48 protein-coding genes, 2 tRNA genes and 1 pseudogene (1 of these 51 running past the window's edge) are annotated in these 57671 nt (G+C 58.7%); 29 read left to right on the top strand and 22 right to left on the bottom strand.

Translation table 11 applies throughout. The annotated features are described in order from the left end of the window. Both B2828_RS16150 and B2828_RS16145 read left to right on the top strand, forming a co-directional pair. On the top strand, nt 1-115 hold the 3' end of the coding sequence (locus tag B2828_RS16150) for a hypothetical protein (RefSeq protein WP_479634805.1). Its footprint begins 578 nt before the window's first position; the window shows 115 of its 693 coding nt (coding positions 579-693); the start codon falls outside the window, past its left edge; it ends in the stop codon at nt 113-115. A gap of 33 nt (nt 116-148) precedes the next feature. Continuing rightward, on the top strand, nt 149-1933 hold the full coding sequence (locus B2828_RS16145) for a ClcB-like voltage-gated chloride channel protein (RefSeq protein WP_479634804.1): 1785 nt from the start codon (nt 149-151) through the stop codon (nt 1931-1933). A 134-nt stretch (nt 1934-2067) separates the two neighbouring features. Here B2828_RS16145 and B2828_RS16140 read toward each other — a convergent pair whose 3' ends face one another. Beyond that, entirely contained in the window at nt 2068-2763 is a 696-nt protein-coding gene (locus tag B2828_RS16140; protein ID WP_479634803.1) for a hypothetical protein, read from the bottom strand. Between the two features lie 118 nt (nt 2764-2881). On the opposite strand from B2828_RS16140, the gene B2828_RS16135 reads away from it, so the two are divergent. Both B2828_RS16135 and B2828_RS16130 read left to right on the top strand, forming a co-directional pair. Continuing rightward, on the top strand, nt 2882-3358 hold the full coding sequence (locus tag B2828_RS16135) for a hypothetical protein (RefSeq protein WP_479634802.1): 477 nt from the start codon (nt 2882-2884) through the stop codon (nt 3356-3358). Nucleotides 3359-3403: 45 nt separating this feature from the next. Further along, the gene (locus tag B2828_RS16130; RefSeq protein WP_479634801.1) at nt 3404-3940 is read left to right on the top strand and encodes a DUF1440 domain-containing protein; all 537 of its coding nucleotides are present in this window, start codon (nt 3404-3406) and stop codon (nt 3938-3940) included. Here the strand turns inward: B2828_RS16130 and B2828_RS16125 are convergent. Both B2828_RS16125 and B2828_RS16120 read right to left on the bottom strand, forming a co-directional pair. After that, on the bottom strand, nt 3927-4343 hold the full coding sequence (locus B2828_RS16125; protein WP_479634800.1) for a secondary thiamine-phosphate synthase enzyme YjbQ: 417 nt from the start codon (nt 4341-4343) through the stop codon (nt 3927-3929). The genes B2828_RS16130 and B2828_RS16125 overlap by 14 nt on opposite strands. A gap of 15 nt (nt 4344-4358) precedes the next feature. Further along, entirely contained in the window at nt 4359-4601 is a 243-nt protein-coding gene (locus tag B2828_RS16120) for a DUF2934 domain-containing protein (RefSeq protein ID WP_479634799.1), read from the bottom strand. A gap of 282 nt (nt 4602-4883) precedes the next feature. Between B2828_RS16120 and B2828_RS16115 the strand changes: the two genes are divergently transcribed. The 6 genes from B2828_RS16115 (at nt 4884) to B2828_RS16090 (ending at nt 9617) form a co-directional block, all read left to right on the top strand. Continuing rightward, nucleotides 4884-5669 carry a hypothetical protein gene (locus B2828_RS16115; protein WP_479634798.1) on the top strand — a complete coding sequence of 262 codons (786 nt, stop codon included), beginning with the start codon at nt 4884-4886 and terminating at the stop codon, nt 5667-5669. A 401-nt stretch (nt 5670-6070) separates the two neighbouring features. Then, nucleotides 6071-6487, top strand: a complete 417-nt coding sequence (locus B2828_RS16110) for an energy transducer TonB (protein WP_479634797.1) — start codon at nt 6071-6073, stop codon at nt 6485-6487. 116 nt (nt 6488-6603) lie between these two features. Next, complete coding sequence (locus B2828_RS16105; RefSeq protein WP_479634796.1) at nt 6604-6834, top strand: type II toxin-antitoxin system RelB/DinJ family antitoxin; 231 nt, start codon at nt 6604-6606, stop codon at nt 6832-6834. Then, complete coding sequence (locus tag B2828_RS16100; RefSeq protein ID WP_479634795.1) at nt 6824-7147, top strand: type II toxin-antitoxin system PemK/MazF family toxin; 324 nt, start codon at nt 6824-6826, stop codon at nt 7145-7147. Before B2828_RS16105 ends, B2828_RS16100 begins: the two co-directional genes overlap by 11 nt. Before the next feature lie 195 nt (nt 7148-7342). Continuing rightward, nucleotides 7343-8305, top strand: coding sequence for a hypothetical protein (locus tag B2828_RS16095; RefSeq protein WP_479634794.1), 963 nt, complete (start codon nt 7343-7345; stop codon nt 8303-8305). Nucleotides 8306-8552: 247 nt separating this feature from the next. After that, the gene (locus B2828_RS16090) at nt 8553-9617 is read left to right on the top strand and encodes a rolling circle replication-associated protein (protein ID WP_479634793.1); all 1065 of its coding nucleotides are present in this window, start codon (nt 8553-8555) and stop codon (nt 9615-9617) included. Between the two features lie 16 nt (nt 9618-9633). On the opposite strand, the gene B2828_RS16085 is transcribed toward B2828_RS16090, so the two are convergent. The 3 genes from B2828_RS16085 to B2828_RS16075 form a co-directional block, all read right to left on the bottom strand. Next, on the bottom strand, nt 9634-10005 hold the full coding sequence (locus tag B2828_RS16085; RefSeq protein ID WP_479634792.1) for a hypothetical protein: 372 nt from the start codon (nt 10003-10005) through the stop codon (nt 9634-9636). Continuing rightward, the gene (locus B2828_RS16080; protein ID WP_479634791.1) at nt 10002-10484 is read right to left on the bottom strand and encodes a hypothetical protein; all 483 of its coding nucleotides are present in this window, start codon (nt 10482-10484) and stop codon (nt 10002-10004) included. Before B2828_RS16080 ends, B2828_RS16085 begins: the two co-directional genes overlap by 4 nt. 80 nt (nt 10485-10564) lie before the next feature. Beyond that, nucleotides 10565-11665, bottom strand: coding sequence for a tyrosine-type recombinase/integrase (locus B2828_RS16075; protein WP_479634790.1), 1101 nt, complete (start codon nt 11663-11665; stop codon nt 10565-10567). A gap of 88 nt (nt 11666-11753) precedes the next feature. On the opposite strand from B2828_RS16075, the gene B2828_RS16070 reads away from it, so the two are divergent. Further along, nucleotides 11754-11841, top strand: a tRNA-Ser gene (locus B2828_RS16070). A gap of 65 nt (nt 11842-11906) precedes the next feature. Continuing rightward, entirely contained in the window at nt 11907-12146 is a 240-nt protein-coding gene (locus tag B2828_RS16065) for a DUF6538 domain-containing protein (RefSeq protein WP_479634789.1), read from the top strand. 77 nt (nt 12147-12223) lie between these two features. On the opposite strand, the gene B2828_RS16060 is transcribed toward B2828_RS16065, so the two are convergent. The 4 genes from B2828_RS16060 to B2828_RS16045 all read right to left on the bottom strand — a co-directional run bounded on the left by B2828_RS16060 (nt 12224) and on the right by B2828_RS16045 (nt 17778). Further along, nucleotides 12224-13255 (bottom strand): hypothetical protein, encoded by a 1032-nt coding sequence (locus tag B2828_RS16060; protein ID WP_479634788.1) that lies wholly within the window; start codon nt 13253-13255, stop codon nt 12224-12226. A gap of 441 nt (nt 13256-13696) precedes the next feature. Then, nucleotides 13697-15421: a hypothetical protein gene (locus B2828_RS16055; RefSeq protein WP_479634787.1), complete on the bottom strand. Its 1725-nt coding sequence runs from the start codon at nt 15419-15421 to the stop codon at nt 13697-13699. A 105-nt stretch (nt 15422-15526) separates the two neighbouring features. Continuing rightward, nucleotides 15527-16828 (bottom strand): dicarboxylate/amino acid:cation symporter, encoded by a 1302-nt coding sequence (locus tag B2828_RS16050; RefSeq protein ID WP_479634786.1) that lies wholly within the window; start codon nt 16826-16828, stop codon nt 15527-15529. 158 nt (nt 16829-16986) lie between these two features. Beyond that, the gene (locus B2828_RS16045) at nt 16987-17778 is read right to left on the bottom strand and encodes an AraC family transcriptional regulator (RefSeq protein ID WP_479634785.1); all 792 of its coding nucleotides are present in this window, start codon (nt 17776-17778) and stop codon (nt 16987-16989) included. Between the two features lie 133 nt (nt 17779-17911). On the opposite strand from B2828_RS16045, the gene B2828_RS16040 reads away from it, so the two are divergent. The 10 genes from B2828_RS16040 (at nt 17912) to B2828_RS15995 (ending at nt 34027) form a co-directional block, all read left to right on the top strand. Beyond that, nucleotides 17912-21079 carry a glycoside hydrolase family 2 TIM barrel-domain containing protein gene (locus B2828_RS16040; RefSeq protein ID WP_479634784.1) on the top strand — a complete coding sequence of 1056 codons (3168 nt, stop codon included), beginning with the start codon at nt 17912-17914 and terminating at the stop codon, nt 21077-21079. Between the two features lie 234 nt (nt 21080-21313). Next, nucleotides 21314-22558 (top strand): M14 family metallopeptidase, encoded by a 1245-nt coding sequence (locus B2828_RS16035; RefSeq protein ID WP_479634783.1) that lies wholly within the window; start codon nt 21314-21316, stop codon nt 22556-22558. Continuing rightward, nucleotides 22558-23724, top strand: coding sequence for a threonine synthase (locus B2828_RS16030; protein WP_479634782.1), 1167 nt, complete (start codon nt 22558-22560; stop codon nt 23722-23724). The genes B2828_RS16035 and B2828_RS16030 overlap by 1 nt, the downstream gene beginning before the upstream one ends. Nucleotides 23725-23740: 16 nt before the next feature. Further along, nucleotides 23741-25009 carry a dicarboxylate/amino acid:cation symporter gene (locus B2828_RS16025; protein WP_479634781.1) on the top strand — a complete coding sequence of 423 codons (1269 nt, stop codon included), beginning with the start codon at nt 23741-23743 and terminating at the stop codon, nt 25007-25009. Next, nucleotides 25006-26550: a Type 1 glutamine amidotransferase-like domain-containing protein gene (locus tag B2828_RS16020; protein WP_479634780.1), complete on the top strand. Its 1545-nt coding sequence runs from the start codon at nt 25006-25008 to the stop codon at nt 26548-26550. Before B2828_RS16025 ends, B2828_RS16020 begins: the two co-directional genes overlap by 4 nt. 158 nt (nt 26551-26708) lie before the next feature. After that, nucleotides 26709-28526: a PEP-CTERM sorting domain-containing protein gene (locus tag B2828_RS16015; RefSeq protein ID WP_479634779.1), complete on the top strand. Its 1818-nt coding sequence runs from the start codon at nt 26709-26711 to the stop codon at nt 28524-28526. 7 nt (nt 28527-28533) lie between these two features. After that, entirely contained in the window at nt 28534-29091 is a 558-nt protein-coding gene (locus B2828_RS16010) for a type IV pilus modification PilV family protein (RefSeq protein WP_479634778.1), read from the top strand. Further along, nucleotides 29088-29915, top strand: coding sequence for a prepilin-type N-terminal cleavage/methylation domain-containing protein (locus B2828_RS16005; RefSeq protein WP_479634777.1), 828 nt, complete (start codon nt 29088-29090; stop codon nt 29913-29915). Before B2828_RS16010 ends, B2828_RS16005 begins: the two co-directional genes overlap by 4 nt. Next, nucleotides 29893-30510, top strand: coding sequence for a prepilin-type N-terminal cleavage/methylation domain-containing protein (locus tag B2828_RS16000; protein ID WP_479634776.1), 618 nt, complete (start codon nt 29893-29895; stop codon nt 30508-30510). Before B2828_RS16005 ends, B2828_RS16000 begins: the two co-directional genes overlap by 23 nt. Nucleotides 30511-30520: 10 nt before the next feature. Further along, entirely contained in the window at nt 30521-34027 is a 3507-nt protein-coding gene (locus B2828_RS15995) for a hypothetical protein (RefSeq protein WP_479634775.1), read from the top strand. 41 nt (nt 34028-34068) lie between these two features. Here B2828_RS15995 and B2828_RS15990 read toward each other — a convergent pair whose 3' ends face one another. Next, nucleotides 34069-35880, bottom strand: coding sequence for a sensor histidine kinase (locus B2828_RS15990; protein WP_479634774.1), 1812 nt, complete (start codon nt 35878-35880; stop codon nt 34069-34071). Nucleotides 35881-35884: 4 nt separating this feature from the next. Further along, a complete protein-coding gene (locus tag B2828_RS15985; protein ID WP_479634773.1) occupies nt 35885-36529 on the bottom strand; it encodes a response regulator transcription factor in 645 nt (214 codons plus the stop codon). Nucleotides 36530-36804: 275 nt separating this feature from the next. On the opposite strand from B2828_RS15985, the gene B2828_RS15980 reads away from it, so the two are divergent. After that, nucleotides 36805-37149: a hypothetical protein gene (locus B2828_RS15980; RefSeq protein WP_479634772.1), complete on the top strand. Its 345-nt coding sequence runs from the start codon at nt 36805-36807 to the stop codon at nt 37147-37149. Nucleotides 37150-37213: 64 nt separating this feature from the next. On the opposite strand, the gene B2828_RS15975 is transcribed toward B2828_RS15980, so the two are convergent. The 4 genes from B2828_RS15975 to B2828_RS15960 all read right to left on the bottom strand — a co-directional run bounded on the left by B2828_RS15975 (nt 37214) and on the right by B2828_RS15960 (nt 42628). Beyond that, nucleotides 37214-37846 (bottom strand): cysteine hydrolase family protein, encoded by a 633-nt coding sequence (locus tag B2828_RS15975; protein ID WP_479634771.1) that lies wholly within the window; start codon nt 37844-37846, stop codon nt 37214-37216. A gap of 35 nt (nt 37847-37881) precedes the next feature. Further along, the gene (locus B2828_RS15970; RefSeq protein WP_479634770.1) at nt 37882-38853 is read right to left on the bottom strand and encodes an ABC transporter substrate-binding protein; all 972 of its coding nucleotides are present in this window, start codon (nt 38851-38853) and stop codon (nt 37882-37884) included. Between the two features lie 33 nt (nt 38854-38886). Then, nucleotides 38887-39960 (bottom strand): LuxR C-terminal-related transcriptional regulator, encoded by a 1074-nt coding sequence (locus B2828_RS15965; RefSeq protein ID WP_479634769.1) that lies wholly within the window; start codon nt 39958-39960, stop codon nt 38887-38889. Between the two features lie 91 nt (nt 39961-40051). Beyond that, the gene (locus B2828_RS15960; RefSeq protein WP_479634768.1) at nt 40052-42628 is read right to left on the bottom strand and encodes a glycoside hydrolase family 3 C-terminal domain-containing protein; all 2577 of its coding nucleotides are present in this window, start codon (nt 42626-42628) and stop codon (nt 40052-40054) included. Between the two features lie 207 nt (nt 42629-42835). Here B2828_RS15960 and B2828_RS15955 point away from each other — a divergent pair, with 207 nt between their 5' ends. Then, a complete protein-coding gene (locus tag B2828_RS15955; RefSeq protein ID WP_479634767.1) occupies nt 42836-43579 on the top strand; it encodes a 16S rRNA (uracil(1498)-N(3))-methyltransferase in 744 nt (247 codons plus the stop codon). 41 nt (nt 43580-43620) lie between these two features. Beyond that, entirely contained in the window at nt 43621-44565 is a 945-nt protein-coding gene (locus tag B2828_RS15950) for an AEC family transporter (RefSeq protein ID WP_479634766.1), read from the top strand. A gap of 38 nt (nt 44566-44603) precedes the next feature. On the opposite strand, the gene B2828_RS15945 is transcribed toward B2828_RS15950, so the two are convergent. Beyond that, nucleotides 44604-45341 carry a PspA/IM30 family protein gene (locus tag B2828_RS15945; RefSeq protein ID WP_479634765.1) on the bottom strand — a complete coding sequence of 246 codons (738 nt, stop codon included), beginning with the start codon at nt 45339-45341 and terminating at the stop codon, nt 44604-44606. A gap of 180 nt (nt 45342-45521) precedes the next feature. On the opposite strand from B2828_RS15945, the gene B2828_RS15940 reads away from it, so the two are divergent. The 4 genes from B2828_RS15940 to B2828_RS15925 all read left to right on the top strand — a co-directional run bounded on the left by B2828_RS15940 (nt 45522) and on the right by B2828_RS15925 (nt 53349). After that, nucleotides 45522-45598, top strand: a tRNA-Met gene (locus tag B2828_RS15940). Nucleotides 45599-46410: 812 nt separating this feature from the next. Next, a complete protein-coding gene (locus B2828_RS15935; RefSeq protein WP_479634764.1) occupies nt 46411-47445 on the top strand; it encodes a hypothetical protein in 1035 nt (344 codons plus the stop codon). A gap of 18 nt (nt 47446-47463) precedes the next feature. Further along, nucleotides 47464-49119 (top strand): hypothetical protein, encoded by a 1656-nt coding sequence (locus tag B2828_RS15930; protein WP_479634763.1) that lies wholly within the window; start codon nt 47464-47466, stop codon nt 49117-49119. A 159-nt stretch (nt 49120-49278) separates the two neighbouring features. Beyond that, on the top strand, nt 49279-53349 hold the full coding sequence (locus B2828_RS15925; protein WP_479634762.1) for a hypothetical protein: 4071 nt from the start codon (nt 49279-49281) through the stop codon (nt 53347-53349). A gap of 306 nt (nt 53350-53655) precedes the next feature. Here the strand turns inward: B2828_RS15925 and B2828_RS15920 are convergent, their stop codons facing one another. The 5 genes and pseudogenes from B2828_RS15920 to B2828_RS15900 all read right to left on the bottom strand — a co-directional run. After that, a complete protein-coding gene (locus tag B2828_RS15920; RefSeq protein WP_479634761.1) occupies nt 53656-54024 on the bottom strand; it encodes a hypothetical protein in 369 nt (122 codons plus the stop codon). A gap of 181 nt (nt 54025-54205) precedes the next feature. Next, nucleotides 54206-55831 carry a DEAD/DEAH box helicase gene (locus B2828_RS15915; RefSeq protein WP_479634760.1) on the bottom strand — a complete coding sequence of 542 codons (1626 nt, stop codon included), beginning with the start codon at nt 55829-55831 and terminating at the stop codon, nt 54206-54208. Next, nucleotides 55809-56231, bottom strand: coding sequence for a hypothetical protein (locus B2828_RS15910; protein WP_479634759.1), 423 nt, complete (start codon nt 56229-56231; stop codon nt 55809-55811). The genes B2828_RS15915 and B2828_RS15910 overlap by 23 nt, the downstream gene beginning before the upstream one ends. Nucleotides 56232-56239: 8 nt before the next feature. Then, nucleotides 56240-57103 (bottom strand): DUF2800 domain-containing protein, encoded by an 864-nt coding sequence (locus B2828_RS15905; RefSeq protein WP_479634758.1) that lies wholly within the window; start codon nt 57101-57103, stop codon nt 56240-56242. A gap of 128 nt (nt 57104-57231) precedes the next feature. Beyond that, a pseudogene (locus B2828_RS15900) lies at nt 57232-57671 on the bottom strand (hypothetical protein); the annotation flags it as partial.

The following is a 57671-nucleotide window of genomic DNA, read 5'->3' as shown; positions in this document are numbered from 1 at the left end:
CACGAAGGTCGCAAGCGCCCGCTACTACCCGGAGTACAATGTTTTTGTGTTCGAGGCGGGGCCGGATTTTCCCCAAACGATGGAGACGCTCTTCTCGGCCATGACGGGCCATTGATCTTGCCCGCGCTTCCCGGTACTATCTTTTTCCGTGAGCCCAACTGACCCCCACCCGCACCGGAACTGGCATTTGCCGATTCTGCGGTTGTGGGTCTGGTTCACGGACCTGGTCCAGCCCTCGGAAATGCAGATTACGCTGGTCTGGGCGGGGCTGATCGGCTTTCTGGGCGCGCTGGCTTCCGTCGGGTTCCGCGATTTGATCCAGGTGGTGCACCGCTTACTGACGGGCCACACGGGCAGCCTCGTGGCGAGCTTTTACGGCCTGAGCCCGTGGCAGCGGCTCCTTATCCCCGCGGTGGGTGGCGGGCTCGCGGGCATTGCGCTCTTTTTCGGCAAGCACCTCCGCCCGGGCAAGAGCACGACGGATTACATGGAGGCCATTGTACTGGGCGACGGCAGGATTTCCTTTCGCATGAGCTTGGTCAAATCCGCCTCGGCCCTGTTTTCCATCGCCTCGGGGGCGTCGATCGGGCGGGAAGGGCCGCTGGTCCAGCTCTCGGCGATGATCGCGTCCCTCATCGGGCGGCTGCGCAAGATGCCGACGGTGCGGCTGCGGCTCTTGGTGGCCTGCGGCGCGGCGGCGGGCATCGCCTCGGCCTACAATGCGCCCATCGGCGGGGCGCTCTTTGTCTCGGAGATTATCCTGCGCTCGCTGGCCATGGAGAGCTTTGGCCCGCTGGTGTTCTCCTCGGTGGTGGCAACGCTGACGGTGCGCCAGCTCCTGGCGGCGAGCCCGCTTTACGAGATTACCATCCCCGCCGTGGCGCTTAACTCGAACTGGGAAATGGGGCTCTACCTGCTGCTCGGTGTCATCGCCGGGGGCATGGGGCCGCTCTTTCTCTGGTTGCTGAGGAGCAGCGAAAAGCTTTTTCGCAAGCTCCCGGGGCCCGGCATTCTGCGGCTGATCGCGGGCGGGCTCATCGTGGGAATGCTGGCGGTGGTCAAACCGGAGGTCTGCGGCAACGGCTATAGTGTCGTCAACCAGGTGCTCAACGGGCAGTTCCTCTGGTACACGCTGCTGATTATTTTCGTTATGAAGCTCGCCGCGACCGCCGCGACATTCGGCTCGGGGGCGGTGGGCGGCGTTTTTACCCCAACGCTCTTTGTGGGGGCGTGCATGGGCTACCTCTTCTCGCAGGCGGCGGCACCGCTCTGGCGAGGGTCCGCGCTGGTCCCGGCGGCGTTCGCGGTGGTCGGCATGGGGGCGCTGCTCTCGGCTACGACGCACGCGCCGCTGATGGCGATCCTGGTGCTCTTTGAAATGACGCTCGACTACCAGATGACGCTCCCCTTGATGGTGGCCTGCGTGGTGGCGCATTATGTGAGCCGGAGCATCCAGCCGCAGTCGATCTACGCGGAGTCCCTCAAGCGCAAGCAGGAGGGGATTTTCGAAGGTCGGCTCTCGGCGATGCGCGTTTCGGACTTGATGAAGACTTCGCCGCCGAGCGTGCCAGAGTCCGCGCCGTTCCTGGAGATTGCGGCGAGTTTCGTGGCCAGCCGGTTCGTCAATCTTTACGTGACTGACGACGAGGGGGCCTTTAAGGGGGTCATTTCCCTGCACGACATTAAGGGCTACCTGACGAATAAAGAGCTTGCCAACCTGGTCATCGCCCGCGATCTCCTGCGCACGACTTTCCCGACGATTACCCCCGATGCGCCGCTGGGCCAGGCGCTCACGGCGTTTTTGAAGATCGAGACTGACCGCCTGCCGGTGGTGGAAAACCGGGAGAATTGCCGCCTGGTGGGGAGCGTCTCCAAGCGCGATCTGCTGCTGGCCCTGGCCGAGCAGAACAAGGCGGATGCGGCTGCGGCTTAACTCGGGGAGTTTCTATTCTCACGCAAAGCCGCAAAGGCGCAAAAAAGACAAAGACATGCGTTCCCTATCTTTGCGCCTTTGCGGCTTTGCGTGAGCCTGCTGCCTTTTTTTCGGTTGGAGTTGGTACTATACGCTTATACGCTCTTCCTGCGGGTCATCCAGGTGAGCAGCATCGCCCAGAAGGTCAGCGCGAGGTTCTGCAACGGTAGCTGCAAGAGGGACGGCAGGGAGTAGATCATGCAGACGACGGGGATCCACAGGCCCCAGTTCGCCAGGAGCGTGGGGAGGGTGACGGTCTGGTAGAAATCCCGCGTGAAGACCCGCCTCACCCCCGCCATGCGGTAGCCGCTGTTCTTCCATTCAAAGCAGATCATCGCAAACGGGTTGGCGTAGAGCGCGGTGTAGATGAACTGGTCCACGAGCACCTTCTTAATCACCGTGGCCACGTTCGGATCGGTGCCAAACAGCACGCCCTGGAAACGGTAAAAGGCGTCCACCACCATGCTCTGGAAGCCCCAGTAGCACATCGCAAAGATCAGACGTTCCCAGGTTTCGCGGGTGATTTTCCCCTTCTGAAACACCGTCACGGCCAGGATCTCGGGCAGGATCGCCCCGGCGATAATCCCCGAGACTAGCGAATACCCGTACCCGTAGCGCTGTTTGAGCAGGGCCAGGTGCGAGAGCCATTCCCGCGCGGGAGGATAAAAAAAGTAGGCGCACACCACCGCGGCCATCAGGATCTGCACGATCAGCCCCGGCACCAGGTTGGCCCTGGCGGCGCGAAGGCCGAGGGTGAGCGGATGGCTGGTTTTTAAGGTGGCGGTTTTCACGAGGCGTGAGACCGTAACGGCACTCGCGCGGAAAAACCAGTTTTCAAACGCGCCATAACCCCGTAAAAAGGAGCCCTCTTTAACTTTTCACATGGTCCCACACGCTATTTTCGCCCAAATGACGCCCGCCTTGGCGTCCCAGGTCTTCGGCTTTCTGTTCGAAAAAGAAAAACCGCTCTACAAAGCCACCATCGAAGCGCTGGCCAAGAAGCGCAACCTCCGCCCGATCTTCGTCGAGCGCAAACCCCGCGATGAACGCTTCCTGTGGATTAAGGAAGCGCTTTCCCGCCAGGTGAACGACGCAGTGGCCGCCCACATTCTGCAAGTCTGGCTCGTCGGCGCGCAATCCGCAGTGCTGTGCGACTTCCTCGACGCCCTGGGCATCGCCCACGACGAGAACGGCACCGTGGAGGAGCTGCCCGGCGCTCCGGAGCTGGAAAAGGTCAAGACCGCCGTCGATACGCTCCTCGAAAAACACGAGGCGGGCGTCGTGGCGATCTACCTCCACACCTTCCAGGCGCTGCACGACCAGGGCGGCTGGCCGACGCTGGCCGAAGTGCTCGAAGCCGATCCCCGCCTGAAGCTCGGCGCGTAGCTCCGCGTCCATCGCTGCGAAGTCCCCCGATTCCCATACCGAAGTATGGTGAAGCAACGGACTCTCGAAATAAAGGCGGCCCATGCGCTGGTAGGGGCGATCGCAGGCATGGCGGCGACAGGCCCCATGACGGTGGCCATGATTCTGTTGCACCGGCGTCTGCCCCGGCAGGAGCGCTATCCCCTGCCCCCTCGCGAGATTACGGAAAAGCTGGCGGAAGCGACTGGCACCCGTGATCACGTGCACGAGCCGCTCACTACCGCAGTCACGCTGGCCGCGCATTTCGGCTATGGGGCCGCCACTGGCGCGGTTTTCGGCCTCGTCCCCAAACCGGCGGGGCCATCCACGCTGCAAGGAGCCGGTTTCGGGCTGCTTGTCTGGGTGGCCAGTTACCTCGGAATGCTGCCCGCAACGGGGTTGCTCCCCTCGGCGACGGAGCATCCGGCTCGCCGCAATGTGCTAATGATTGCGACGCACCTTCTATGGGGCGCTGCCCTAGGATGGCTAGTCCAGCTCCTTTTGCGTGAAACGAGCCCGCAATCGACGGCCCTTGGAGCGCCCGGCAAGCCTACTCCCCGATGATTTTGACCAGGACGCGCTTGCGGCGTTTTCCGTCGAATTCGCCGTAGAAAATCTGCTCCCAGGGGCCGAAGTCGAGCAGCCCCCCGGTAACAGCCACGACCACCTCGCGCCCCATGATGGAGCGCTTCAAGTGAGCGTCGGCGTTGTCCTCAAACCCGTTGTGATGGTACTGGGAATACGGCTTTTCGGGAGCCAGCTTCTCCAGCCAGTTCTCGAAATCCTGATGCAGACCCGCCTCGTCGTCGTTGATGAAGACGCTGGCCGAAATGTGCATCGCGTTCACCAAACAGAGCCCCTCGCGAATGCCGCTTTCATTCAATGCGGTCACGACCTCCGGCGTGATGTTGATAAATTCACGCCGGGCGGCCACGTCGAACCAAAGCTCTTTGCGGAACGATTTCACGCGCGCGCGGCCGGGCTATTTCCCCTTGGCCTCAGCCTTCAGCTGGCGCTCCGCCTCCACCCAGTCGCTCGTCGCATCTCCGGGGAGCCCCAGCTTGTGGCGCTTCTCGGCAATATAATAGGCGCGCAGGCCGATATCGGCGGCGGTAATGGCGGCGGCGGGAGCCGTCACGGGGGCAGCGCTCAGCCCGACCTTTTTCACCTTCGGGGCAGCCGCCTTCTTTGCAGAGGGCTTCTGCGGGCTCTTGGGTTTCGTCACGGGCTTGGAGGCAGTCGATTTCGTCGGTTTGGCTGGTTCAGCTGGCTCCGATATTTTTGCAATAGTCGTTTTTTTTGCCATGGTCTTGTACCTAAAATTCGTACCTTAGTTTCATCTCCGCAACAGACCCGCTTCCACAGGCGGGATCCTTCCGTGCGGTCCACATCATACGGTATTGTCGACCTTCCGCAATCCGATTTTCACTCTGCATTTTTTTTCTCCAGCCCCGAGTTGATTTTTGTCCAAAAGGGGTTTCGTTTCCGCAATCCCGAACTCCCCCACATGCCACCCCGCCCCCTTCTTGCGCTGATCCTTGCCTCCGCGCTGCTCACCCCGCTTGCCCCGGCCAGCGCCCGGATCGTCGAGGCCGACAGCTTTGAAACACCGCAGGTCGCCTCCCGCACGCCCAAGGCCGCCGGTGGCGATCCCTCCCTGACCGCAACTCCACCGGGCGCACCGCCCTTCTGGCAATGCCTGGAAGACCAGCCCACCATCGGCTGCGACGGTGGCAGCCTCGTCGCCGGGCTTTCCAACGAACAGGCCCGCAGCGGCACCCAGGCCCTTTACATCGAGGCCCGGCACCTGTGCGCCCCCTTTATCGGCGTCCAGTGGGCCACCCGGCCCCTCGCGATCCGCGCGAATCGGTATTACTCGGTAACGCTCTGGGGCCGCAGCGCGCCGGGCCTTCCCGGGCAGCCCCCGGCCCCGCCGCTCTACCTCAACGTCCGGGTCAGCTTTTTTTGCGACAAAGGCGAGCAGGAGACCGGCGAAAGCGTTTACCTGGTGATCCCGCTCCAGGGGCCCGCGAAGAAAGGCATCAACGCCACGACCTGGACCCCGCTGAGGTTTGGGTTCGAAGCCCCGAGCGGCGCAAAATACATGACCGTGAACTACCAGTGCGACGGGCGCGCCTCGAGGGAAGCCATCAACGGCACCGTCTACTTTGACGACTTCAGCGTCAGCGAAGAAGCCCCCCGGAGCGGAGAGCGGACCCTGGCGAACAGAGGAAACCACCGCCGGACCAAAGGAAACGCGCATTCAAAACGTTTATTTGCTTGCCGTTCCTAAAAAACCAAGCGAAATAGGAGCCGTGACGGCCGGGGAAACCGGGCTGGAGCAACCAAACGCCGTAGGGGCAGGCAGCAATGTCCCTGAAAAATTCGCGCTAAAGGAGAGGTGGCTGAGTGGTCGAAAGCAACGCTTTGCTAAATCTAAAACCCGGTATTCGCCGGAGTTATCCCAGGTCATCACAATTCATCAAGTCTCTTAAAACAAGCGACTTATGACTTCCGGTTTATCATCCTGAATCATCCCAGATTGGCCCATTTTTGGGCGTGGACTTACTTTTTTGACTTACCTTTTTCAATCGGTCGAAATCGCCGTTTTTCCCTTATTGTGACATTTTCGCCACAACGTTCCATAGCAGCCACGCATCTTGTAAGTTTGTTCCCTAACCAAGAAATCCTTCCATGGATATTAGACTCAGCTTCATAGCTTGTTCGGTCGCTTCGATGTTGCTTGCGTCCTGCGCGCCTGACATTCCCCCAAAAAATGAGCGTCTCGACAACCGGCCATCTTCCCATCTTCCCCCCATTCCCAGGAGCACAGCAGAATATGCTTTAACGTTGCACGATCAATTTTATGCCCAATGGGTGCAACCAAGCCCGTCCTCAATTCATGGACAAGATATTATTACACGGGTTAAAATCACGATTGACCAGAATGGATGGATAACCTCGTCTCAAATCGTACGGTCATCCGGGGTTCCCTCAATGGACGATTCGGTTATTGCCGCTATTCACAAAATCACCATAGTTAATCCTCCCCCACCTGAACTGTTGCATAACAACAAAGGGGAGGTGTGCATTGAGTTCAAATACAATTGAGTGCCCCCTTTTTCCTTCCACGGCTCCGGAAGGAAGCACCTTAGTCTTGTTTCGTCAAATCCCGCACTTTTACATTCCAGTCTTGATTTTGTGAGCCATTCTGAGCATATTTGAGCATGTCTTCGCCCACCGTCCTATTCCGCTCCCGTGTTCCCGCGCAACGCCTAAAGCGGGCCGAGAAAATCCTGGAGCAACTCGGAATGAAACCAGGGGATGCCTTCAACATGCTCCTGGCCCAGATTGAACTCCGGAAGGGGTTGCCCTTTGAAGTCACCACCGCTCCTACGACGGTTCTTTCGTCGGAGCAGCAAGCGGGCGAATGGACGGAGGCCTTCGGTGAATATTAACCCTAAGGTGGGGGATGTTTGGTTCGCCGACTTGGGAATGGCGGCAAAAAGTCGGCCTGTCCTCATTTTAGCCGTTCCCGATGATGCCGACGCCCGTTCGCTCGTCACCGTAGCACCCCTCACCTCGCAAATCCGGGGAATGCGAGGGGAAGTCGATCTCGGCAAACCACGCTGGCTCCCCAAACATTCCGCCGTCAACGTCCAGGGATTAGCCAGCTTCGACACCCAAAAGCTCACCCGCCGCATGGGCGCTCTCCCCAAGGCCGAAATGGAACGAGTAAAAGACGCGCTCCGGGAGTTGCTCGGCTTGTAAGCCTTTGCTTTCCTGAAAGGGATTTCCCCTGAAATCCCATAACCCCCATCCTCGGCACCGTAGCGGAACGCTCAAGCGGGAAGTGGATATAAATCCCGGACGGACATGGCAGGCTCCACGCTTTCAAATTTTATGCCCACTTCACGCTTGAACGTGGAGCGGAGCGTGGCGTTTACTGCCACAGCCCCCTGCACTATGCCACTAGATGAAAGAATCTTTCGCTGTTTCGAGAGTCACGCTGTAATCAACGGAAAATCCGTTAACATTGGGGTTGATGAGTCCGTTCAACTGGCACGGGAAGCCTTTTTCGCTAGAATAACCAAAGAAGACGGCACCCCAAAGGATTCGTTGCCGTGGCTGGAAGAAATCGTCGTCCTCATGCGTGCGGCTACGTCGGGGGCACCTTTTAATCATGAATGGTGGGCAGACCAGGTGACGAAACCCGAATGGGCAAGGCTTTTGGATCGTTACTATGGGGAATGTTGGCTCTATTTTCCTGAAAAGCCTGGAGAGCTTACTCCGCAAACCGTCGGGAATAGACTGGGATATTCCATTTCACTTGGAGAACGTAGGCTGGAAAAAGCGACATCTCAGCCGTCTTTTCTACAAAAAGTTGAATCCATTGAGCTTGAAAAAGCTCGCCGTGGATTTGAGCCAGAAGTGGCAGAAAAGGTAAAATTGGTAATCCCGGGCTATGACAACTGGAAACAATATGCCGACGAGGAGTATTTCGGGGTTGTTGAACTACGAAAAACGCTTTTCCGTATAGCCACAGAGCGAGCATCCAGAGAAGAATTTGAAGACTTCTCGGCAACTTTTAACGTGGGAGCAAAACGAGCCAGAGCCGTAGATTTGGAAAATCAGCTTTCGGAGTTCAACGAAACAAACGAAGTCGCGGAAATTCTTCAAAAACACTGGCTGGAGGTCGAAGAACTCCAAAATCGGGCCGAAATTTCAGACCTGATTTTTGAATACCTCTCCCCGGAGCGAAAAAAGTTCCTGCAAGGGGATTTACCCCCAAACGGCGGTTTCTCGTATAAAGACGGGGAGCAGTGGCTACGGTTTACAGATAGATTGCGCGATATTTACCGGAAAATCGGTCTGAAAAAAGCAGGTAAAGGGCGCCCCCGGAAAAATGGGGCCCAAGGCGAAACGTAGTCCCCCATTATTTTTGCGCCGCACTTGGACAGATTCGCGGCGTGCAAAATACAAAAACCTGCGGGCAACCGCAAAAGCTGGCGCTGACTCGGACCGAGGCCGCTATGGCCTTGAATATGAGTCCGGCATCCATTGACCGTCTCACCGCTCGGGGGCTTCTACGGCCCTCCAGGGGCACGCGGCGGCCTCTTTACGCAATCTCGGATCTGGAACGCTACCTCCAGGAAACGAAAGGGGGAATCTAGCCATGGATTCCGAAAATCGTTCCCGCTCGCCGTTCTGGAATGGGCCGCTCCCCGCCACTGGCGCGCGCAGCGCGACAGCGGCGCGGGCGGCCCTTCCTAGTCTTAAGAAGGATAACTTCCACGGAAAACAGAATTGGAAGTCCCATTTTGTAGCTGAGGAGAATATCCACGGTTACATTTTGAAGTTTGGGGAATTCAATGTGGGAGTTTTAACCGTCACGGTTTCCGACTGCCTTTTAGCCAAAGAATTTCAGGCCATGTGGCATCCCTTCATGAAAGCACTCCAAAAACACTTTCCCTCCGGGATGTGGGTCAGGGAGCGCCAGCCAAGAAGCGGAAACTGGCATGCCCATTGTGTGGTAAACCTGGGGCGAGACTTCAAAACCGGTTTCCCTTTCGCTCAAGTAGAGAAAAAGTTCTACGCCAACGTGGCCCCTTGGATTCGGGAACTTTGGAAAAACCTGCGAGAATTGGCCCAACAACACGGACTGGGCCGCATTGAACTCCTTCCACTCAAGCACAGTGGCAAAGCGTGTGCGCGGTATTTGACGAAGTATCTCGCCAAAGCGCTGGGATCGGAGAAGGCCGAAGGAGAAGAGAAGTGCCGCCTCTTTGGAGTGTGGGGAAACGTGCGCTCAGTGAACTCCCTGTTCTGCCTTCTGAGCAGCCGAATCATCGAAAAGCGGAAAGAATGGTTGGCCACCGATTCTCACCTCGCCGACAAAAGCTTGATCAAACAAATGTTCGGCCCGCATTGGTGGTATCATCTGGGGGACGCGCTACGAAATGTCATCATGCCCGTGGAATATTACCAGGTAAAGAAAGACGGCCAACTGGTCTGGGATGACTTGGGGAGAACCGTCTATGAAGCCGATCTCTCAAAATATCGGGACATCCAAGGCGACGACGCCAAGGTAAACCAGTCCCTTTACGAGTTCTATTCCAAACAGGGGGATTACATGTTCCGCGGCTCGGCAGAACAAGCCCATGCGTATGTCATGGGTCGGATGGCAAAACGTCGGCAACCAAACGCCACTATAGAGCAGCAGGACTGTTTCAATTTTTAGCAGCAGAAGGCTAGGTTTATTCCGACCCTAGGAATTCATCTAGTTTATCTTCAATAGCTCCGCTCTTAACTTGGACCGCTTCTAGCAAATCCCACATCCCAGGAATTAGAGGCAACCGCCATAAGGCAACTCCATTCCAGTCAGTTAGCTCAATTACAACGTCGCTAGTCCAGTAGAGACGTCCCTCATCATCCATAGATTTATACCTAGATTCGTATATTCGGAAATAACTATTGGCATATTCTGTTTTATATCCTGCATCAACAATGCAGTCCGTACCAGCCGTTAAAGATCTGGTATCCGTAAAACGAGCCCACTCGATCTTGCCTTCTTGGGTGAGCTTGAGAAGCTTTTCTACTGTCTTGATTGCTTTTTCGTTGAGGGTCATTGTTGAGGCCTCCACTTGTTATCCTTATTTAAATTAACGATATCGAATTCGATTGTTGCTAATACACTATACACACCTCTCACCGTGTCTTGAGATAAATTATTTTCGCTCTTAATCGCGGTTTTTAGTGATTCACCAGCCCTCTTCACATTCTTCAAAAACTCTTGGGGGTGGTGATTTGTCATAAAGCGTTTAAGCGATGTAATATCAGAAAGACACTTTCTTAACAATTCTTGAGCTAAAATCCTATCAAATTGTCGGCTATTCATAAGTTGAGAGAGGCCTGATCTATTTTTCCGAATACTTGCTAGGATTTCAGAACTTCGTCCAATAAAACCGTAAAATTTTCGCAGCTGACTAATCCGCATCGCAACGATAGTTGTAAGCCCGACACCAATAATACTTAGGACATCTGCAACATTTCCTAATGTCCACCCGTCATAGATGTATTTGAAAAATTCAATTAGTAATGTCGGCATAGCGTTCTTTGAAACGGCAAAAGGGTGTGATACACGTACTCAATAGCGCGGCATAATGCACGCATAATTTTTTTCTAAGATCAATATGGATTATAAAATGTCATTCGGTCATTAGCATCAAAGTTCATCCTCTGTGCCATTGCGGCGGAATGCTCGGCCCGCAAATGACCGTAGGTTTTTGCTACAAGAACGCCTCCGTCTTTGTGCCCCAACCACCCGGCGATTACCTTGAAGTCGATTCCGGCTTCGATAGCATTGGAGCAAAAGAAATGCCGCAAGGCATGGTGGCTGAATTTAGGCAACCCCGCCCGCTGACAAGCAGAAGTTAGCGCCTGCCGAATGTCCTTTAGCGGAAAAAGGCGCGTACTTGTCGGCTCCTTAAGCTTCCGGGCCTCACAAACCCGCTCCATGAGTTTCCTTAGAGGCGGAAAGAAGGGAATGGTGCGGGCCTCGTGGTTCTTCGTGCCAGTCTCGCCCCCCGTCACAAGCAGCGTGTTTAGGTCAAAATTGATGTCACAGTGGCGCACCTCTCGGGCTTCTCCCAAGCGCAAACCGGAATAGGCCAGAAATTCCGCAAAATCCACAGCCCCACTTCGGACGGCCTGGGGTTCTTTGCCTAACTCGGCAACGAGGGTGCAAAACTGCTCTTTTGTCGGAATCTGAATGCCCGGAGTATCCGCCTTTCGGTTTCGGATTTGCTCTGCTGGGTTATCCAGAAGGATTCCCTTCACGTCCCGGGCGTAGCGCATAAGGTGGTTGAGGGTTTCCAGCTCCTTGTTGAACGTGCGCGGGGCTACCGCCGCTCCCCGGCTGACTTTCCACCGCTCCATGTCCTGCGTGGAAATCGAGCGCACGGGCATTCCCTTAAAAAACGGGGTGATCTGGTTTAGGCAAACGATCCGCCGTTTGTACGTCGATTCCTTCACGTCAGCCCGAATGGATTCGAGCCAGAAGGCGACCAGTTCCTCAAAATGAAGATTGCGTTGCTCCCCACCATGGAGCCTTTCGCCCTTTTTCCGAAGGTCGCCAAGCCGTCTCCGGGCTAAATCTTTATCGGAAGTCTTGAGGGAACGCTTTATTTGCTTGCCGCGAACGGAAAACCAAGCGAAATAGGTGCCGTGACTGTTTCGGTAGAGGCATTCACCGACTTTTTGAAGTCCTTGGGTTTGGTTGGTAGCCATGTCTCAAGTGTAGGCTTACGAAAGTAGCTTACAAATTCAAAAATCGGTCTTGAAAAAATAGTCATAAACAGCTCAAAATAAGCGCATTGGAGAGGTGGCTGAGTGGTCGAAAGCAACGCTTTGCTAAAGCGTCATACCTCAAAAGGGTATCGGGGGTTCGAATCCCCCCCTCTCCGCGTGTTCTCAAAAAAACAGGCGGTTTTCTCTGAAAGCCTGTTATTATCAGGGTCAAAAGGCCGCGATGAACCCCTTACCTGATACACCAGCCCTGTTTTTAGCCGTGCCCGGCCATACCCGTTTGTTTCGTCGCATCGGAGGGACTTACTACCTCCGCGCCAAGGTTCCCTCTCGTCTTCGTCGCATCATCGGGAAGACCGAAATCCGCGAATCCCTCAGAACGAAGGATATTGTGGAAGCAAAGCGTTTGGTCAAACCGGCCTCTATGCGCGTGGACCGCCTCATCATGCCTCAAAGGGCGTAGGTTTAGCCGACAGCCCCGGAAAGAGAATTTACCACTAATAACGCCGTTTATGGTGATCCTAAGTGCTGTTTTCAGAGCTAATGCTGCTCCGATCCCTTCCCTGTGGGTTCATCGCTGATTTCCTTGGCGAGACGAATAGGCCAATCCGGTTCCGTGAAAAAATCCATCCTTTCGGCCTGATAGCGTTTGTATCGAGCAACAAACTCGATGTTGAGAGGCGAATTTTTGTCCACAAGAGCCGGATAAAGCTCCATGGCCTTCTTTTGCGCTAGCGATGGATTACGGCGAAATACGATCAAGGAGGCCTCGCGATCCCTCTTTCTATCGGCCTCTATTGCGTTATTCGCCTCTTCCTCCTGTCGCTTCTTCTGACCGTCAACGATCTTTGTGAGCCCTTGGATTCCATCAATATCCTTCATTGCCACGCAAACGGATAATTCATCGTCGTCAGTTGCGACAAGCGACTCCCCTGAGCCGGAAGATGACAGGTTGTCGTTTGAGAGCATCACTGTTTTTTTGTCTGCGTCATAGCCGATAGGAACCATCCAAAAATAAGCCTCCAGATGATCCCCTATTTCCCGCTGCGATACCGCCACCAACACATAGCTTCCGGGCTGAACCGTAAACGAAAATTTCCCGTCCGGGTCGGTTTTAGTGTGCTGAAGCTCGGGAGGGAGGCCATCGAACAAGTATTTTCCCGACCTCGTGTATTCAATATATCCTGAGAGCCTTTCCTTTAGATCTCTCGCATCTCTCATGATTTTTTTGGCTTGTTCGTATTGCTTTTCAAGTCCCGCATTGGAAATATCATTCATCCACGCCTTATTGAGCGAATCTCCAGCCTTGCTTGCGTTTTCGTATGCCTCCTTCGCCTTTAGGTACCACGGAGTAAAGTATTCAACGACCGGAGCCGCCGCCTTCTTTTTTTCTTCGAGGAATTTGTCTATTGCTGCGCGTTCATAGACTGCCACCGGAACAAGCCCGAGTTTGATTGAATTTCCGCCCTTTGTGACGATGAAAACCTGCCCATTGATTTCCACCGGGGAAGCTGCAAGCGCAAAACGAGACAGGAGGCATGCCGCCAGGCAAATGAAAATCATTTTCACCATATTCCGCCCTTTTACGCTTACCTCATCCCTATATCAAACCTTCATTTGCCGGGGAAGGGGTGGCATCAATCCCGCGTTCCATGTCTCTTTTGTTTCGGTTCGAATTCTACCTCCCTCACTAGAAAAAAATGCGCCTCGGATGCACTGCGGTCTATAAATCCAATTCGGGACGGTGGGTAACGCCCCGGTGAAAACAAACAACAGCGCCACGGTGCATTTCGTAAGCATGGGCGGATTTTGCCGAATCGGAGATGGAACGCAAATTTCATCTTAGCAGTCACACCTAGACGGGAACGAAAAACTGGGGTCGAGGCGATTTGAAAATGGTGCGGCCAATTACAGCGATCCTGATCGCGCTTTTCGTGCCCTTCATTTCATCTGGTTTTGCTCCCAAGACGAACACCCCATCCCCTAGCCCCGCAAGAACGGAGCTGTGGCGCTTTACAGCTTTGTGAATTCTATGCTGGCCGGTTCCGCATCTCCCGCGGTCTGGTCGCACTCGATTTTGATCGCCTGTGTGTCGGCTTCGCCTCGCGATAAGGTGAAGACTTTCTCCCACTTGTACGCTTGGCCTGGTTTGAGTCGGTCTGTCTTTAGGTCGAGCGGCGCTTCTTTGCCTTTCGCATCCACGGCATGTCCGCTCACATGGACGTGGGTGAGCGGGAAGGGTGACTTGTTGGTCACGATGACGTCATCGGTGCCAAAGCCGATCCCCAGGGTGAGTGTTCGGCCGGTTTTCCAGCCGAGGTCGATCCCCAGCGTGCAACGGGGGCGGACCAGGGTAGTGTAGGCCTCGATATTGGCGTCTCGCAGCGGCTGAAAGTCGGGGTCGTTCTTGATTTTGAGGACATCCGGGTAGGCGTACTTGCCAAAAAGGAGCTTGAGGCTCGCGCACGCACCTTCCAGGTCGCCGGATAGGCTCTGGAGCGCGGCCAGGTTGATGGTGAATGCTGCGTTCGCCCCGCGCTTTTCTTGCACGGCCTGGGCTTGCGTCAGGGCTTCTTTGTAATGTCCGCAGGCGGCCAGTGCCCAGGCGCGCTCTTCTTCCATCTCGCCGGAGGGATCGCCGCGCGGGAAAAGTTTCAGACAAGCATCCCAGAGGCCCGCTGCCTGGGCGGCTGTGGCCGGGTCGGAGCAGGTGCTCCAGGTCTCCCCCTGAGAGGCCATTTTCTTGCGCACCGCTTCGGTGGTGAGGGTTGCCGCGGTGAAGAGGAGCTTGGCGCGATATCCGTCGTATATGGAGGGGGCGGGCACCAGGGTTGCGGCGCGGCGGGCGTCGGCGGCACGCTCCAGCATTTGCTCGGGTGGACGCTCTTTGAGCAAGGGCAGGAAGTCGAAATACCAGAGGATGACGAGGGGGTCGTTGGGGCGCTGTTCTTTGGCCGTCGCGGCGAACCGGGCTAGGGCGACCTGGGCTTCGCGCGCCTTGGCCGGGTTGTATAGGCCGACGATTTTCTGGAACGCGGCCCGGTCTTCTTTCGGCGCGAGGCAACCGGCGGATCCCTTGGGCCAGTTGTACTTGTCGGTTAGCATGAAGGCGGCGTTCTGGAGCGAGCCGATGAAGTTGGAGAGATTTTCGTCCCGCTGGCGCACGATGGCGGCGAGCGCTTTTGCCTTTTCTTCGGTACGGGTCGCGCCGGGCCGGAATACGCCGGAGGCTCCGCCGGTCGCGTTGGAGTAGCCGCCAATCACGTCGCCCATGAAGAATACCCGCGCGGCGCCGCTCGCGATGCCGCCCATCCCCTGGGCGATATCCCAGCCCAGGCCCTCGGTTGCCTTTTTGTTGATGAACTTGGCGTCGTCGAGCGAATTGATGTACGCGCGCACCATGGTCAGGAATTTGTCGTACAACGATGCCAGGGGCTCTTCGAGTTTGCGGCCTTTGATGTTCTCGGAATGGAGGTAGCTGCGGTCGCGCAGGTCGCCGAGCTTGGCTTGAAAGTTTTTCCCTTGGTCGACGGTCTCGGGCCACTCCATGTAGAAGCCCTCGATGAGGCGAATCAAAAAGAGCGGCTCACTTGCCTCCGGCGCGGTGGTAATCTCGATTTTCGGGACTTCGACGGCCCCCCCTGGCGCGCGAACGCCGGGCGCACCCGCGTCGCTGGCATAAAGCACGGACCCGAAGAGAGCCAAAAATAGAAGGAAACAAAAAATCGGAGATTTCATCGACGCGGCAAACGCTGCAAAGGATGCTATTGCGCCGTGACGGGGGCTCAAGCCAAAACTTGGATTGAACGAGACGACGGTCTCCGGCTCGCCGCCTCGCTCCGGTCAGGCGACCGGCTGGTATTCTCGAGTGACGGAGCTTTCTCCCTTGGCGACGACGGCGGCGATGACAAGGTCGCCGGTCACGTTGAGAGCGGTCCGGCACATGTCCAGGAAACGGTCGATCCCGAGGATGATCGCGATGGCTTCGGCCGGGACGCCGATGGTGAGGAGCACTCCAACGACCAGCGGAAGGGAGCCGCCCGGTACGCCCGCTGTCCCGATGCCTGCCATGATGCACATGAGGGCGACGATCAGCTGTTGCCCGACGGTCAGCTCGACGCCGAAAACCTGCGCGAGGAAAAGCACGGTAATGCCTTCGTAGATGGCGGTGCCATTCTGGTTGGCGCTCGCGCCGACGGTGAGGACAAACCGGGCGATGCGGGGCGGGATGCTCAATTTTTCTTCTGCAACGCGCAGCGAGACCGGCAGGGTGGCGTTGCTCGAAGAGGTGCTAAAAGCGGTGACGATGGCCTCCTTTGCTCCGCGAAAGAATTCGGCGGGCGAACGGCGCGCCAGCAGCACCAGGACCACGGGATAAACGACGAACTGGTGCAGGGCCAGGCCGCCCACGACTACGGCGGCGTAAAATCCGAGGGTCCGAAAAATATCGAGGCCAAGCCGGGCTGCGACGGAGAACGAAAGGCAGGCGACGCCGAGGGGGGCGAGCTTGAGGGCGAAGCCGATGACTCTCATCGAGACCTCAAAGACGCCGTCAAAAAAGCCGCGCAACACCGCCACCCGCTCAGGCGGAGAGAGCGCCATGGCCACTCCGATGAAGAGGCTGAAAACCATTACCGCAAGGAGGCCGCCGCCGGGGTTGTCCGGGTTAAAGGCGTTCGCGGCCTCGGCGAGTGGGTTCTCGGGGATGAGGTCCAGGAGGGTTTTGGAAATCGGTTTGGCTTCTTTCGCGCACTCGATGCTCTTTTCCGAAGCCCCGCCGTAGGCCGCAACGAGCTGTACGCGCCGGGTTTCGTCGATCGCGCGCCCGGGCTGAAGGACATTGACGAGCCCCAGTGCGAGCACGACGCTGATCCCGGAAAGCAGCAAGGTCACCCACAAGGTGCGCAAGCCGATGCGCCCCAGCGTGCGGGCGTCCCCCATCTCGGCAACGCCGATGACGATGGCCGAAACGATGAGCGGAATGACGACCATGAAGATGATGCGCAGGAAAATGCGCCCCACGGGCTGGACCAACCCGTCAATCCACCACGAAAGGTTCGCCGCGTGGGCCTCCAGCGGGCCTCCCGTCGCGACAGACCAACCGGCGAGGAGGCCGAGGGTGAGCCCCAGCACGAGGCCAACCATAATACGCCTGGAAAAGTTGTCGGACGTTTTACCCATCGTTGCTTTTTCTCGCAAACCCGCTTTACCAGCACAAGCTCTAATCACACGTGGCCCCGGAAATTGGGCCCTTTGTCGCTTTGTCGCGCGCGGTGGGGGCTTTTCCGGCGGCTCTCGCCCCGTCAGCCCCGCTGCAGGCAGTAGGCGCGGTATTCGCTCGGCGTTTGCCCGGTGTGGGCTTTGAAGGCGTGGGAGAAAGCGGCGATGTTGGCGAACCCGCATTCCACGGCGATGGTCTTGATGGCCTCGCCCGTGGAGACGAGCCGCTTTTTGGCCACGCGCAGCCGCCGCTGGATGAGCATCTGGTGGGGCGGGATTTTGAGGTGTTTCTGAAACTCGGCGTGGAGATGCGGCAGCGACCAGCCGGAGTCCCGGGCCAGTTCCTCCAGCCGCAGCGGTTGTGCAAAGTCGTTCTCGATCCGCTGGATGACGGCGGCGATGGGGGCCGGGTAGCGGGTCATTTGCACGGAGCGCTCATGCAGGTGCACCTGGTAAACCAGTTTGGAGAAGAGGTAGTCGCGCATGACTTCGCGGTTAAAGGCTTCGTCGAGGATCAGCCGGGTGGTCTCGTGGGCCAGGAGCTTGATTTCTTCGACATCCGGCCATTTTGAAAACCGCGGCATTCCCATCCCGAGGGCGTCACGAACGCGGAACTTGACGACGAATGTGCGAAAGGGATTCTCGAAATCGCTGCGGCCCACCGATTCGTCTCCGGGGGCTTGCCAGACCATGTCGCCGGGCAGCAACTCGTGCCAACCGTCCCCTTCCCGTTCGCGCACCCACCCGCGCCCGCCGGTGACGATCTCCACCCATTCGCAGTAGGGCGATAGGATAAAAGGCCGTGGATTTCTGCCCCCCTTCTGGCGGTAGGAGAAGACATCGGTCAGCGAGAGGGGAAAGGGAACGGGATTCATCGGGAGGGCAGGAACCGGAACGAGTTTTTAGCAAGAAATCATAGTTTTTGGCAAACGCTTAGGGTTGTTATTTCCAAACCTAAAGGGAATAGATGGCAACACACCGATTTTTTAATAAACCACGATCCACCCCATGTCCCGAAACCTTCTCTTCCCCACCGATTCTCTTCAGACGTTCGTCGCGCCGGAGTGCCTCTCCATCGACCGCCTTCCGATGCGGGCGACGCTCTACCCCTTTCCCAGCGCTGCCGAGGCGCGCACGAGCGGGCGGGAGGATTCCCCGTGGTTCCGGCTGTTGAACGGGAAATGGCGCTTCCGCATGGCGGCGAAACCGTGCGAGGTCACGCCCGAGGATACGGCGGCGGGGGCCGACCGCTCGAAGTGGGACCAGGTGGAGGTGCCGGGCAACTGGACGCTCCAGGGCTACGGCCACCCGCACTATACCAATGTGCAGATGCCGTTTAAAAACGAGCCGCCGACGGTTCCCGATGAGAACCCGACGGGGATCTACGCAACCACCATCGAGGTGCCCGCCGCCTGGGAGGGCCGCCGGGTGGTGATCCACTTCGGCGGGGCGGAGAGCGTGCTTTACGTTTATGTCAACGGCGAGGCCGTGGGCATGGGGAAGGATTCGCGGCTTCCCTCGGAGTTCGATATTACGCCATATGTTGCGTTCGGCGCGGCCAACGAGGTCACGGCCATTGTCGTGAAGTGGTCTGATGCCACGTTCGTGGAAGACCAGGACCAATGGTGGATGGGCGGCCTGCACCGGGAGGTCTACCTCTACTCCACGGCTCCGACGTATCTCGCGGATGTGTTCGCGCGGGCCGGGCTGGAGAACAACTACCGCGACGGCAAGCTGCACCTGAGCGCAAAGGTGGATTTCGCCGCTCAGCCCGAGGAAGGCTGGAAGGCTCGCCTGGAGCTCTTTGATCCCCGGGGGAAGGCGGTGCTGCGCAAGCCGCTGGAAGCCCCGGTCCCCATCGTGCCCGGAGAATTCCGGCGTTTGCAGGCGGATTTCCACACAACGGTGAAAAACGTCGCCGCCTGGTCGGCAGAAACGCCGCACCTCTACCGGGCCGTGGTCACGCTGCTCAACCCGAAGGGGAAAGTGATCGAAGCCGTGGCCACGCGTATCGGGTTCCGTTCCGTGGAAGTGCGCGACCGGCAGCTGCTCGTCAACGGCAGGCGCGTTTTCATCAAGGGCGTCAACCGGCACGACCACCACGACACCAAGGGCAAGGCGCTCGATTACGAGACGCTCCTGCTCGATGCGGTGACGATGAAGCAGCTCAATGTCAACGCGGTGCGCACCTGCCATTACCCGAACGATCCGCGCTGGCTGGATCTCTGCGACGAGCTGGGCTTCTACGTCATCGACGAGACCAACCTGGAGTCGCACGCCTTTTTCAACCACCTTTGCAATGACCAGCGCTACGCTGGGGCGTTCCTGGACCGCGTGGTGCGCATGGTCGAGCGGGACAAAAACCACCCCGCGGTGATCCTCTGGTCCCTCGGCAACGAAAGCGGCTACGGCCCCAACCACGACGCCATGGCCGGGTGGGTGCGCGGCTTCGATCCCTCGCGCCCGCTCCACTACGAGGGGGCCATCTCGGGAGCCTTGCCGGGCGAACTGCGCCAGGGGAAACTCTTCGATTACGGCTACCGGGCTACCGACATCGTCTGCCCGATGTACGCCCCCATCACGGATCTGGTCAAATGGGCCACCGACAAGGATCACCCGGACCGCACCCGCCCGCTGATCCTGTGCGAATACTCGCACGCCATGGGCAACAGCAACGGCTCGCTGGGCGATTACTGGGATGCGTTTGAGAAATATCCCGGCCTCCAGGGGGGCTTTATTTGGGAATGGCTCGACCACGGGCTCAAGCAAACGACCGCGGACGGCAAGGAATACTGGGCTTACGGCGGCGACTTTGGCGACACGCCCAATGACTTCAACTTCGTCTGCGACGGCCTCCTTTGGCCCAACCGCAAACCGCATCCCGGCGCGTATGAATTCGCCTACCTGGCCCGGCCCGCCAAGGCGCTCGGGTTCGACCCGAAGACGAGCAAGCTAAAGATCGCCAACGCCCGTGACTTCGCCCCGCTGAGCGACTTGCGCGGCGTGTGGGAGCTCAAGATTAACGGCGCACTGGTGGCCAAGGGCAAACTCCCCGCGCTCAAGGCAGGTCCCCGCGAGGAGCAGGTCGTGAAATTGCCGCTGCAACTCGCCAAAGTTGAGCTTCCCGCCGATGCGGAGGCCTTCCTGAATATCCGCTTTGAACAAGCCCACGAAACGCCCTGGGCCTCGGAGGGCTACACGGTGGGGTGGGATCAGCTCACCCTCCCGGCCAGCGCCTTCAAAAAAGCGCCGCGCCGCACCGGAGGCCGCAAGCCCGCCGCCGAACCGCTGACCGTGACGAAAGCCGGGGCAAAAGTGATCATCGAAAACGCGGCGGTGCGCGTGGTCGTCGCGAATGGCAAAATCGAGGCGCTTTCCTTCGGCGGCAAGGGCGTGCTCACCGCCGGGCCGGAGCTGCAAATCTGGCGCGGCCCGACCGACAACGACGGCATCAAGGGCTTTAAGCATGAGACCTGGCGCGCGCTCGGCAAATGGCGCACCCTCGGGCTCGACCAAGCCGTGCTCTCCGCCGCCCCGGCGAAAATCAAGGCCCGCCGCGACGGCACGGTGGAGCTGTCGCTGGAGCATGCGATCTCCTGCACGGGGGCGAAACGCGCCGTGGTGTTGCAGCATGTCTATACGATTTCCCCGGAGGGCTCCATCGCCGTGGCCAACCGCTTTACGGTCGGCAAAGCCGTCGATAATTTGCCCCGCCTGGGCGTCGTGATGCGGCTGCCCGAGGGGTTTGAGGAGCTGGCATGGTTTGGGCGCGGGCCGCTGGAGAACTACTCCGACCGCCACCGCTCAACGCTCGTCGATCTCTACGAGAGCACCGTGACGGATCAATACGTCCCTTACGTCATGCCGCAGGAACACGGCAACCATACCGGGGTGCGCTGGCTCGCACTAGCCGACGGCGAAGGCAGCGGGGTGCGGGTCGAAGCCGCCGGGCCTCTGGAGTTCTCGGCCAGCCACTTCACCGCGCAGGATCTCTACGCCGCCTACCACACCTATGACCTGAAGGCGCGCCCGGAGACGATCCTCAACCTCGACCTGCGCCAGCGCGGCCTGGGAACGCAATCCTGCGGGCCCGACACGTTGCCGCAGTACCAGATCCGCGCGGGCCGCCATGAATGGCACTACACCCTGCGCGCCTCGGGCTCCGAGGTGAAATAATACCGGTTACACAGATCAAAGCCATTAAGGCTCACGCAAAGCCGCAAAGGCGCAAAGAAGGCAGTTACGTCTCTTCTTTGCGCCTTTGCGTGAAATATTTTTAGTAGAGAGGCCATTTACGATGAAAGTCGTATAACCGGCCCCTAAACCGGGTCAGGCATAAAAAAAATCAGGGACGCTCCCCGATGCGGGTACGGATGGAATCTGGAAACATCCACCTACCTAATTCGTATAATGAGAGCGTTTCGTAAATTCTGGATGGTCGGGCTGTTGACGCTCGCCATCAATGGGCTGGTCCTCGCGGGCACACCGGAGCCGGTGCGCCGCGTCGTCAAATTTGAGTCGGCAGAGCTTTCGGCGACCAGTGACTTTGAAGGCGGCCGGTTGAGCGATTTCGTCGCAGAGGGGCCCAATAGCTACTCCGCGCTCATCGCGCCGGAATGGCGGCCGATGAACAATCAGCAGGCCTGGTACGCCTTTCGCCTCCAGTCGCCCAAACCGCGCGTAATCGAGGTCAAGCTCACCTACACGGACGGCAAAAAGAATCTCTTTTACCCCAAAATCAGCCGCGACCGAACGCATTGGCAGGAGCTGCCCAAGGGGGACTTCCGCCTTTCCTCCAACTCGTCTACGGCAACGCTCCGGCTGACCGTGGGGCCGGAACCGCTTTGGGTCTCCGCGCAGGAGCTCTTTACGCAATCCGACTACGCCAGCTGGATCCAAAAACTGACCGAGCACCCCTACGTCACCTCGGGAACCATCGGCTTCTCCACCCAGCAGCGGCCGATCTTCAAGATGGATATCACCGAGGCCCCAGCCGACGCGCCGCTGGTCCTGGTGCTGGGCCGTCAACATCCGCCGGAAGTCACGGGCGGCTTCGGGCTCGTCTCGTTTGTAGAAACCGTGACCGGCGATTCCCAGCTGGCGCGGGATTTCCGCAGCAAGTTCCACATTCTCGTCATCCCGCTCATCAACCCGGACGGCGTCAACAACGGCCACTGGCGCTATAACGTGAACGGGACCGATCTCAACCGCGACTGGGGCACCTTCGCCGAGAAGGAGACGCAGGCGGTGCGCGACGAAATCCTGCGGGCCCTCGCTGCGGCCAAAAACCAGGTCCTCTTCTCCATCGACTACCACTCCACCACAAAGGACGTCTACTACCCCTTCCCCACCGTCAAAAGCAGCGAGCCCGACGAGCGCCTGGAAGCCAAGGATGTGCTCATGCGCAAGTGGCTCGAACGCGTGCGGCAGTTAACGCCGGACCACCGCGTGCCGATCGAGGTCAGCCCGGCCACCCGCGAGAGCAAGCTTAATTCCGTGCTCTGGATGCGCACCTTTGGGGCCGCCAGCATTACGCACGAGTTTAACCACGACACCGACCGCCAGGTCATTCGGCAAGTCGCCCAGGCAGACGCCACGGCCTTGATGGAGCTTCTGCTCGCCCGTAACACAACCTCGAATCAGCCAACCCAATAATGTACTACACCGGATTATACTGCTCCGCCTGCGGAGAACCGCACGACCACCAGGTTCCCCAAAATATTTGCGTCAAGTGCGGCAAGCCGCTCTTTGCCCGCTACGATCTGGAAGCAGCGGGGCGCACGCTGACGCCCGAGAGCCTGCGCACGCGGGGCAAGTCGCTCTGGCGCTATCGCGAGGTGCTGCCGGTGCGCGACGAGGCGGATATTGTGACCTTTGGCGAAGGCTGGACGCCGCTGCTCCCCGTGCCGCGCCTGGGCTCCAGGCTGGGCGTGGAGCGGCTGCTCATCAAAGACGAATCCCAGAACCCGACGCAGAGCTTCAAGGCGCGCGGCATGGCGGCGGCGGTCTCGATGGCCAAGCAATTCGGCCTGCAAAAACTGGCGGTCCCCTCCGCGGGCAACGCCGCCGGAGCGCTGGCGGCCTACGCGGCGCGCGCCGGGATCGAAGCGCACATTTTCATGCCCGCCGATACGCCCCGGGCCAATATTATCGAGTGCCGCGAGAGCGGGGCGAACGTGACGCTCATTAATGGCCTGATCACGGACTGCGGCGCGGAGGTGGCCCGCAGGAAAGCCGAGGAAGGGTGGTTCGACGTTTCGACGCTGAAGGAGCCCTACCGCGTGGAGGGTAAAAAGACCCTCGGCTACGAACTGGCCGAACAGCTCGGCTGGAAGCTGCCCGACGCCGTGCTCTACCCGACCGGCGGCGGCACGGGCTTGATCGGCATGTGGAAGGCGTTTGATGAAATGGAAAAGCTGGGCTGGATCGACTCCCGGCGGCCCCGGCTCTACACGGTGCAGGCGGCGGGGTGCGCCCCGATCGTGCGCGCCTTCAAGGAGGGCAAACGCTTTGCCGATGAATTCCTCAACGCCGCGACCCGGGCTTCCGGTCTGCGCGTGCCGAAGGCGATTGGCGATTTCCTGATGATCGACGCGCTCAAGGCCTCCCGGGGCGGGGTCGTCGCGGTGACGGATACGGAGATGTTCGTCGCCATCCGCGAGCTCGGAGCGGCGGAGGGTATTTTCGCCGCGCCGGAAGGAGCGGCCTGCGTGGCAGGGCTAAAGACGCTGCTCGCGCAGGGGTGGATCCAACCCGACGAACAAGTCGTGCTTTTCAACACCGGAGCGGGGGTCAAGTACCTCGAATGCTTCGAGGATTGATTTCAAGGAAGTCATCATGGCGGGAAAAACCAAATTCTTCTCTCTCGGGACGCAGATCCTACTGGGCCTGCTGATCGGCGGCCTCGTGGGCTGGCTCTTCCCGGAATGGGCGAAGTCTCTGGATTTTCTCAAGGAAATCTTCCTGCACTTGATCAAGATGATGATCGCGCCGCTGGTCTTCGCGAGCATCGTCCAGGGGATCGCGGGCAGCGGCGACCTCAAGCAGGTGGGCCGCATCGGGATCAAGGCGCTGGTTTATTTCGAGGTCGTCACGACTCTGGCGCTGGTCACCGGAGTCCTCTTCGCGAACTGGCTTAAGCCGGGCGTCGGCGTCGTGCTCCCGGCCAATGCCGACGTGCTCGCCCCGCTGGCCAAGGCCCATCCGCAGACGGTGACGGATCTGCTGCTGCACGCCGTCCCCACCAGCGTGGTGGCCGCAGCAGCGAACGGCGACGTGCTCCAGATTGTTACCTTTGCGGTGGTATTCGGCATCGCCGTCAGCTTGGCCGGTCCGGCGGGCAAGCCGGTGCTGCATCTCACAGAAAGCCTCATGCAGGTGATGTTCAAGTTCGCCAACCTGATCATGCGCTTCGCCCCGATCGGCGTGGGGGCCGCCATGGCCGTGACGCTGGCCAAGCACGGGCCCGGCCTGTTGCTCAACCTCGGGGCGCTCATCGGTACGCTTTATCTGGCGTTCGCGGTCTTCGTCGTGGTCGTTTTTGGCTCGGTTATCCGCATCGCGCAAGTTCCCCTGCTCCCTTTCCTGCGGGCCGTGCGCGAGCCCTGCCTCATCGCGTTCGCCACAACCAATAGCGAATCCGCCCTGCCCAAGGCCTACGAGGCAATGGAGAAATTCGGCGTGCCGCGCCACATCGTGGCTTTTGTCCTGCCGACCGGCTACACGTTCAATCTCGACGGCGCGGCGATTTACCACACCGTGGCGAGCCTGTTCGTGGCTCAGGCCGCCGAGGCCGTCACGGGGGTGCACTTCGGGTGGGAGCAGCAGCTGTTTTTAATCCTCACGCTCGTCATCACCTCCAAGGGGGTGGCCGCCGTGCCGCGCGCGGCCCTGGTCGTGCTGATCGCCGCCCTCACCTCTTTTGGCCTGCCGCTGGAAGGCGCTGCCATCCTGATCGGAATTGATGCTATAATGGACATGGGACGCACGTCCGTGAACGTGCTTGGCAACTGCCTTGCCAGTGTCGTGGTCGCCCGCTGGGAGGGGGCTTTCGACGAATGCCAGGCTCAGAGAAGTTTTGGAACACCCACTTTAGAAATCGCATGAAAAAAATCCTCATCGCCATCTTGCTGACGGCCCTGATCGGCGGGGCAACCTTCGCGCCCGCTGCAACCGTGGGACCGGATAACGGCACGCTCATCATCGTTGGAGGCGGCGACAAAACCAGCATCTGGCCGACCTTTCTCGATCTGATCGGCGGCAAGGACGCGCCGATTGTCATCATCCCCACCGCCAATGAAAAGGGGGAGGAAAACACCAAGGACCAGGAGGAGCTGGCCGGGCTCGGGGCTACGAATATCAAAATCCTGCACACCACCGATCGCAACGTGGCCAACTCCGCGGCGTTTGTCGAACCGCTGCGCACCGCGAAGGGCGTTTGGATCAGCGGGGGGCGGCAATGGCGCTTGGTAGATGCCTACCTGGATACCCGCACGCAGCGGGAGATCGAGGCGGTGCTCGCCCGGGGCGGGGTCGTGGGCGGTTCGTCTGCCGGAGCGTCGATCCAGGCGTCTTACCTGGTTCGCGGCGCCAAGGCGGGCAACAAGGTACTCATGGCGCCCGGTTATGAAAAAGGCTTCGGCCTCGTCAAGAATTCGGCGATTGATCAACATATCAACACCCGTGGCCGCTCGGATAGTTTGCGGGAAGTGCTGGCCATTCACCCGGGGCTGCTTGGCATCGGCCTGGACGAAGCCACGGCTCTGGTCGTCAAAGGTGACGTCGCGGATGTCATCGGCGCGGGCGTGGCGCGCTTTGCCAGCCGGAGCACCGGCGCTTACAGCCACGTGGAGCTGACCTCGGGCGGTCGCTACGACCTGGCAAAACGGCAAGTGATCCCCGCCCAGCAGCCCGCAGCGGCTTCCGGCACGACGGCGGCGGTCGCAGGACCCGTCCGCGTGGCCATTTACTCCGACGAAGGCAGCCCCAAGGCCCCCGACCTGATCGAAGCCTGCCTCACTCCGGAGCCCGAGGGGTTTGTGTTTAAGCGGGTGTCGGCGGAGGAAATCCGCGCCGGAGTGCTCAAAGATTATGCCGTTCTCGCCGAGGGCGGCGGGCGGGCCTCGCTCCAGGCGGAGGCGCTTGGCGACGCGGGCCGGGAGAAGATTCGTGAATTTGTCCGCAACGGAGGGGGCTATATCGGCATCTGCGCCGGAGCCTACCTGGCCGCCGCCGACCGGCCTTACTACCTGCGCCTCGTCAATGCCAAGGTCGTGGACCGCGAGCATTGGGCCCGGGGCGGGGGCAATGTGCAAATCCGCTTCACCGAGGAGGGCCGCAAGCTCCTCAACGAGCCCTCGCAAACCGTCCAGATTCGCTACAACCAGGGGCCGCTTCTCGCCCGCGATTCCCAGACCGACCTGCCCTCCTATACCGAGTTGGCCGTCTTTGAAACGGAGATCGCCGAAAAGGGAGCGCCGCGCGGCGTCATGAAGGGAACCTCGGCCATGGTCAACGCCCCGTTCGGCAAAGGCCGGGTCTTTATCAGCAGCCCCCACCCGGAGCGCACTGAGGGGCTCGACCACATTATCCGCGCCGCCATCCGCTGGGCGGCAGGGGTCCCGATCTCCGCAAACCCCGCTCCGTAGAAAAAAATCAGGGAGCCTCCCCGATGTGGAGGTATAAAAAATTTAGTTAACTCCTACCTATCCGTGTGGTATATTCAAATCCCTAAAGCTTACGGCCCCCTTCCATAAGTACTGAGAATAAAAAAACACCACATACCTATTTAAAAAAACAAATGCGTATGAAACTCCTGAAGCTAAACAAACTCCTGGGAATCCTGGCCATGGTCGGCCTCTCAACGAACCTTTTTGCCGCCACGTACACCTGGACGGGGGCCACTGGACAGTTGGAAAGCGGTACGGGCAACTGGAGCAGCGCCCCCACCTTTACCTCGGCTGACAGCATCTACTTCGCGGGTTACAGCGGAGTGGGAAGCCAGATCGCACAATTCGACAGTGTCACGACCATCGGTTCGCTGGTCTTCGGCGCGGAGACCGGCAGCGCCGCAGTCTCGGTCATCGGCGGCACCAATTACCCACTGAGCATCGCGGGCCAAACGGGGTCGACCCTCGGTTTGACCGGCGATCTCGCCGCGGTCAACGTCGGATTACTCGTGCAAGCCGGGGCCGGAGCCAATGGCATCTACTGGAGCAATTCCGGCGCAGTCGCCCAAAGCCGCACGGGGTTGGCCATCAACCTGAACTCCGCGAGCACTACTTTCCTCAATAATTCCAGCAACCCGTTCTACCTCAATGCCCGCCTCACCGGCACCGGTGCTTTGGTCCTCCGCAACGGCTCATGGGTCATCAACTACACCTCCTCAATAGATAAGCTTGCAAGCTCCCTTTCGGGGGGGATTACCATCGAAAGTGGCACCCTGGAAGTGAACACCGGATTGAGCGGAAGCAGCACCATCTCAAACACGAACAGCGCGATTGGCACCGGTGCGCTTACGCTGGGCCTAGCCAACTCGGACAAAGACGCCGTTTTTCTTTTCACGCAAATGCTGAGAGGAAACAGTTCCGACAACCGGTTTTCAGCTGAATCCGGTGCCATTAACGTTTCGGACGGCACGGGAGCGCGCATCATCAGGAACAACTCCTCCACCGAGAAACAGATCTATAGCCGGATCAACCTCAACGGCAACTCCACGCTGACCCTCGACAACAACAACATCAGCGGGGCCTCGTTCAAAATCAGCGCTGCAGGCGGAGTTAGTAATACCAATGATCTCGCTACCGGGATCAGAGGAAGCGGCAATCTCTACCTGACCGGCGGTGGTCTCTTCTACACCTTTGCCGGATTGTCAGTCGCCGAAGACGGAGTACGCAACAGCTTCACCGGCACCACCACCGTCCACAGCGGCACCCTGCAATTCAGCGGCACCGGCGGCTTCCAGGCCACCTCGCGCATCCAGGTGGATAAAGACGGTGTCTTTGATGTATCCCAGGTCACCCACCTCAGCGGCACCACCTACGTTATCGGCGGCACCTACGCGCTGGGGGCCTACACCTACAGCGGCACCAGCTACGCCCAAACCCTTGCGGGTACCGGCAAAGTCGTGGGCAATGTCTCGTTCGGCGATTATGCCACGCTCCATCCCGGCGGCACGGACACCATTGGGCGTTCCGCGCTCACCTTCACCAATAATCTGACTCTCGGCAACCTGACGATCATCGACCTCTCCAACACTTCCTACGGAGCCATCAATGTCACCACCGCCGGGACCGGCTCCACCGGACTGCTGATCTTCAACGGCGAGCTTCGCCTGGCTTTGGACGCGGATTACTCCTCGACCGGGACCTACGATCTCTTCTCTGCCACCACCTACAGCGGCGATCTCTCCAAGTTCGCCCTGTACCTCGACACCACCTTCCTGGAGAACCTGACCAAGGCCGGGGAAATCTGGTCGGGCATCTACAATAATACCCTCTATTCCTTCGACGAATCGACGGGGGTTCTGGAGGTGGCGGCGGTACCGGAACCTAAATCGATGGTCCTCTTAGGCCTGGGCGCGCTTCTCGCGATCCGCCGCTTCCGGCGCACTCAATTGGCATAACCCGCAAATGGGCTCACCGATCCAACCCACCCAACTCATCCTCCCCCCCTCACGGCGCGTTCACCCACGCCGTCAGGGGGGCTTTTCTCTTGTCGAGATCTGCGCCGCGCTTGGGTTGGTGGGGTTCTGCCTGCTCTCGCTGCTGGGCCTCTGCACGGTCGGCATGCAGCAGGAGCGCCAGGCGCAGGATCAAGCCCGCGCGGCGCAGCTGCTCGGCACGGTCGTGGATGAGTTTCGCGGTTTGGCCCGCGAAGCGGTGGGCGGCACGACGGTCCTGGCCAATCGTTACAACCTTCAATTACCCGCTCCCGGTAGCGCGGCCTACGAACCCTCCTCAGCTATCGGCGTCAATGAACTGGGCGAAACCGGAACCGGCCAGACAGATTATGTGGTCTATTATCGCGTCATCCCCCCACCATCCGGCGCGGGAATTTACACTCCCTACAAACTGCGCATTTTCATCGCGTGGCCAGGCAGCGCTTCCTTCAGCAGCGGCACCGGGGTCACTCTGAGCAAGGCGCGCGGGAGCATTGAAACGACACTGGAACTCAACCGGGGATCATGATGAAACCTGCATTTGCTCAACCCTTACGCCGCCGCGACATCCGCGCCTTTTCGCTGCTCGAAATGCTGGCGGCCTCGGCGGTGCTTTCTGTTTTGATGGTTCTGCTCATACAGGTTCTCGGCACGCTCTCGACCACGAGCTCCTCCTCGCAGCGCCGCTCCGAGATGATGAAACAAGCCATCGGCGCGTTCGAGCGGGTCCACTTCGATCTCAAGGAACGCATCCAGACGGGCGGCACTTCCATCCTCGTCGTGAAGGGGGACTCCGCTTCGGTCAACGATACGCTCTGGTTCATCGCCCCGGTGTCCGCCTCCGTGAACCACACGCCCAACGAACCGCGCAAACTCTCGCTGATCCGCTACGGCATCCAACCGCGTCCGTCGGGGCAGCCGGGTTTCGACGGCTGGCCGGATATGAGTGTTTTTTCCCGCAGCGTCGTGCCGTTCGCCTGGGGGAATAATATCGGCAACTTCCTGCCGCTGACCTCCAGCCAGGTTTCCAGCGCGGTGGGCGACGCCGAGACCCAGTCCGTTTCCCCGAGCATCATCCGGTTTGAAATCTGCTTTCAGAAATGGGACGGCACCGTCGTCGACAATCCTCCGGACGACTTCAGCGCAGTGCGCGCCCTCATTTTCGGCATGGTCTCGGTGGACAAAAACGCCGTTGGCCGCCTCACTTCAAGCGAACGCGCCGCGCTCGCCGCCAAATTTCCCAAGCCCAGCAACAACCAACGCCCCGCCTCGGCGTGGAACTCCGTCGTGGCCTCGTTGCCATCCAACTTGAAAGCAACTCTTCGCATTTATGAACAAACGATTTCTTTCTAAAGTCACCCGGGCTTTTACGCTGATCGAACTGGTCGCCAGCGTCGCCATCATCAGCACGTTCGCGGCCCTCGTCGGCCCAGCGCTGGCCACGCTCAGCGGAACCGCGGGCACTTCCAAGGCGGCCATTGAGGTCTCCGCGGCGCTGGAACACGCCCGCCAGTCGGCCATGCGCCTTAATACCTGGGTGTGGGTCGGCGTGGCCGATACGACGCAACTCAACGAAGGCCAGGCGCAGCTGAGCATCGTCGAACTCGCCAGCCGCGACGGTACCGACGATACCTCAAAGGATAACCTGATGGCCCTCGCCAATAACCGCCGCATCAACAATGTCAAATTCGTCACCGGCACGTCCGACACGGATGCCGTGACTCTCGGCACCCAGGCCTCCCCCGTCTCGCTGAGCTGGCCGGTCGCGGCCCAGGATGTGAACTTCACGGGCCAGGTGATCGGCTTTTCTCCAAAGGGGGAGGCCGTGCTGCAAAAAGCCGCCATCCCGAACTGGATCCGCCTTCCCATCTCCGACCGGAACAACGCCAAGGACACCGTTTCCATCCTCGTCTCGGGGCTCTCAGGACAAGTGATCGTCTCACGCTAAACTTTTTGAAATGCGAATTCTCCCGGCCCAAACCCGACAACGGGGCGGCGCGCTGGTCATCACGCTCAGCATCGTGGTGCTGGCAACGATCACGATTCTTGCGCTGTTCTCCCAATCCCTGAGCGCGCTACGTTCGTCACATTCGACGGTCGTCCAGGCCCAGACCGATAGCCTCGTGCAAAGTGCGGTAGACGCCACCATCAGCGATCTGCGCATGGAAATGCTGGCGGGCGCGGAAACGGTTTCCACCGGTTCGGACTACACCACGCTGGCACCTTTGGTAGTACTGCGTAATTGGGCCATGGTGCCCGCCCGCGTGGTCTCCTCCAACGTACCCTCAAGCGGTTTTGAGAACTTGGTAAAGCAGAGCCTTTCCGGAGCGGCTTTTTACCCCGGGGCCAGCCCCTCGGCAACCTTTAAGGCCAATGGACCCGCCGCCGCCACGGGCAACAGCCGGGCAAGCTCGGTCAATACGCGCACCGCTTCCGCCGAGGGCCGCGTGCTTTCCGCCGCGCGCTGGGATCAGGTCGCGCTGACCTCCGGGACGCTACCCTCCAATGCTTTGCCGGACTGGATCTACGTGACGCGCTCCGGGGTCCCCACCAGCGGCTCGGCGCTGAATTCCAGCAGCGCCTCCAGCGTCAGCCTTTCCAACACAAACTACGTTATCGGCCGGTACGCTTATCAGATCTACGACGTCGGCGGTCTGCTGGATGCCAACGCCGCGGGCGCTCCCGCAGGCTTATCCGCCGATGCTCAGCTCAAGGGTTCGCTGGCGTGGGCTGACTTGACGGCCATCGGGCTTTCCAAAGATCAGATCGCCTCGTTGATGAGTTTTCGCCATCCCGCGACGGGCTCTGATCCCGATTTTGCTGATTTCATCCGGTACCAATCCGAACGCAACGGCTTCCTCAAGCCGCTCAAAAGCGCCACCGCCTCGGACAATTTTTTCTACTCCCGACAGGATCTCATCCGCTTTTTTCTGCACCTCTGGGGGCGCACTTCATTATCCGCCTGCACGGCGAGCGAACGCTCAACGCTGGCCAGCCTGACGCAGGACCTCCGCTTTTCGACCGCCCCCTCCTGGAACCCCGACCCCAACCGCGCCAGGATTAAGAAAGGGATCGCCGACTACCCAAACAGCGCCGAGGGCGGCAACAACTCCTATGGGCTGGACGACCTGTTCAACCCCACCATTACCAGCAGCACCGGCATGGTGCAGGCCAACCAAACCTTCACCCGGGCGCGTTTTGATAATCTCCCCAGCCTCACCAGCACACATGAAGTCAGCACGACAACCGGCGAACCCGCTCTGTTGAGCCGCTTCCCGCTTGACCGGCTGCGGCTGATCACCCGCGATGCCGTGGCCGATAAGAACAGCCTTATTTACCGCTATTTCGGCCTCACGCGCGCGTCAAAAAACGACCCATGGATCTATAATCACGGTACTACCTCCAACCCCGTACGCATTCTGCGTTTAAGCGAAGTGCTCTCCGGACAATACACCGACAACGGCAAAGCGCGGGAACCAGACTTCCTCGAAGTCCTGAGAATGGGGATCATCGCCGGATCGCTCGGAAAAAGCGGCGGCGTGTCCAATGGCGGTAGCACGCCCATGGCGCTCCGCGATGAACGGGTGAACTATCAGGTCATTCAAATCTTCGCGAACCTCGTGGACCAATTCGACGAGGATAGTTATCCCACGCATATTCAGTTCGACGGAGAGGATTTTTACGGTGTCGAAGACCTGCCCTATCTTGTCCGGGTGAAGTTTTTCATGGCCCGGCTCCTGGCCGACACGAGCGATTCTGCGACCCTGATGGCCGATGGGCAGCCTTACTCCATGGTGTTTCTGCCGGAGGTATGGAATCCCCACGACCCCAACGTGAGTGGAACCGGGGCCAAACCGACAAAGTTCCGCGTCGCGGCTGACACCAGCGGCAACTCATTTCAAATGCGATATCGCGATTCCCAAAACAATACGTCGACTTATTTTAACGGTGGCATGGTCGGGTTTGATCCGACGGTAAACTATATCGAACTCACCCAAACCGCCATCGATGCTAGCCGCGAGCCCGTCATGATTAATAGTACGACGCTCGGCACGCCCTCTATCGCACTAAAGGACATTCCGCGCTCGCCACCGTCAAAGAGAGCTGTATTCCCGGACTGGCAGACTTGGGCCCCGGTCAACAGCACGCTCGCGGGCATCGCCTCGCCCGCGGTATTAGTCGATTTCAGCGACCCCAAAAACAAAAAGAACCCGTCCAACCCCAACGGCATCGCCAAAATCGGGCTGCAATACTTCACCAGCGACGCCCCGGTCGGCCTGAAGTTTGTGATGGAGTATCAGGATTCCGATGGGACATGGAGACGCTATTTTACACGCACCCTCAACCGGGCTGGCGCGGAGGGCGGCACCGACGCCGCCCGGGGCCAGTCCGGCAGCGCCACCTATTACAACCAGCAAAACAACGCGCGGATTCTTTCCTTTGACCCCCGCACGGACCGGTTCTCAACTTACCGTCTCCGGGAACGGGATCAAACCGCCTCTGCCTACGTAGACGGCACCAGCATTCGGTCCGGCACCGGGGCAGGCTACGGGATGGAATACGACCCGACCGATAGCGACCGTCAATCGCCGGGGCGGGATTCATCCATGGGCTGGACGATGGGAGCTGCCAGCACCACCACCCGCTCGACCGACCTTAACGGCACCGCCATTCAAGGCCTCGCCATGGCCACCATTTTGCAAAACGCCACCACGTCGGCAACCCACTACACCGACCCGGACGGCGAGCTGCGCTCCGGCGACGGCATTCTTGCCGAGGGCTCTTCCGATAAGGAGGGCCAGATGTACTGGCCGGGCAACTACGCGAGCCGCCCGATTATTTTAAACCGCCCCTTCCGCTCCGTGGCCGAGATGGGCTACGCCTTCCGCGACACTCCATGCCGCAGCCTTGATTTTTTCACTGCCAAGAGCGGTGACGCCACGCTGCTTGATTTTTTCTGCATCAACGAAGTGCCCGACGATGGCGTGACCTCCGGGCGGGTCTCCGCCAACACCCGCAACCCGCTCGTGCTGCAAAGCCTGCTCCAGGGTGCGCTAAAAGACCCCGCGTTAACCGACACGCTCGACTCGGCGCGCGCCTTGGAAGCGGCCCAGAAGCTGGTGGCGCTGACCACGGGCGGCGGCGACAATAAGGGCCCGCTGCTCAACCGCAGCGAAATCGCAACGCGCCTCCTGGGCAATACCACCCTGTTCCCGCCCGCGACCTTCGACAAGGGGGAACGCATCAAGCGCCAGCGCGAAGTCTTTGCGCGAGCCCTGGGCGATGCCGTCGAGACGCGAACCTGGAATCTCCTCATCGATCTCGTGGTCCAAAAAGGAAACGTCCGCCGCTCCACGCTGACGAATTTCCAGATCGAAGCGGAACGGCACGTCTGGGTGCATCTCGCCATCGACCGCTATTCAGGCAAGGTCCTCCACACCAATTACGAGACGATTACTGAGTAATTCCCGGTCTGACAACGCCAGGGGCGCATGGGCGGGGGAATTTAACTGGCGATCTCTTCGGCGCGCCTCGCGGGAAACCGCGCGTGGACCCACCAGCCGCCGTTGGGGTTTGGGCGGAACTCGATGCGGCCGCCCAATTCGCGAATGCGGGCCCGCATGAGGCGCAAGCCGAGGCCGTTGCCCGCGTCCAGGTCGCCCGGAATGCCCAGGCCGTCGTCTTGGACATCCATCGTCCATTCGTTCTTTTCGCGCTTGAGCTGAAACTGGATCTGCTTTGCCTGACCATGCCGGACGGCGTTGTGGAAGGCCTCGCGGACTACTTGGATGAGTGCGTGCGCGGAGTCGTCGTCAAACGGTGGCAGTTCGTCGGGAAGCTCGACTTCAACGCTGATTCCAAACAAGCGCCGGGTGGTGTCGGCCAGCCATTTCAAGCCACCGGCGAGCCCTCCGGCTTTGAGCGCGGGGGGGAGCTGCGCGTGGGCGATGGCGCGCGCCTCGGCGACGGCGGCGGAAAGCATTCCCGCGATTTCCCCGACTTCCGTGGCGGGCGCGCCGTCCAATTCCCGCGAGAGGGCGCGGGCACGGAAGGCCAGGCCCGTCAACGTCTGGCCCAGGCCGTCGTGCAGGTCCCGCGCAAAGCGTTCGCGTTCGGCTTCCACGAGGCTGAGCTTTTCTTTTTCCGAGTCGCGCTCGATTTCAATCCGCGTGATCCACCCGAAGACGGCCATGATCACCAGGGCCGCCAGGTAGGTTCCCACGAGGATCTGGAACTGGATCTCGCTGCGCTCTCGCGTCCACGCTTCGGAGCGGAATTCCAGGTTCAGCCATGCATAGACGGTCTGGCGCGATTGATCCGTGGGGTCGTGGATGCGCTCCTGCGCCACGATGCGCACGGACCGGCCAACGTAGCGCAAAATCTGTACATAGGGCTGCGGGGCTTCGAAGCGCGCGCCGTCCAGGTTCAGATTCGCCGCTCCCCCGGCCTCGTCGCTCCCCGGATCGGCGTCGTCTGAGTCCGTGGTCGCGCGGGCCAGGATCATCACGCGCTCGTGCTGGCGCCGCCAGAGCAATGCGGAGGCGATGTCGGAATTGGCAACGAGGATTTTCTTGAGCTGGCTGCGCACGTTCGTATAGGCGGGCATCCGGCGATCGGAGCGTTTGCCGGAAAGCCGCAGCACGGAATCCAGGTCCAGGCTGAGCGCTGCGGTTTTGACGCGCCAGATCAGCCGCTCGGACTGCTCCGCGAAGTGGCGACTCAAGCGCCAATGCGTGACCCCCACGCCCACCGCCACGAGCACCAGCAGCCCCAGCGCGAAGAAAAACGATTTGCGCCGCAACACCGATTTGCAATCCGTAGCGATGGGCAGGCCTCGCACAAAATGAAGCTGCAGCCGCGCGGCCGTGTACACGGAAACGAAGATCATCACCACCGCTAAGCCCGCGATGAGGAGGACCCACCGGCCCCCCTGCGAGCTGGTGGCCTGCATTAGCGACGCCGTGATCGCGATCAGCAGAACGGGAGCCGCCGCGACCAGCCGCGCGCTGCGTTTGAGCAAACGCCAGTTCCACCCGGCCTCGATCAATGCGAAAAGCCCGCAACTGGCCGCAACCGCCGCGGCGAGATACGGCGGGATCCATTCGAAGCGTTGGATCACCACGGCCGCCAGGCCCGCCATCATCAGCAGGCCAAAGATCCCCCCGGCGCGACCCGTCATGAGCGCCGAGGCGCCAACGCGGGGTTCGTCGATTTGCCAGGCGGTAAGGGCCGCGGCGGTCCAGACGATCAAAGCCACGAGGAGGAAGACATCCACTGCGCCGGATGAGAACGCAAGCCAGTCCATATCGATAATCATTGATCTACCCGGTGGACATGCCGGTGGTGAGAACCCAATTCCGCGCGGCGGTCTGCAAGTCGGTCATCCGTTCCAGGCCGAGTTTGTTTTTGATATGCTCCTTGTGCGTTTCCACTGTTTTTACGCTCAGGAAAAGGTCGCGGCTGATTTCGCGATTGGACAACCCCTGGCCCACGAGCCGAAAGATATGCCGCTCGCGCTCGCTCAAGGTCGAGAGATTCACGGCCCCCGCGGGCGCGGCCATCGCCGTCCGGAGCGTCAGCCCCAGGAAGGTGTCGCCTTTTTGGGCCGCGTGAATCGCGTCGATGATTTCCGTGGGGTCGTCGCTTTTGCAAACGTAGGCGCTGGCGCCTTTCTGCAACAGGGCGCGGGCGACCTGGAGATCGGCGATCATCGAGACCACGACGATGCGCAGCCGCGGATAGGTCCGCGTCCACCGGGGCAGGCATTCGCCCGCCTCGCGTTTGCTCAAAATGAGATCGGTCACCAGCACGTCGGGGTGGTGTTCTGCCAACGCGCGGTCGATCCCCTCGACATCCCGGGCCGTTCCGAGGATCGCCAAGTCCGGTTCGGTGGAAAGCAAGCGCTCCAACCCGGCGAGGGCGATCGCGTGATCGTCGGCCAAAAATACTCGAATGGGTTGGTTCATATCCTGGGACGGACTATAGCAAAGGGCATTTTTGGCCCTCGGCTATTATGCCTGCAAGTTCATCGGGAGCAAGCAGATATCAGCGACCCAAAGGGGCTTCCGAGGCGCGCGAAAACGCCCCCGTTTTTCAAAAAAATAAGGGAGGCTCCCTGATGACACCGGGGCTGATTTCCGAGACTATTCCTGAACCTGTATTCTATTTACGACACCCTTCGTCATTTGGGGATGGCTGGATCGGCCGGTCGCCCGGGGATGCCGAAGCTTACCTTAGAGCTATGAAGACTTCCTATATTACGTTACTAGCCGCAGCTCTCGTCATCGCGGCGGCTCCCGCCTTTGGCAAAGGCCACCGATCCAAGCCGTCTCAACCACCCCGCCACGATGGCCGCACGGTCATTGCGAGGATCGGCTCCAGCGAGATTGTGACGGAATCCCCACAATCCAAGCGGACCTACAAGATCGACGACGACACCGAGTTTTTCTATCTGGGCAAAAAAGTCACCAGTAGCGACCTGAAAAAGGGGATGCGCGTGGTGATCACCCCCTCCTTTGACGGTCTGACGGCGGACAAGATCGAAGCGGGCGACGCGCCGGTGCGCGACAAGAACTCCAAAAAATAGATCCTTGGGTCGAACGGGTGGCGCGGCTCGCGGGGTGGCTGCGGCTGGACGCTTTTTCGCGCTTTTATTGCCCGGGCCAATGCATGGCGAGCCGGGCGGTGGTGGTCAGCGAACCCCAGACGCCGCCCTCCTCCTCGATCATCCTCTCGCATACCCGGCGAACCTCTGGATCGAAGCTGGAGATCGCGTCGGCGGCATAGTAGCACTGGAACCAGCGGTCGCACGCTTCTCGCAGCGTGGTGTGTACGCAGACGTCGGCCGTCACGCCTGCGAAAACAAGGGTGTCGATCTTTTGCGAGCGCAGGATGCTTTCCAGATGCGTGCCGCAAAATGCGCCGTAGCTGGCTTTGTCGATGACGACTTCGCCCGGGAGGGGCTTTAGTTCGTCGATGATGTCCTGGCCGTGCTCTCCCCGGATTAGGAGGCGCCCCATGGGGCCGGTGGAGCCGATTTCGCTGCCTGCCCGGCGGCTGCGCGCGAGCTTCGTGGGGGAGCAGTCGGAAAGGTCGGGTGCATAGCCTTCGCGGGTATGCACGACGAGGCTACCCGCCTGGCGCGCGGCGGCAAGCAGACGCCCGGCGGGTTCGATGATCGGCCTGACCCAATCCAGCCCGGCGATGCGGTCCGAGTAGCCGCCCGGAGCGCAGAAGTCGCGCTGGAAATCAATCATGAGCAAGGCCGTCTGATTCGTCTTCATGAGGCGATTCAAAGTCTCCTTGAAGGCGCGCGGCCTTATTTCAAATACGAGGCGTCGTAGAGCTTGGTGACGTCCACGAGGGTGTCGCTGATCTTCTTGTCTTTGAAGAATTGCGCCACTTCTTTGGAGGCTTTTGCGGCGGCGCCGCTCTCGATTACCTCGATGTTTTTCTTCGCGCTGTAAAAGACGACTTTCGGGAGCATCGCTTCGACTTCATCGGGCTTCTGGTCGAGGCTCTTGGCCGCGAGGGCGGAGGCTTCGGCGGGGTGCTGTTTGAGGAATTCGTAGCCCCGGTTGAGGCCCTTGATGAAGGCGCGCGTCTCGGCGAATTTTTTGGAGGCGGTCTTGTTGCCGATGGCCAGGACGTCGAGGATCAGGTTGGGGGTTTGGGCGGAGCTAAAGACTACGTGCCCTTTGTTCTCGCCGGTGGCTTTGGTGATCCACGGCTCCCAGGTCACGGCGACGTCGAGTTTTCCGGCGACGAGCGCCGCGCCGGAGTCGTCGGCGTTCATGTTTTTGAGCTGGATGTCCTTTTCCGTGAGGCCGACGGATTCGAGGGCTTTATCGAGGAGAAGTTGATTGCATTGGCCGAGGGTCGCGGCGACGGAGTGGCCTTTGATGGCTTTGAGGTCCGGGATCGCCTTGGTCGCGACGATGGCATCCGCGCCCGCCGAGGTGTCCGTGAGGTAGACGACTTTCACTTGGCCGGGCGCTTTATCGAGCACGGTAATCACGCTGTCGGCGGTGGTGAGGGCGGCGTCGAGGTCCCCGGCCAGGAGCGGCAACAGGGAATCTCCCGGCGAGCTGAAGCTCTTGGCCTTGACGTCGAGGCCCTCTTCCTTGAAGTACCCTTTTTCGCTGGCGACGAAGAACGTAATGTAGCCGACCCAGCTATTGAAGCCGACTTTGTACGGTTTCAGGTCGGCGGCGTTGAGGGACGCGGTGAAGGCCACGAGCAACGCGGCGTGAACGAGGTGACGCAGTTTGCGAACGGGATGAGTGATCATGGCAGGTTACTTACGGGAAAACGGCGCGCTCCGCTATGGGCGAACCGTCCTAATGCCCGCGACACCCTCGCCGCTCAGCGCCCCGGGGACCCGCGAGAGGAAGCGCTCCGAGGGCGTCCGCCGCGCCTGCCGGACGCAGAGCATGGCCGCGCGCCGGTTCTCGACGCCGAGTTTGTCGAAAATGCGTTCGAGATGATGCCGCACGGTATGCTCGGATATGCCAAGGATGACGGCGATCTCGCCGTTGCTTTTGCCCTGCTCGAGCCATTCGAGGACTTCCTGTTCCCGCGCGGAGAGGGTCGCGCCTTCGGGGGCGAGGCCGCTCCGAGGGGTTTGCTCCTCCAGGGAAAGAATGCGGCGGCCGGTGTGCGGGTGGCGCACGACGGTAACGTGCAGCTCCCCGCTCGCGGCCGGGAACACCAGGACGCCGGGAGCCCAGTCCGACGCGGTGAGGCGCTCGGCGAGGGCTTTGGGCAGCCGCCCGTTGCGGCACGCGCCGATGTAATGACCGAGGAGCTTGCGGGCCTGGCGGCTGGCGCTCTCGATCTCGCCGTCGTCGCGAGGGAAAACGTGCCAGCGCTGGAGGAGGGTTTCAGCCAGGTCATCCGCGGGTGCTTTTTTTCCCTTCAGGCGCTCCAGAATCCCGTCCAGGGAGATATCCACGCCAACGGCGCCGATGAAGCGGTCCCGTTCAAGGATCGGCGCGACGCGGCTCAGGCAAAGCACGGGAAGGCCGGTGAGGCACTTTTCGTCATACGGCCCGAAGACGACTTCCTGCCGGGATTCGCGGGTGAGGAAATACCATTCCCCGAGGGTCGGCGAATCGTGGCCCCAGCTGTGCCCGAAGCGTAACGTCCCGTCGTTGCGGTCCCAGCGCGGCGCGAAGCGGCCGGAGGCGTCGTGGCCTTTGCGGCCGCTGAATTCGTCGTCCGAGCCGTCAAAGGCGTCCGGCTCGAAGACCGCCCAGAGTCCGAGGAAATCCGGATAGCGCCCCATGACTGAACGCAGGAGCCGGACGACGAGGGTCCGGTCAAAGACGCCCACCTTGCGCATGGAAACAAGGAGCGAGGCCAGTTCGCGGACGCTGAGGAATTCGGGGCTATCCATATTGGGATGGTGCGTGAGGGCAGCTACCCTACCATGACTGGGGCCGGGATTCAAAAACCTTCGGTAAACACTTCCGCCCTCTTTTTGGGGCCTATTTCTCGGTTTCCCCGATCCGCACGGTTTGTTTGAGCCGGAGGTCGCGGGAGGAGGCCCCGGCTTCAATGACGAATTCCCCGGGTTCGACGGTCCACGCTTTTTTCTCCGGGCTCCAGTAGGCGAAGGCGTCGCGCGGCAGGTCGATGGCGACTTTCCGCGTTTCTCCCGGCTGGAGCGAGACCTTGGCAAAGCCTTTCAGCTCGCGTGGCGGCCGCTCGACCGTGGAGCCGGGCTGGCCAGCGTAGATTTGCACTACCTCGGCCCCTTCGCGCGGGCCGTCGTTGGTAATATTAAGCGTTACTCTGGCACCCTCGTCTATCCGTTCGACGTTCAGGTCGCCATAGGCGAAGTGCGTGTAGCCGAGGCCGTGACCGAAGGGGTAGAGCGGGGCTTTACCAGAGCGGTCGTAGCCTCGGTAGCCGACGAAGACGCCTTCCTTGTACTCCACCACGGGCGGCTGGCTCGGGCCGGGAAGTTCGCCCGGGTAGTTGGCAAAGGCGGCGTTGTCGGCGAGGTCGCGGTCGAAGGTCATCGGCAAGCGGCCCGAGGGGTTCACTTTGCCGAAGAGGATTTCGCCCAGGGCGGTCCCGGCTTCCTGCCCCAGGAACCAGGCTTGCAGCAGGGCGGGCGCGGCTTCGCTGACCCCGGCCAGGCCGAGCCCCGCGCCGCTGGTGTTGACGACGATGGTGCGCGGGTTCACGGCGGCGAGGGCCTCCACGAGGCGCTGCTGGGCCAGCGGCAGATCGAAAAAGCTGTCGTTGGATTCGCCCGCCATGCGCCCGGTGCAGACGATGACGGCATCGGCCTGCCGGGCGCGCTCCACGTCCGGAGCGATGCGGCGCAGACCGACTTTGATGGTTTGCCGCCCCCGGGGGAAGACATACCAGTGGACGCGGATCGGCACGGCCTGGCCCTTGGTCAAATGCAGGCCGTCGCCGGTCTCCCACTGCGGCACCATGTTTTCGCTAAACTGCGGCGGCGGGGTGCCGATGCGGATGTTCGGCTTGGGGTTCCACCGGGCGGTCCCCTCGTAGTCCCGGACGAGCTCCCAGTCGCCGTCTTCCGGCGCGATGAGCACGCCCTCCCAGGTGAGCGCGCCGTTGCGCCCGACGGGGATGCCAAACGGGCGGTTCTGGTCGCCCCAGGCGAGGTTGATGCCGGGGACCACGGCTTCCATCGGCTGCGCGCCGCCGGTTTGCGCGGCTTCCTCGGGCTCTTTGGCGGGGCTTACGGTGGCCTTCAGGCTGAGCCCGGCGGGGCCGTCTGCGGTGACTTGCGCGCAGGCCAGCGTCTCGAATACCGAGGGATCCGCCTTGGGCGCGGGCTCGAAGCTTACGCTCACTTTGTCCCCGGCGGCAGCCCGGATGCCGTCCAGGTAGCTGACGGTGTGGAAGGGTGTGACGTGGCCGCTCCCGCCGCCGGAGATGGGGGTCTTTAGCGCGTAGTCGCCGTAGACGATGATCGAGCGTATCTTTGAGGCGTCCAGTGGGAGCGTTTCGTTGGCGTTTTTGAGGAGCACCACCGCCGAACGGGCGATCTCCAGGGCGGCCCGCGACGATTCGGGCGAATCCTCGGGGAGGTCTTTCTTTTTCTGCGGCCGGTCAAAGAAGCCCATCGAGAACTCGGCCAAGAGGATGTGATGGACGGCGGCGTCGATGGCTTCGAGCGTTACCTGGCCATCCGCCAGGGCGGCTTTGACGGTGGGCTCGGAAAGGCTGGCTGCGCTTGGCATTTCGAGGTCCATGCCGTGGTTAAGTGTGGTGACGCTGTGGCAGGCGCCCCAGTCGGACATGACGATGCCTTTAAAGCCCCAGCCCTCGCGCAGCACGTCTTTGTGGAGGAAGAGGCTGTCGGTGCAGTAGGTGCCGTTGAGCCGGTTGTAGGCGTCCATGATCGCCCACGCGCCGCCCTCCTGGATGCTGCGTTTGAAGGCGGGGAAATAGATTTCGTGCAGGGCGCGCTCGTCGATTTTGGCGTCAACGTAGAGGCGCTGCCATTCCTGGTTGTTCCCGGCAAAGTGTTTGACGGTGGCGATCACTCCCTGGCTCTGGACGCCCTGGACGTACTGGGAGGCCATCATGGAAGCCAGGTAGGGGTCCTCGCCGAAGTACTCGAAATTACGCCCGTTAACGGCCACGCGGCAGATGTTCATGCCCGGCCCGAGGAGGTAGTGGATGCCCCGCGCCCGGGCCTCCAGGCCAAGCTGCTCGCCGTTAAAGCGGGCGAGGGCGGGGTTCCACGTGGCCGCCAGGGCCGCGCCGCACGGGAAGGCGCACCCTTTGCCGAAGGTGCGCACGCCTTGCGGACCGTCGGACATGACAAAGGAGGGGATGCCGAGGCGCTCGATGGGCATGGTGTAAAATTGATACCCGCCGAGGAGCTTGATTTTCTCCTCCAGCGTCAGCCGCCCCAGGAGGTCCTCTGTTCGCTGTCCGGGCGGCAGGGAGGCGTCCCGGTACGGGGGAGCGGAGGGATGCGAGCCGGGCTCTGCCTGGGTGCCGCACACCAGGGCGAGGCTCATGACGGTGGAGGTGAACGCGGCCTTCAGAGGGGAGAAGAAGCGGTGCGTCATAAGGGGAACTACCGTTGCCTGACGTTTGCACTGAAGCGGCGTTTCGGCAAGGTTTCTTGCGGAATTTTTTTCCGGGTGCCCGCCGTTGCCAAAGGGGGCCGAATGAGCACCTTGCGCGGGCGGTGGGGCTTCGCGTCTTTTGCGCTTTTTATGCCGTTTTGCGATTGGAAATTGCACCCGCCCACGCGCCCGCCTCATGATGGAGCCATGCCCCGTTTTTACATTTCACCCGAGCGCTGGAACCCCGCCTCCCTGGAGCTGGGCGAGGAGGAGGCCCACCATGCCCTGCACGTGCTCCGCATGAAGGCCGGAGACCGCGCGGTGTTATTCAATGGCCAGGGCTGCCAGGCCACGGCCGAGATCACCGCCACGACCAAACGCACCGTCTCCCTCAAGGCGCTGGGGCTCACCCAGGCCGCTCCGCAACGCTGCCGCGTCACCCTGGGCCAGGCGATCCCCAAGGGCAAGAACATGGACCTCGTAGTCCAGAAGGCGACCGAACTGGGCGCTGCCGCCGTGGCCCCGCTCCTTACTGAACACACCGTCGTCCAATGCGACGCCCGCGAGGCCGTGCACAAACAGGAAAAATGGCAAGCCGTGGCGGTCGAGGCCTGCAAACAGTGTGGGCAGAACTGGCTCCCCTCCGTACTCACCCCGCAGCCAATGGAGCGCCTGCTGCAAAACGCATTCGACCTGAAGCTGATCGCCTCGCTGGCCCCCGGCTCGCGCCACCCCAAAGAGGTGCTTGCCGAGGCGCTGCGCGAACGGGGCGGGACCCCTCCGCAAAGCGTGCTCATCCTGATCGGCCCGGAGGGGGACTTCACCCCCGGGGAAACTGCGCTCGCGCTCGATGCCGGGAGCCAGCCGATCACGCTCGGCCCCATCGTGCTCCGCACCGAAACCGCCGCGCTCTATTGCCTGAGCGTGCTAAGCTACGAACTGCTCGGCTAACCGTCTGCTAAGCCGCCACCGCCGCCCGCGCTCCTCCGCCCATGCTTTTCGCCGCCATCGCCCCTGTCTTTGTCATCATGCTCGCCGGGCTCATCGCCCGCCGCACCGGCGTCCTCTCAACCGAGGCCGACGCCAGCCTGATGCGCATTTACCTCAACTTTTTCTACCCCTGCCTGATCGCCACCAACATCCTGGGCAACGAGGCGCTCCACCAGGCCGCGAACCTCTGGGTGCCGCCGCTCATCGGCGCGGCGACCATGGTGGCCGGGTTCGCCTTCTGCTGGCTGGGCGCGCGGCTGCTGCGCATTACCCAGGGAGCGCCCACCCGCACGTTCGTCTACGTCACCGGCATCTATAATTACGCCTTCACGGCCATCCCGATCGTGGGCAGCCTCTTCGGCAAACAGGCCCTCGGGGTGCTCTTCCTGTTCAACCTCGGCGTGGAGCTGACCTTCTGGGTGGCGACCGCATTAATATTACCTAATCGCACCGGGATCAGCCTCTGGCGGCGCATCTTCAACGTCCCTGTCATCACCGTGCTCGCCTCCGTGGTGCTCAATCTGCTGCATTTCCGCGAGGCCGTTCCGAAAAGCCTGGACTGGGTCTTCACGGCGCTCTCCATGATGGGCAACTCCGCCATCCCTCTGGCGCTGCTCCTCACCGGGGCCATCATTACCGACTTCCTGGGCGACGCCAAGCCCTCGTGGAGCGACGCCCGGGCCTTCAGCGGCGCATGCTTTCTGCGACTGGGCTTCCTGCCGCTGACCTTCCTGGCCGTGGCGTGGTGGATGCCCTGCACGGTGGAGCTCAAGCAAGTGCTCATCGTCCAGGCCGCCATGCCCGCAGGGCTATTTCCCGTGGCCCTAGTCAAGCACCAAGGCGGCGACGTCGGCCTCGCCGTCCAGATTGTAATCGGCACCACGGCGCTGGCGCTCCTGACCATGCCCTACTGGGTTTCGTGGGGCTGGAAGCTTGCAGGGCTGTAGACGGCGGCTAGAGCGGCATATCCGCTGCCCCCCCGGGCCTACGGTTGCAACCGCTTGGGCGGCTCGGGGTTTTCCGAAGGAGGGATGATTTTCGGGTCCAACAGGATCCCCTCCTTTGCGGCAAAATCCTCCAGAGCCTGCTCGGCCAGCGCGTTCTGCTCGGTCTCCTTCAGCGCAATCCCCTCCGCGCCCATCGAATCACGCGCTACCCGAATGCGGCCCGCCGCCTTCGCCTTCTCCTCATCGAGCAATTGCTTGAGGCGGTCGGAATTTTCCCCCACCCCGCCAATCGCCCCGATCATTCCGCTGGCCATCTCCGCGAGTTCCGCCGTGGCGCGCTTTACCTTAAGATCACTGACCGCGCTGCTCATCGCCTCGATCTTATCCTTGGCCGCCTTCACTGCCACATCGCGGGCTTGCACCAATTCGCGATAAGCCGCCTCCGCCTGCTCAAGCTGCTTGCGGTTCTCATCAATCTCACGGGAGACCGTCTGGAGCCGCAGCGCATATTGCCCGGCAACATCGCGATTACCGGCGCGCAAATGAGCCGTCGTTTTCGCCTTTAGATCGGCCTCCTCCGCCTCGCGATTGCGCACCTGGCCGACCAACCGCTCACAGAGCCCCGCATGCGCGGCAAGCCCCTGATTATAGTTGCCGATCTGCTTGCGCAGATTCTCCTTTTCCAACTCGAGCAAGGCTTCGGGATTCTGGCGTTCCGCCTTGCCGACCATCAGACCAATAAAGCCGCGGATGAGATTAACGATACGATGCAACATACACGTGTTTCCTGTGGAGATTTTGGCTGCCGCCCCAATAACTAGGGCGAATGGAGAGGAAGAGAAAGAAATTTCGGCTAGGCGGAAGGGGGAATTACTCAGGGGAGCCCGATATTTCGGATAAAAACTAAAAACGGACTTGCAAAGGCCACGTTCTGAGCTACTTTGAACAGACCAGATCGCGGGGTGGAGCAGCCTGGTAGCTCGTCAGGCTCATAACCTGAAGGCCGCGGGTTCAAATCCCGCCCCCGCAACCATTTCCTCGGCATTGAGAAACCAGTGCCATCTGGGTTAAATAACCCCGTAGATCACTCGATCTCGGCAACTCATTGAAACACAGCCACTTGCGCGGCGTGTCCATTTTCTCTGTTTTTTCCCGAGAGAGGAAGGAGCCCCCTGTTTTTCTCTTTTTGCGCCCCAACCGGCCCAAACCTCTCTCGACTCTCTGTTTTGCCCGAAATCTGGTTAAGTGACCTTTCGGAATGGACTTCCTTGCCCAACGCTTTTCAAAACTGGGGTTGGACTGCATGCAGGAGAAGCTTCCTGTTCCTCGACAAGCCTCGCCTTGTTTTCAACCCGTCCATCAAAAAGGAAAATTTGCAGAAAGGCAAAGGCTCATAAAGAGGTGTGCTTTTGTTGGTTGTGTTTGCTGCACCCCAACAGGAAACCACACTGGCCAGCCCCCGACGAACTTTGCGAAAGCCCCTTCCGGGGCCGGCTGCACTCGGTTCGCGAAGAATCCAATTACAGAAGAAACTTTACACCCTCCCAGTTTGAACAGGGCTGCCGGAATGTAGAGGAGGAATGATGTTGCCCAATTGTTTTCGGCGTCAGTTGTTGCTCCTTTTCCCATGTTCCTCACCGCAGCCCTTTCTCACATCCGAAGAAAAGAGCCGAAAAGTCTTGCACATCAGTGTGAGTTCAGCGCAAATCTCCAATAGCCAGTGTTGTTCCGTACGATACGCGGTTAAACGGGGAAACGAAGGAATTCATGAATGGCTCCATATCTGGGGGCTTCGCCGCGCAGTGCTGACCATCGTCTGACAACGAAATATCCCCCCAACTCACCATGGAAATAGCACTAAACAACTTTGTGCTTCACAAAATACCGACGGATGCAACTGGAGCCGTGGGAGCAGAGACTATAAAGAGCGAAAACGAGGTCTCCGGTTACGTGCGCGCACTGCTTGGGTTCCTCGGTTCCGAATCGGGCGTGAGACTGTTCGGCTTTCCGGCCGGGCGGGAACCCGAAGCGAAAGCTAAACTACTTGGTCTTTTGGAGACAAAAAGTTTTCTGCCTTCCTCCGACGTTCTCGCTCAACGATTGTGTGAGTGTCAACGCAAGGTGGAAAACGGTGTCGTTCATCCACAGTCGGGGGACCTGCTGACCGTTTCTCTTTTATGTAATGGTCAGCCGTGCCTCCTCCTCGCCAAGCTCGAGCAGATGAGCTACCTAAGTCGAACCACGTGGCAGCGCGAAGCGGGATTTCCTTTTGACCGAAACCGGGTATTGAAAACATGCTTCTGCACGCTCGACAAAACTGACGAAGGTGTGAATTTCCATGAAATCGCAATTTACGACTCAAATTCCACTATTTCTCAATTTTGGTGGCGAGATTTTTTGGAGTTGGTCGAAGAAACTAGTAATGACACAAACAGCAGGAGGGCTTACGGAGCTTGGAAAGAATTTCTGGTAAAATCGGTGAAGCCGAAGTCGGAACCAGACTACCACATTCTGCGCAACAGCATAGCATACTACTTTCGAACTCAAAAAGCGTATGTCCACGCGGATGTGGTAAATACAGTTCTGGGGACCTATCGACCGGAAACGGAGACTCTGGATATAAACTCTCTCCGTCAAAAGGCTGCCGAACTTCCAGAGAAATCAAAAACGCTAAATAAGCGGTTCGATGCCAGATTTGAGATTAATGATAAAGCTTGCAATATTCGCCTCACTCCAATTCGGCTAACGCAAGATGTTGACCTAGTGATCAGATCGCCACTCGAAGACCTTAAAGCTGTCGTTCGGGCTGAAATTATCAATGAAGAAAAAGGAGTGTTTGTAGTCTCGGAAGATGGCTGGAGCTGCCTGGGCGGAAAGTAAATACTTATGACGACGCGTTTGAACGAACTCGTTCGTTGTTTCGTTGCCGATCCAACAGTGGAACAAGCCAATGAGACGATCAAGACTGCCAATTTCCGTTGGCATGGACAACCAAGCACACTTCGGTCCTTAGATGAGGTTGCGGAGCATTTCGGAACACTAGCCAGTGACACGTGGATGTTTTCGGTAGAGTTAGATTGCGCTGAATCGCCTTTCACTTTCACGCCCCAAAACGGCTCCCGCTGGGCGGACATGTATCGCGATCTTGGTCAATCATATTGCGACTGCCAGTCAATATATGTTAGCTTTAGTGTTTCCAATCGCATTGTCGAAGGTATCATTCGCCTGTTTGACCCGGAAGTTTTCTTCAGGTGGATTTCCGACCAAAGAATTACCGATCTAATTGGGCAGTTTTCATTCGTGCTCGACGCTGCCGAACACGTTGCATTTGTACACAGTTCGTTCGACCCTCCTTGGGGATCTGAGACCTTTGCTTTTGTTAGTTCCGCCTCGGTTGCGGCGACTTTTCACAAATCAGCGAAGGAACGGGCTGAGTTAACAATGGCCCGTCGCGAAGTTGTTACGACCGATTGGAACTGTAGACTATTCCCAGAAGATTTTCGCATCATTACGGGCTCCGGTTTGCCTAGTTGTTATAGGTCGTTTGCACGCCTCGAAAACTTTCTTTCAGTCGCATCTTTGGCGGATGCAGTCATTAAATCGGATGAAGACCACTTTCTTGTTCGGCTAATAGGGCACCGGATGCAGGAGGAGACGTTTAGCTGGTCTACAATTCCGGAATCCCGTAACGATAGCCTTCAGCAAATCTATGACTGGGTTTACCAATACAGGGCAGCTGGACCTCTTGGAGATCGACTTGGGTTAGCCAGAAATTTTATTTCACTCCACTGGACTGATAGTATATTCAATTTAGATCCACGAGTTCTACCGGCAATTAAGTCTGGATACGAACTATACCTAACGAGGAATCTCAAGGACTATGTCGAGATCCGAAGCAAGGTTACATCGTTTATTCTCGAAATCGACGGCAAGGCGTCCAAGTCTGTCGAAAACGCAGTATCGAATTTAGAGAAAAACTTCTATGGCCTTGTGACCTTCGTCACCTCTTTTCTGTTAATTAAAGTTTTACAGGACAAAACATTTGATGGGGCTTTTACCCAGCAGACTGCGAGTTTAGGATATGCATTGGCGGCGATATCATTGCTTCATGCTCTGTATGCCAAGTCTTCGGTCAATGCGGAGATGGATAGATCTGAGGCACTTTACGTGGATCTGCGGCGGCAATATTCTACTTTTTTTGCTCCCATTGATTTCGACAAAATTTTCGGGAATATTGATTCAGAGGATGCAACAAATGGAGGTTATTCCACAGCAATAGCGGCCACTCGATCCTACGTAGAGAAGCGCATGCGAGTAATTATGTCCGTATGGATTATATCTATATCAATTGCATCTGGTATTGTTTGTTATCATACCTATAAAGCACCGCAAAAGAATCAACAGGGCAAACCAATTACCGCGACATTGACAGAAATGCATAGTTTGCGGCAGGTGTCGGAACAGCCATCGCCTCCTTCAACTGCTCCACTCTCCATCAAGGCTATACGTGGCCTAGAACAGAATTCAGACCCTTTTATTACACCCTTTCCGTAATGGCTAAGGCAATACGAGACTCCGATCCCACTCCATCTATCAGCGTTGCATATGCATATTATTTTGATCAGATTCGACTATTTCTGGACTCGATCATGCTTACCAGCCCTGCCATTACTTTTGCCGTTTCTAAGAACTAACTTCATAGTATAACGACCTATGTTTCACGACTTTCCAACAAATTTTAACTTGGCTCAAATGGATGGGGCGGGAGCAAAAGAGTTCGACAATCGTTCAGATGCTTTTCAGCAGCTCATCGGCGATGGTATTCTTTCGATGTCGGGACATTCGTATCCAACCAAGGGACAGGATGGAAGTATCGATTGTTTTTTGGACATGGATGCGGGGTTGTTTCGTCCTTTTGAAAAAGTGCCGCTACCGGCCATAGTCGAATGCAAGGATCACGACGATACTCTTCAAGGGTTGGAAAAGAACATTACGAATGGCTGGGAGAAAGTCAAATCGAAACTATCGGCACAAGCAGCAAAAGGTTGGCACGGTCGATTCGAGCCTTGGCGAAGAGCAAAAAGCTATATATATATCGTAAGCGCTGTTATTCGGACACACGATTATCGGATCAAGCTTGAGGAACGCATTAAAGATTTCTTTACCAATCTGCCAGACGACCAGCGCCTTCCTCTCCAACATATCATGGTGCTCGATTGGACTGACGTGAGGAGCTGGTTGAAAGACTTAAAGGATGTTCGAGATAAATGGATCGGGACAGGAATGCCAAGCATTCTTTCTCTGAATCAATACCGAGCAGGACTAATAGGCTTCCGACGTTTTCTCTGTAACGATGGATTGCCTTACCGTCCCCCTCGCAACGATTCACCCTTTCATCCCAAAACTCTGTTCGATCGACTGGGTGATCCTCAAACAGATATGGGCATTTTGTTGGTCGGACCCGGCGGAGCAGGCAAGACCAGAACGTGCTACGAAGTTGCTCTGATGGCTGAGAAACGCGGCTGGTGCGTGTTATATGTCTTGCCCAGTGATCCTCCGATTACTGCCGAGGAACTCGGTGAAAATATAATCGCTCAGGGTTCGTCACGGACACTTCTTATATTCGAGTATGTCGACCAGATGCAGCATTTCGATCTCGGTTTTTTCCGGCGCAGCACTATTCCTCGGGCACGTGAAGCCGGTATCCATTTAGCATATCTCGCAAACAGTCGCCCCATTTTTGTAAAAGAAAAGCAGGACTTGGATGATTCATTTACTCGCGTCGACCTTTCGTTATCAGACGATGAGTCGAATGCACTATCTCGATGGGTGGTAAAGCGAACCGCACCGAAAGCGTGCGAGATATTGTCTGATCACGAGGTCTTTTGTATATGCGGTCATCGTCCGATTATTTCGCTTCTGATTGCACAGCAGCTTGAAAAATTAGCGAACGCTGGAAATCTGACCAAAACAACGGTCCAGCCTGTTCGAGGAGAAGATCCACTTGGTCACTGGCTAAGGCGAAGGTTGTGCGAAGATGGACTTACGATACCTAGACCCGAATCCATTTGGGAACCCATTTCTCCCCCCGGGTACGTAGTCGCAGCTGCTGCGGTGCTTGCCTCCGCACCCGATAGCGAAAACGGGCTATATGCGGCGGCGCGCCTTACATTACAGGAACTTAAAATTGGAACGGGCGGTCGAATAATCGTACAGAATTTACGTGAATTGGGCTGGATGGAAAAAGATAATTGTTGGTTAAGCGCCGCCCACGACGTGGTTGTCGATGAAATAATAGAACTGACGATATTTGAAGGGCGGTGTGTACGAGTTAGTGAACTCAACGCAATGCTCAGTATTGCGCTGAGTCAGATACGGAGTTTCGGAAATATAACCAAGTCATTAAGCCGAGTTCAGGGCTCTATATCCAACAGCCGCCTCTGCGAACTCCGCATCGAATCCCAACATTGGTTGGAGAAACACGCAAAACAAATTGGCTGCATGATTGCGAATGAAGCACCAAACCACGGTTCGTACGCATTAGGCGCGGTTTTCGGAGGATCTCCATTCGAAGATAAAGCGATTAAGCTGTGGTCCGTAATTGTTGCCCCTTGGCTTAAAAAATACGATTCCCATTTCGAGGCGCGCCATCTTTTGTATCGAGGGCTGAATACCGTTTCCGGTGACACGCTTTGTGAACTGATAAAGATCGCGATGAAGTGGCTCGTTTCCTGGCATTCAGAATATGCGGCCTCTTTTGTCATCTCGGCACTTTTGAACATCGACCAATTAAAACTCGAAGAATCAGGCAAACTATTTTCTTTCGCGATCGGTTGGCTGAAAAATCACGGGAAAAAGAAAGAGGCGGCTTTTGTTCTGAGGCCACTACTAGGCCGAAAGGACTTAAAGGAGCCAGATGCTAGTAGGGCTGTCACACATGCATCGGCGTGGTTGGAACAATGCGAAGTGGATATAAAAGCTGCGTTTGTTGTTGCGCCGCTGTTGGGCCGAAAGGATTTGAAGGATGCAGAGGCCAGGAAGGCCGTCACCCATGCATTGGCGTGGTTGGAACAACACGGCACCAAGAGAATAGCGGGGTTTGTTCTTGCGCCTCTGCTGGACCGAAAGGGCCTTAAGGACCCGGAGGCAAACAGCGCTATCACGCTTGCATTGGTATGGTTAGAACAGTGCCGCGCCGAACAAGAGGCGGAGGCTGTTCTTGGTGTCCTACTAAAATATGCGATCGCCAATGGAAAGAAATCAGCTGCGGCCATTGCGCATGCGATGGCTTGGTTAGAGATCCATGGAATTAAGGAATCGGCGGGGTTTGTTCTTGACCCTTTACTGAGCAACAAGAAGGTCAATAAAGCGGATGCACTCAAAACCATTACTTACGCTGTCGCATGGCTAGGGAGCCATGGCAGGTCAGACCGTGCTGACTTTGTCTTAAATGCACTGTTGAATCACGATAGTCTGAATCGGGTGAATGCGCGCAAAGCCGTCACTTACGCTATCGCATGGCTCGATAGCCACGCAACCTCAGACCGCATTGGCTTTGTTTTGAGGTCCTTGCTAAGCAGCCGAGACGTCAGGGGAACGGACGCAGGCATGGTAATTGAACACGCGATGATTTGGTTGAAAAGCCACTCAGAGGCAGACTGCGCTGACTTCGTTTTACGTCCACTACTCAAGCATCGGGACATCAATCGGGTCGACAAGGAAAAAGCTACGGCGTATGCGACTGCTTGGTTGACCAAATACAGTGATGAGGAACAGGCTGGATATCTACTTGACCCACTACTATGCGTTAAGGACCTGAAACAGGTAGATGCTGACAATGTTATTATGCATGCGATGGCGTGGATGGAAAAGCGTGGGACGGAGGAGAATGCGGGTTTCGTTCTTGGTCCGTTAGTTCGTCGCAAGGACTTAAAGGAGCCGGATGCTAGACAGGCTGTTATGCACGCGACCGCGTGGCTGGAAAAACACTCCGCAAATCGAAATGCGCAGGCTGTTCTTGCTTCGCTGCTAGGCCGCAAGGACTTAAAGGAGCCGGATGCTAGACAGGCTGTTATGCACGCGATCGCGTGGCTTAAAAAATACTCCGCAAATCGAAATGCGCAGACTGTTCTTGCTTCGCTGCTACGCCGCAAGGACTTAAAGGAGCTGGATGCTAGACAGGCTGTTATGCACGCGATCGCGTGGCTTAAAAAGTGGTGGAGGGATAGAGTGGCCCGGTTTGTGATTGCGGCACTTTTGAATCAGGATATTAAGGAATACACACTGGCTGAAGAAATTGCGAAATGTGCAACATTATGGCTGAATACATGGAGCGGAGCCTACCATGCAGGCTTTGTTTTTGTTCCATGGTTTAATTCTAGCTTCATTAGTATACAACAAAAAGTTAGCCTTGAAACATTGGCCCGAATATGGGCATCAGAAAGGGGTGGTCTAGACGAAGGAGGTCCGGCATTGGTCCTTGATCTTCATCTCTCGACTACCGCAGCATCAGAAAAGACGGAGTTAATTCACGTCGCATACGAATGGATACTTGCACATCTTCAAAATTCGTATGCACCGGAAGTTTTGATCGCCCTATTATCTTTGCCGGATATTACCGAGCGAGATACCGAACGATACATGAAGTTAATCACCTATACTGAATGGCAAAACCGACTTTCACAAGTGAAGCGAATCCTAAGAATTGCGTTAGAAAAGCTTCCAAAAGAGAGTCCATTACGTACAGAGATTGAAGCTTGTTGGCGAGATCGGTGTTACAGGTGAGCGTGCCTGAATCGGATCTGATGCAAACCCGCCGCAATTTACTTGAAGTCCTGGTCATAGAATCGATAGCTATGTTCTTCAGGCTGCTTTGCTGTGTTAATGTCGCAAAAGGCCGCTCAAACGGAACTCGCACTCAACCTCTACCAACTCGGGATGACTGGAATTCGGCGGCGGCATAGAAACAACGCAAATCGTTCGGTTCCCGAGCCCCTTCAAATTAGGAGAACGGTAGGAGATCTCGCGCAGGAGAATCGACTGGGTTATATGAAGCAGAGAATTGCCTCGGAATAGATGTTTACGGGACTTTTATGCAAGCGGCTTCCACAGGGACGTCTGCGTTTCCTTGCGCACATCACGTTCCGTGATGCGATCCCGTCCTTTGGTCGTTCCCTCCAGAAAAAGCAGTTCCTCCTGCCGCCACGGAGGGAGATTGAGCAGGTTCATGATTTGGGTCATCCGGGGCTGGGACACGCCGCCCAACCGGGCCAGATCGGAATAATCGCGCACGATTTCCCGGCGAATCAGTTCCTCGAAATGAATGGCGAGGGCGACCAGTCGAGCGATGCGGGGGACCGGCGAAGGCGCGGCGGGGCGGGCCTTCGGGCCGTTCTGCAGGCGTTTGCGCCCGTCGCGGCCATTGGAAAAATGAATCTTCGATTCAATGGTAATACTCATGCTGTTTGCTCCAGAAGTGTCTCGAACCCCGTCGAGTGGAACGCAACGGCAACGGTTTCCTTTTCCCGGTCGTAGGTGACACGTTCCACCAAAAGCTGGATCAGCCGCGCTCTGTCTCCAACGGAAAGTGCCGCAGTGAGTCCCTCAAAGCGCGTTAGCGCCCAGGCCACCTGCTCTTCGTCTACCCCATCTCCAAGCCCGGCCAGTTCGACCTCGATTTCAGAAAGGCGGTTTTCACCCGCCCGTAATTGATCCTGAAGAGTGGCCATGCGGTCTTCAATTTCCTGTCGGCCCACGCGGAGAGATGGGCACTGGCCTCCTCAAAGGTGAGCGTTTCAGGCTGGGGATGGCCGGTGCGGTAAAGCCAACGCACCTGCTTTGCCGTGGCCAGATTGAGCCGGGAGCGCAGGAACAGCTTATCCAGCAATGCCGACGCATGCCCCCGGTTCTTAACGGAATCAGGGTCCAGGCCGAACCGCTCAATGAGCGCCCGCTGTTTGTCCGTAACCTCCTGTTCGTGCCAGGGCATCGTCGGCATGAAATCGGCAAGGGCCACATCTTTCAGAGAAAGGGCGAACTCCATCGCATCAAAGGAGCGCGACGTGCGGGTCCGGTTGCGTTCAAGACGTTCCCTCAGTTTCTCCGCACGGTCTGCTTCCGCCGCCGCTTTGGCTTCTTCAAGGTCTCCTTCACCGCCGAGCGCATCCATGATCGCCTTGGCTTCGTCTTCGTCGCCCGCGATCAAATGCGCGGGCTTGATAAGATTGTGCTCCTCGGCGAGCCACAGAAAATCGAGCAAAAGGAGATGGTCCTTGCCAGGATGAATCCGCGTGCCCCGCCCCACAATCTGGCTGTAAAGCGAGCGAACCTGTGTGGGGCGCAGGCACACCACGCAGTCAATGCTCGGCTCGTCGTAACCCTCCGTAAGCAACATGGCGTTGGTAAGAAGCGTGGTCTGGCCTCGCTTGAACCGATCTAGAATTGCCGCGCGATCCCGGGACTGTCCGTCGATGTGCTCGGCGCGGATGCCGTGCTCCCGGCATAGCCGCGCCAGGTCCTGGCTGATGGAGACGAGCGGCAGGAAAACCAGAATCTTCCGGTGCCGATGCTCGTAAAGAACGCGGGCGATCCGTGCCAGATAAGGCTCCAATGCATGCCCAACATCTTCGGCGTTATAATCGCCCGCAGTGGTGCGGCATTTGTCCAGGCCGATTTGCAGCGGCACCGTCTTGACTTTGATTGGCGCGAGCCAGTTCTGCCGGATCAGATCGAACAGACCAATTTCAATGGGGATGTTCTCGAAGTATTGACCAAGGCTCTTGCGGTCTCCGCGATCAGGCGTCGCTGTTACACCCAGCACATGAGCGAACGAATCGAAATGCCTCAGAACAGAAGCGTATGAATCGGAAAGGGCGTGCTGACATTCGTCAACCACCACAAGCCCGAAGTGGTCGCGGGGCCATCGATTGCGCCGCTTTTCCCGCGCCAATGTCTGAATACTGCCGACCACCACGGGTGCATGGAGACTGGCCTTGGAATCGGCCATTTCGACTTCGGGGAAAAGTCCGGTTGCCCGGTGGATTTTATCCACAGCTTGAAAAATCAGTTCTTCGCGGTGGGCTAACACCAGTGTTCGCCGGGGTTGGTAATGCTGGGCAAGCGAGGCGAAAACGATCGTTTTACCCCCGCCCGTGCTGATTACTGCAAGCTGCCTCCGGTATTCGCAGAACCCTTCAATGATGGCCTCTCGGGCCTGCATTTGATAGGGCCGCAGGGCGATGGAACTAGAAAGGCAGGTCGTCATCATCGTCTCCTTTCTTGGTGACTGTGGAAGTTGCCGGTTTGGCTACCGGCACGAGCCAGGCGGCCACGGTGTTACGCTTGCGTCCGTTGTATTCCTCGACCGCGAGGCGGGCGCGGCCCTGTTTTCCAATGAAATCGTCGGCATGAATATCCACTTCCTCATCGGGAAGCACGATCTCGCCAATGGCGGCGCGGAAAGCGTCGATTTTCCAGTAAGCGTTTTCGACAAACACGAGATGATCAAAAAATACCGCCTCATCGGGCATGACTTTCAGTTTAAGCTCGATCATGTCGCTACCCTTCTTGGAAACAGTTTCCGTAGCGTTGATGACTTCAAGGGTATAGTCGCCGGGCTCGACGAAATCAGGACGGCTGGTGGGTTCGGAGGATTTGTAGGAAGGCATAAAGGGAATTAGTTTTTGTGGGTTTGGCGCAGCGAGAGACTGGTGTGGCCGTGCTTGACGGTCTCTTCGGGGAATGGGGTTTGAGGGAACTTTGCAGCCCAAAGTTCCCGGAATTTTTTGGCGGAAAGATTGCCGTAAGCGGCGAGCACTAGGCCGAATCCGATGGCTTGGATGTGATGACCAACCGTGATGTGATCGACGAACTCGGGCCCGCGCCGGGTGGCGAGTTTCCAGCCGGGAATGGTTGCTCCGGCCTGAAGCCGTTCTTTGGCGGTTTCCTCAGCCTTCCCTCGGTAGTCATTCACGACGGCGCACGCGCAAAGAAACTTCCCGAGCGTTTCGTTATCAGCGAGGACGGCTTCAAATAGGAACCCCGGCTCGGAGACGGAGAGGGCATTTTGCGCAAGTGTGCGCCGGAGAGAACAGGTCATTTCCTTGTCACACCAACCGCAGTAATCGCAGATGGCGGGTTGCTTCCCTGCGTCACGGTACGCCGCAATCACCTTTTCGACGGTCGCCTTGGCTTCGTCATAGGAGAAGTGAAGCGTGACAACCTGCCGCTGGTCGCAAAACAGCAAGTGGGCGGTCCATTCGGACGCGAAATGCATTTCCATCAAACCCAGCGCATACGCCGCCATTTGCTCCCGGTAGTTGCGGATTTGGCCGGTTTTCAAATCGGCATGGGCGAACTTCCCGAGGATCAGCGCGTCCGCAGTGCCGGGCTTTTCAAATCCCGGAATCGTGACGCAGCAATCCTCTTCCCGCGTGATGACCTGCGCATCTCCGGCCAGCACTTTCAATGTGGTCACGGCCCATTCCACGGCACCGATGTCTTCGGCGTTCAGGTCGTGGGCCATTCCCGACGGGTCCATGTCGCCTTGCATCCGGGCCCGGAACAAGGCATCCAACGCCGACCCACGTTCAGCCGCTGGTCCAGCATTTGGATTTGGTTCGTAACACGGGCATGCCGCCAGTTTGGGGAGATTGGAGGGGCGCAGAATCATTGGGCCGCCTCCGGTCGGAATTGCGCCACCGTCTGCATAAACCTCTCGGGAGCGGCGAGCACACGGGCCTTGTAATCGCCCGGAAGGTCGCGCCACGTTTGCCCTTGCTTGATCTGCGAGCGAGAGAGCAAGAACGCATTGATGCCGTCCTCTTTGCCGCTGAATAACTCGGCAAGTTTGTCAACGGGAGCCGGTTTTTGAACCGGCGCCGTTGTTCCGAATGCGGAAGCAATGGAAGCAAACGCGAACGGCAATTTCTCTTCGAACCCGTGCCGGTTCTTCGCGTCCCACGCCGCCGTGTGACAGGTGTAGAGCACGCGCTCGCGCCCGCCAACGCCCCGCTTTTTGCCGCTCTCATTTTCCGCAACCCGTGTGAAATAGTTGGCGAAAAGCTGCATGTCGCACCATTCCCAAAGCAGCGGTGCGACTTGCTTGG

This window comes from Spartobacteria bacterium UBA695 (assembly GCA_002298145.1).
GTDB lineage: Bacteria > Verrucomicrobiota > Verrucomicrobiia > Chthoniobacterales > Chthoniobacteraceae > UBA695.
Note: the sequence above shows the minus strand (reverse complement) of the source record. Positions and strands in the feature narration are given on the sequence as shown.

Excerpts from the sequence above, each read along its gene's own strand:
- B2828_RS15945 (WP_479634765.1), bottom strand. The coding sequence starts at position 45,341 with ATGTTGCATCGTATCGTTAATCTCATCCGCGGCTTTATTGGTCTGATG.
- B2828_RS16080 (WP_479634791.1), bottom strand. The coding sequence starts at position 10,484 with ATGCCGACATTACTAATTGAATTTTTCAAATACATCTATGACGGGTGG.
- B2828_RS16085 (WP_479634792.1), bottom strand. The coding sequence starts at position 10,005 with ATGACCCTCAACGAAAAAGCAATCAAGACAGTAGAAAAGCTTCTCAAG.
- B2828_RS15920 (WP_479634761.1), bottom strand. The coding sequence starts at position 54,024 with ATGAGTATTACCATTGAATCGAAGATTCATTTTTCCAATGGCCGCGAC.
- B2828_RS15955 (WP_479634767.1), top strand. The coding sequence starts at position 42,836 with ATGCCCCGTTTTTACATTTCACCCGAGCGCTGGAACCCCGCCTCCCTG.
- B2828_RS16050 (WP_479634786.1), bottom strand. The coding sequence starts at position 16,828 with ATGGTTGGCCTCGTGCTGGGGCTCACCCTCGGCCTCCTCGCCGGTTGG.
- B2828_RS16105 (WP_479634796.1), top strand. The coding sequence starts at position 6,604 with ATGTCTTCGCCCACCGTCCTATTCCGCTCCCGTGTTCCCGCGCAACGC.
- B2828_RS16005 (WP_479634777.1), top strand. The coding sequence starts at position 29,088 with ATGATGAAACCTGCATTTGCTCAACCCTTACGCCGCCGCGACATCCGC.
- B2828_RS16020 (WP_479634780.1), top strand. The coding sequence starts at position 25,006 with ATGAAAAAAATCCTCATCGCCATCTTGCTGACGGCCCTGATCGGCGGG.
- B2828_RS16035 (WP_479634783.1), top strand. The coding sequence starts at position 21,314 with ATGAGAGCGTTTCGTAAATTCTGGATGGTCGGGCTGTTGACGCTCGCC.
- B2828_RS15980 (WP_479634772.1), top strand. The coding sequence starts at position 36,805 with ATGAAGACTTCCTATATTACGTTACTAGCCGCAGCTCTCGTCATCGCG.
- B2828_RS16110 (WP_479634797.1), top strand. The coding sequence starts at position 6,071 with ATGGATATTAGACTCAGCTTCATAGCTTGTTCGGTCGCTTCGATGTTG.
- B2828_RS15985 (WP_479634773.1), bottom strand. The coding sequence starts at position 36,529 with ATGAACCAACCCATTCGAGTATTTTTGGCCGACGATCACGCGATCGCC.
- B2828_RS16000 (WP_479634776.1), top strand. The coding sequence starts at position 29,893 with ATGAACAAACGATTTCTTTCTAAAGTCACCCGGGCTTTTACGCTGATC.
- B2828_RS15915 (WP_479634760.1), bottom strand. The coding sequence starts at position 55,831 with ATGATGACGACCTGCCTTTCTAGTTCCATCGCCCTGCGGCCCTATCAA.
- B2828_RS15905 (WP_479634758.1), bottom strand. The coding sequence starts at position 57,103 with ATGGACCCGTCGGGAATGGCCCACGACCTGAACGCCGAAGACATCGGT.
- B2828_RS16045 (WP_479634785.1), bottom strand. The coding sequence starts at position 17,778 with ATGAATCCCGTTCCCTTTCCCCTCTCGCTGACCGATGTCTTCTCCTAC.
- B2828_RS16130 (WP_479634801.1), top strand. The coding sequence starts at position 3,404 with ATGGTGAAGCAACGGACTCTCGAAATAAAGGCGGCCCATGCGCTGGTA.
- B2828_RS15965 (WP_479634769.1), bottom strand. The coding sequence starts at position 39,960 with ATGGATAGCCCCGAATTCCTCAGCGTCCGCGAACTGGCCTCGCTCCTT.
- B2828_RS16075 (WP_479634790.1), bottom strand. The coding sequence starts at position 11,665 with ATGGCTACCAACCAAACCCAAGGACTTCAAAAAGTCGGTGAATGCCTC.
- B2828_RS16115 (WP_479634798.1), top strand. The coding sequence starts at position 4,884 with ATGCCACCCCGCCCCCTTCTTGCGCTGATCCTTGCCTCCGCGCTGCTC.
- B2828_RS16010 (WP_479634778.1), top strand. The coding sequence starts at position 28,534 with ATGGGCTCACCGATCCAACCCACCCAACTCATCCTCCCCCCCTCACGG.
- B2828_RS16055 (WP_479634787.1), bottom strand. The coding sequence starts at position 15,421 with ATGAAATCTCCGATTTTTTGTTTCCTTCTATTTTTGGCTCTCTTCGGG.
- B2828_RS15970 (WP_479634770.1), bottom strand. The coding sequence starts at position 38,853 with ATGATCACTCATCCCGTTCGCAAACTGCGTCACCTCGTTCACGCCGCG.
- B2828_RS16135 (WP_479634802.1), top strand. The coding sequence starts at position 2,882 with ATGACGCCCGCCTTGGCGTCCCAGGTCTTCGGCTTTCTGTTCGAAAAA.
- B2828_RS16090 (WP_479634793.1), top strand. The coding sequence starts at position 8,553 with ATGGATTCCGAAAATCGTTCCCGCTCGCCGTTCTGGAATGGGCCGCTC.
- B2828_RS15925 (WP_479634762.1), top strand. The coding sequence starts at position 49,279 with ATGTTTCACGACTTTCCAACAAATTTTAACTTGGCTCAAATGGATGGG.
- B2828_RS16015 (WP_479634779.1), top strand. The coding sequence starts at position 26,709 with ATGAAACTCCTGAAGCTAAACAAACTCCTGGGAATCCTGGCCATGGTC.
- B2828_RS15910 (WP_479634759.1), bottom strand. The coding sequence starts at position 56,231 with ATGCCTTCCTACAAATCCTCCGAACCCACCAGCCGTCCTGATTTCGTC.
- B2828_RS15995 (WP_479634775.1), top strand. The coding sequence starts at position 30,521 with ATGCGAATTCTCCCGGCCCAAACCCGACAACGGGGCGGCGCGCTGGTC.
- B2828_RS15960 (WP_479634768.1), bottom strand. The coding sequence starts at position 42,628 with ATGACGCACCGCTTCTTCTCCCCTCTGAAGGCCGCGTTCACCTCCACC.
- B2828_RS16095 (WP_479634794.1), top strand. The coding sequence starts at position 7,343 with ATGCCACTAGATGAAAGAATCTTTCGCTGTTTCGAGAGTCACGCTGTA.
- B2828_RS15990 (WP_479634774.1), bottom strand. The coding sequence starts at position 35,880 with ATGATTATCGATATGGACTGGCTTGCGTTCTCATCCGGCGCAGTGGAT.
- B2828_RS16065 (WP_479634789.1), top strand. The coding sequence starts at position 11,907 with ATGAACCCCTTACCTGATACACCAGCCCTGTTTTTAGCCGTGCCCGGC.
- B2828_RS15935 (WP_479634764.1), top strand. The coding sequence starts at position 46,411 with ATGGAAATAGCACTAAACAACTTTGTGCTTCACAAAATACCGACGGAT.
- B2828_RS16030 (WP_479634782.1), top strand. The coding sequence starts at position 22,558 with ATGTACTACACCGGATTATACTGCTCCGCCTGCGGAGAACCGCACGAC.
- B2828_RS15975 (WP_479634771.1), bottom strand. The coding sequence starts at position 37,846 with ATGAAGACGAATCAGACGGCCTTGCTCATGATTGATTTCCAGCGCGAC.
- B2828_RS16040 (WP_479634784.1), top strand. The coding sequence starts at position 17,912 with ATGTCCCGAAACCTTCTCTTCCCCACCGATTCTCTTCAGACGTTCGTC.
- B2828_RS15950 (WP_479634766.1), top strand. The coding sequence starts at position 43,621 with ATGCTTTTCGCCGCCATCGCCCCTGTCTTTGTCATCATGCTCGCCGGG.
- B2828_RS16025 (WP_479634781.1), top strand. The coding sequence starts at position 23,741 with ATGGCGGGAAAAACCAAATTCTTCTCTCTCGGGACGCAGATCCTACTG.
- B2828_RS16060 (WP_479634788.1), bottom strand. The coding sequence starts at position 13,255 with ATGGTGAAAATGATTTTCATTTGCCTGGCGGCATGCCTCCTGTCTCGT.